Origin of the sequence: Companilactobacillus kedongensis (genome assembly GCF_003946625.1) — a bacterium.
GTDB lineage: Bacteria > Bacillota > Bacilli > Lactobacillales > Lactobacillaceae > Companilactobacillus > Companilactobacillus kedongensis.
Genome location: NZ_RHOR01000007.1, coordinates 57,672 through 113,031, shown reverse-complemented (window position 1 = coordinate 113,031; position 55,360 = coordinate 57,672). Strand labels below are relative to the sequence as shown.

Annotated in this window: 49 protein-coding genes and 1 other annotated feature; of the genes, 24 read left to right on the top strand and 25 right to left on the bottom strand. The window is 36.2% G+C overall.

Going from position 1 to position 55,360, the window contains the following annotated elements; genetic code table 11:
• Nucleotides 1-218: 218 nt before the first annotated feature.
• From EKM60_RS06065 to EKM60_RS06055, 3 genes are all read right to left on the bottom strand, one after another.
• Nucleotides 219-1,220 (bottom strand): D-2-hydroxyacid dehydrogenase, encoded by a 1,002-nt coding sequence (locus tag EKM60_RS06065; RefSeq protein WP_125713500.1) that lies wholly within the window; start codon nt 1,218-1,220, stop codon nt 219-221.
• A 20-nt stretch (nt 1,221-1,240) separates the two neighbouring features.
• Nucleotides 1,241-2,164: a DMT family transporter gene (locus tag EKM60_RS06060; RefSeq protein WP_125713498.1), complete on the bottom strand. Its 924-nt coding sequence runs from the start codon at nt 2,162-2,164 to the stop codon at nt 1,241-1,243.
• A 144-nt stretch (nt 2,165-2,308) separates the two neighbouring features.
• Nucleotides 2,309-3,745 carry a C69 family dipeptidase gene (locus EKM60_RS06055; RefSeq protein WP_125713496.1) on the bottom strand — a complete coding sequence of 479 codons (1,437 nt, stop codon included), beginning with the start codon at nt 3,743-3,745 and terminating at the stop codon, nt 2,309-2,311.
• Nucleotides 3,746-3,894: 149 nt separating this feature from the next.
• On the opposite strand from EKM60_RS06055, the gene EKM60_RS06050 reads away from it, so the two are divergent.
• The 3 genes from EKM60_RS06050 to EKM60_RS06040 all read left to right on the top strand — a co-directional run bounded on the left by EKM60_RS06050 (nt 3,895) and on the right by EKM60_RS06040 (nt 7,186).
• Entirely contained in the window at nt 3,895-5,196 is a 1,302-nt protein-coding gene (locus tag EKM60_RS06050; protein ID WP_125713494.1) for a nucleobase:cation symporter-2 family protein, read from the top strand.
• Nucleotides 5,197-5,522: 326 nt separating this feature from the next.
• Entirely contained in the window at nt 5,523-6,293 is a 771-nt protein-coding gene (locus EKM60_RS06045) for an FAD:protein FMN transferase (RefSeq protein WP_125713492.1), read from the top strand.
• 104 nt (nt 6,294-6,397) lie between these two features.
• Nucleotides 6,398-7,186, top strand: a complete 789-nt coding sequence (locus tag EKM60_RS06040; protein ID WP_125713491.1) for a hypothetical protein — start codon at nt 6,398-6,400, stop codon at nt 7,184-7,186.
• A 375-nt stretch (nt 7,187-7,561) separates the two neighbouring features.
• On the opposite strand, the gene EKM60_RS06035 is transcribed toward EKM60_RS06040, so the two are convergent.
• Complete coding sequence (locus tag EKM60_RS06035; RefSeq protein WP_125713489.1) at nt 7,562-8,446, bottom strand: aldo/keto reductase; 885 nt, start codon at nt 8,444-8,446, stop codon at nt 7,562-7,564.
• Between the two features lie 140 nt (nt 8,447-8,586).
• Here EKM60_RS06035 and EKM60_RS06030 point away from each other — a divergent pair, with 140 nt between their 5' ends.
• Both EKM60_RS06030 and EKM60_RS06025 read left to right on the top strand, forming a co-directional pair.
• The gene (locus EKM60_RS06030) at nt 8,587-10,503 is read left to right on the top strand and encodes a fructose-1,6-bisphosphatase (protein ID WP_125713486.1); all 1,917 of its coding nucleotides are present in this window, start codon (nt 8,587-8,589) and stop codon (nt 10,501-10,503) included.
• 125 nt (nt 10,504-10,628) lie between these two features.
• On the top strand, nt 10,629-12,053 hold the full coding sequence (locus EKM60_RS06025; RefSeq protein WP_125713507.1) for a C69 family dipeptidase: 1,425 nt from the start codon (nt 10,629-10,631) through the stop codon (nt 12,051-12,053).
• A 69-nt stretch (nt 12,054-12,122) separates the two neighbouring features.
• On the opposite strand, the gene EKM60_RS06020 is transcribed toward EKM60_RS06025, so the two are convergent.
• Nucleotides 12,123-13,409 (bottom strand): uracil-xanthine permease family protein, encoded by a 1,287-nt coding sequence (locus tag EKM60_RS06020; protein WP_125713484.1) that lies wholly within the window; start codon nt 13,407-13,409, stop codon nt 12,123-12,125.
• Between the two features lie 358 nt (nt 13,410-13,767).
• Between EKM60_RS06020 and EKM60_RS06015 the strand changes: the two genes are divergently transcribed.
• Nucleotides 13,768-14,376, top strand: a complete 609-nt coding sequence (locus EKM60_RS06015; RefSeq protein WP_125713482.1) for a histidine phosphatase family protein — start codon at nt 13,768-13,770, stop codon at nt 14,374-14,376.
• Nucleotides 14,377-14,386: 10 nt separating this feature from the next.
• The gene (locus EKM60_RS06010; protein ID WP_125713480.1) at nt 14,387-15,097 is read left to right on the top strand and encodes a demethylmenaquinone methyltransferase; all 711 of its coding nucleotides are present in this window, start codon (nt 14,387-14,389) and stop codon (nt 15,095-15,097) included.
• A 492-nt stretch (nt 15,098-15,589) separates the two neighbouring features.
• Here the strand turns inward: EKM60_RS06010 and EKM60_RS06005 are convergent, their stop codons facing one another.
• Nucleotides 15,590-17,011, bottom strand: a complete 1,422-nt coding sequence (locus EKM60_RS06005) for an MDR family MFS transporter (RefSeq protein ID WP_125713478.1) — start codon at nt 17,009-17,011, stop codon at nt 15,590-15,592.
• Between the two features lie 100 nt (nt 17,012-17,111).
• Here EKM60_RS06005 and EKM60_RS06000 point away from each other — a divergent pair, with 100 nt between their 5' ends.
• The 4 genes from EKM60_RS06000 (at nt 17,112) to asnS (ending at nt 23,425) form a co-directional block, all read left to right on the top strand.
• Nucleotides 17,112-17,714, top strand: a complete 603-nt coding sequence (locus EKM60_RS06000; protein ID WP_164508338.1) for a TetR/AcrR family transcriptional regulator — start codon at nt 17,112-17,114, stop codon at nt 17,712-17,714.
• Between the two features lie 619 nt (nt 17,715-18,333).
• Nucleotides 18,334-19,332 (top strand): LacI family DNA-binding transcriptional regulator, encoded by a 999-nt coding sequence (locus tag EKM60_RS05995; protein ID WP_164508337.1) that lies wholly within the window; start codon nt 18,334-18,336, stop codon nt 19,330-19,332.
• Nucleotides 19,333-20,047: 715 nt separating this feature from the next.
• On the top strand, nt 20,048-21,391 hold the full coding sequence (locus tag EKM60_RS05990) for an amino acid permease (protein ID WP_125713473.1): 1,344 nt from the start codon (nt 20,048-20,050) through the stop codon (nt 21,389-21,391).
• A gap of 53 nt (nt 21,392-21,444) precedes the next feature.
• Nucleotides 21,445-21,680: a binding site (T-box leader), on the top strand.
• Between the two features lie 356 nt (nt 21,681-22,036).
• Nucleotides 22,037-23,425, top strand: coding sequence for an asparagine--tRNA ligase (gene asnS, locus EKM60_RS05985; protein ID WP_125713471.1), 1,389 nt, complete (start codon nt 22,037-22,039; stop codon nt 23,423-23,425).
• 51 nt (nt 23,426-23,476) lie between these two features.
• Here the strand turns inward: asnS and EKM60_RS05980 are convergent, their stop codons facing one another.
• The 8 genes from EKM60_RS05980 to EKM60_RS05945 all read right to left on the bottom strand — a co-directional run bounded on the left by EKM60_RS05980 (nt 23,477) and on the right by EKM60_RS05945 (nt 30,270).
• Nucleotides 23,477-23,824 (bottom strand): type II toxin-antitoxin system PemK/MazF family toxin, encoded by a 348-nt coding sequence (locus EKM60_RS05980; RefSeq protein WP_125713469.1) that lies wholly within the window; start codon nt 23,822-23,824, stop codon nt 23,477-23,479.
• Nucleotides 23,821-24,081 carry an AbrB/MazE/SpoVT family DNA-binding domain-containing protein gene (locus EKM60_RS05975; protein ID WP_125713467.1) on the bottom strand — a complete coding sequence of 87 codons (261 nt, stop codon included), beginning with the start codon at nt 24,079-24,081 and terminating at the stop codon, nt 23,821-23,823. Before EKM60_RS05975 ends, EKM60_RS05980 begins: the two co-directional genes overlap by 4 nt.
• Nucleotides 24,082-24,180: 99 nt before the next feature.
• Nucleotides 24,181-26,208: an SLAP domain-containing protein gene (locus EKM60_RS05970; protein ID WP_164508336.1), complete on the bottom strand. Its 2,028-nt coding sequence runs from the start codon at nt 26,206-26,208 to the stop codon at nt 24,181-24,183.
• Between the two features lie 97 nt (nt 26,209-26,305).
• Nucleotides 26,306-26,740 carry an Hsp20/alpha crystallin family protein gene (locus tag EKM60_RS05965; RefSeq protein WP_125713462.1) on the bottom strand — a complete coding sequence of 145 codons (435 nt, stop codon included), beginning with the start codon at nt 26,738-26,740 and terminating at the stop codon, nt 26,306-26,308.
• Nucleotides 26,741-26,838: 98 nt separating this feature from the next.
• The gene (locus EKM60_RS05960) at nt 26,839-27,501 is read right to left on the bottom strand and encodes an ABC transporter permease (protein WP_125713460.1); all 663 of its coding nucleotides are present in this window, start codon (nt 27,499-27,501) and stop codon (nt 26,839-26,841) included.
• Nucleotides 27,501-28,424 carry an osmoprotectant ABC transporter substrate-binding protein gene (locus EKM60_RS05955; RefSeq protein WP_125713458.1) on the bottom strand — a complete coding sequence of 308 codons (924 nt, stop codon included), beginning with the start codon at nt 28,422-28,424 and terminating at the stop codon, nt 27,501-27,503. Before EKM60_RS05955 ends, EKM60_RS05960 begins: the two co-directional genes overlap by 1 nt.
• A complete protein-coding gene (locus tag EKM60_RS05950) occupies nt 28,421-29,059 on the bottom strand; it encodes an ABC transporter permease (protein WP_125713456.1) in 639 nt (212 codons plus the stop codon). Before EKM60_RS05950 ends, EKM60_RS05955 begins: the two co-directional genes overlap by 4 nt.
• The gene (locus EKM60_RS05945) at nt 29,056-30,270 is read right to left on the bottom strand and encodes a betaine/proline/choline family ABC transporter ATP-binding protein (protein WP_125713453.1); all 1,215 of its coding nucleotides are present in this window, start codon (nt 30,268-30,270) and stop codon (nt 29,056-29,058) included. The genes EKM60_RS05950 and EKM60_RS05945 overlap by 4 nt, the downstream gene beginning before the upstream one ends.
• A gap of 312 nt (nt 30,271-30,582) precedes the next feature.
• Here EKM60_RS05945 and EKM60_RS05940 point away from each other — a divergent pair, with 312 nt between their 5' ends.
• A complete protein-coding gene (locus EKM60_RS05940) occupies nt 30,583-30,945 on the top strand; it encodes a DUF488 domain-containing protein (protein WP_125713451.1) in 363 nt (120 codons plus the stop codon).
• A 12-nt stretch (nt 30,946-30,957) separates the two neighbouring features.
• On the top strand, nt 30,958-31,794 hold the full coding sequence (locus tag EKM60_RS05935; protein WP_125713449.1) for a helix-turn-helix transcriptional regulator: 837 nt from the start codon (nt 30,958-30,960) through the stop codon (nt 31,792-31,794).
• A 593-nt stretch (nt 31,795-32,387) separates the two neighbouring features.
• Here the strand turns inward: EKM60_RS05935 and EKM60_RS05930 are convergent.
• A complete protein-coding gene (locus tag EKM60_RS05930; RefSeq protein ID WP_125713447.1) occupies nt 32,388-33,152 on the bottom strand; it encodes a TerC family protein in 765 nt (254 codons plus the stop codon).
• Between the two features lie 159 nt (nt 33,153-33,311).
• Nucleotides 33,312-34,676: an Nramp family divalent metal transporter gene (locus EKM60_RS05925; RefSeq protein WP_125713445.1), complete on the bottom strand. Its 1,365-nt coding sequence runs from the start codon at nt 34,674-34,676 to the stop codon at nt 33,312-33,314.
• A 182-nt stretch (nt 34,677-34,858) separates the two neighbouring features.
• Here EKM60_RS05925 and EKM60_RS05920 point away from each other — a divergent pair, with 182 nt between their 5' ends.
• A complete protein-coding gene (locus EKM60_RS05920; RefSeq protein WP_125713443.1) occupies nt 34,859-35,326 on the top strand; it encodes a hypothetical protein in 468 nt (155 codons plus the stop codon).
• A gap of 42 nt (nt 35,327-35,368) precedes the next feature.
• On the opposite strand, the gene EKM60_RS05915 is transcribed toward EKM60_RS05920, so the two are convergent.
• Nucleotides 35,369-36,991 (bottom strand): ABC transporter permease, encoded by a 1,623-nt coding sequence (locus EKM60_RS05915; protein ID WP_125713441.1) that lies wholly within the window; start codon nt 36,989-36,991, stop codon nt 35,369-35,371.
• Between the two features lie 5 nt (nt 36,992-36,996).
• Nucleotides 36,997-37,905, bottom strand: coding sequence for an ABC transporter ATP-binding protein (locus EKM60_RS05910; RefSeq protein ID WP_125713505.1), 909 nt, complete (start codon nt 37,903-37,905; stop codon nt 36,997-36,999).
• Between the two features lie 239 nt (nt 37,906-38,144).
• On the opposite strand from EKM60_RS05910, the gene EKM60_RS05905 reads away from it, so the two are divergent.
• Nucleotides 38,145-38,747: a TetR/AcrR family transcriptional regulator gene (locus EKM60_RS05905; RefSeq protein WP_125713439.1), complete on the top strand. Its 603-nt coding sequence runs from the start codon at nt 38,145-38,147 to the stop codon at nt 38,745-38,747.
• Here the strand turns inward: EKM60_RS05905 and EKM60_RS05900 are convergent.
• A complete protein-coding gene (locus tag EKM60_RS05900; RefSeq protein WP_125713437.1) occupies nt 38,709-39,368 on the bottom strand; it encodes an endonuclease III domain-containing protein in 660 nt (219 codons plus the stop codon). The two genes, EKM60_RS05905 and EKM60_RS05900, sit on opposite strands and share 39 nt — an antisense overlap.
• A 924-nt stretch (nt 39,369-40,292) precedes the next feature.
• Entirely contained in the window at nt 40,293-42,620 is a 2,328-nt protein-coding gene (locus tag EKM60_RS05895) for an ABC transporter ATP-binding protein/permease (protein WP_125713435.1), read from the bottom strand.
• A gap of 183 nt (nt 42,621-42,803) precedes the next feature.
• Here EKM60_RS05895 and EKM60_RS05890 point away from each other — a divergent pair, with 183 nt between their 5' ends.
• The 4 genes from EKM60_RS05890 (at nt 42,804) to EKM60_RS05875 (ending at nt 44,436) form a co-directional block, all read left to right on the top strand.
• Nucleotides 42,804-43,349 carry a TetR/AcrR family transcriptional regulator gene (locus tag EKM60_RS05890; protein ID WP_125713433.1) on the top strand — a complete coding sequence of 182 codons (546 nt, stop codon included), beginning with the start codon at nt 42,804-42,806 and terminating at the stop codon, nt 43,347-43,349.
• 95 nt (nt 43,350-43,444) lie between these two features.
• Entirely contained in the window at nt 43,445-43,723 is a 279-nt protein-coding gene (locus EKM60_RS05885; protein ID WP_125713431.1) for a hypothetical protein, read from the top strand.
• 102 nt (nt 43,724-43,825) lie between these two features.
• Nucleotides 43,826-44,014, top strand: a complete 189-nt coding sequence (locus EKM60_RS05880) for a hypothetical protein (RefSeq protein ID WP_125713429.1) — start codon at nt 43,826-43,828, stop codon at nt 44,012-44,014.
• Between the two features lie 56 nt (nt 44,015-44,070).
• A complete protein-coding gene (locus EKM60_RS05875; RefSeq protein WP_125713427.1) occupies nt 44,071-44,436 on the top strand; it encodes a VOC family protein in 366 nt (121 codons plus the stop codon).
• Nucleotides 44,437-44,522: 86 nt separating this feature from the next.
• Here the strand turns inward: EKM60_RS05875 and cls are convergent, their stop codons facing one another.
• The 4 genes from cls to EKM60_RS05855 form a co-directional block, all read right to left on the bottom strand.
• Nucleotides 44,523-46,016, bottom strand: a complete 1,494-nt coding sequence (gene cls, locus EKM60_RS05870) for a cardiolipin synthase (RefSeq protein WP_125713425.1) — start codon at nt 46,014-46,016, stop codon at nt 44,523-44,525.
• A gap of 135 nt (nt 46,017-46,151) precedes the next feature.
• The gene (locus tag EKM60_RS05865; protein WP_125713423.1) at nt 46,152-46,853 is read right to left on the bottom strand and encodes a zinc metallopeptidase; all 702 of its coding nucleotides are present in this window, start codon (nt 46,851-46,853) and stop codon (nt 46,152-46,154) included.
• Nucleotides 46,854-46,860: 7 nt separating this feature from the next.
• Nucleotides 46,861-47,301 (bottom strand): hypothetical protein, encoded by a 441-nt coding sequence (locus EKM60_RS05860; protein ID WP_125713421.1) that lies wholly within the window; start codon nt 47,299-47,301, stop codon nt 46,861-46,863.
• Nucleotides 47,302-47,319: 18 nt separating this feature from the next.
• The gene (locus tag EKM60_RS05855; protein WP_125713419.1) at nt 47,320-48,063 is read right to left on the bottom strand and encodes an alpha/beta hydrolase; all 744 of its coding nucleotides are present in this window, start codon (nt 48,061-48,063) and stop codon (nt 47,320-47,322) included.
• Between the two features lie 69 nt (nt 48,064-48,132).
• On the opposite strand from EKM60_RS05855, the gene EKM60_RS05850 reads away from it, so the two are divergent.
• Nucleotides 48,133-48,807, top strand: a complete 675-nt coding sequence (locus tag EKM60_RS05850) for a ribonuclease H family protein (protein WP_125713417.1) — start codon at nt 48,133-48,135, stop codon at nt 48,805-48,807.
• Between the two features lie 477 nt (nt 48,808-49,284).
• On the opposite strand, the gene EKM60_RS05845 is transcribed toward EKM60_RS05850, so the two are convergent.
• Nucleotides 49,285-50,253: a DUF1002 domain-containing protein gene (locus EKM60_RS05845; RefSeq protein WP_125713415.1), complete on the bottom strand. Its 969-nt coding sequence runs from the start codon at nt 50,251-50,253 to the stop codon at nt 49,285-49,287.
• Nucleotides 50,254-50,409: 156 nt separating this feature from the next.
• On the opposite strand from EKM60_RS05845, the gene EKM60_RS05840 reads away from it, so the two are divergent.
• The 4 genes from EKM60_RS05840 (at nt 50,410) to EKM60_RS05825 (ending at nt 55,006) form a co-directional block, all read left to right on the top strand.
• The gene (locus EKM60_RS05840; protein ID WP_125713413.1) at nt 50,410-51,462 is read left to right on the top strand and encodes a D-alanine--D-alanine ligase family protein; all 1,053 of its coding nucleotides are present in this window, start codon (nt 50,410-50,412) and stop codon (nt 51,460-51,462) included.
• Nucleotides 51,463-51,634: 172 nt separating this feature from the next.
• On the top strand, nt 51,635-52,792 hold the full coding sequence (gene nagA, locus EKM60_RS05835) for an N-acetylglucosamine-6-phosphate deacetylase (RefSeq protein ID WP_125713411.1): 1,158 nt from the start codon (nt 51,635-51,637) through the stop codon (nt 52,790-52,792).
• Between the two features lie 571 nt (nt 52,793-53,363).
• Complete coding sequence (locus EKM60_RS05830) at nt 53,364-54,110, top strand: glycerophosphodiester phosphodiesterase family protein (protein ID WP_125713409.1); 747 nt, start codon at nt 53,364-53,366, stop codon at nt 54,108-54,110.
• 8 nt (nt 54,111-54,118) lie between these two features.
• Nucleotides 54,119-55,006: an alpha/beta hydrolase gene (locus tag EKM60_RS05825; protein ID WP_125713408.1), complete on the top strand. Its 888-nt coding sequence runs from the start codon at nt 54,119-54,121 to the stop codon at nt 55,004-55,006.
• Nucleotides 55,007-55,360: the final 354 nt, after the last annotated feature.

Sequence of the window (55,360 nt, the reverse complement as noted above, 5' to 3'; positions counted from 1 at the left end):
TCTCTAGGACTAATGAATATGTCCAAGAAACTCCAGTCTATTAAGAATGCTTAAATTAATGAACCGCCGTATACGGAACCGTACGTACGGTGGTGTGAGAGGTCGGTAATTAATTTACCTCCTACTCGATTAACAGGTGGAATTACTCAAACTCTTCAGCGAAAAACAACGCACAAAAAAAGTAGCACGACAATTCGTCGTACTACTTCTATTTATTATTATTTTGTATTAATTAAGGTATCTGGTGTTTGTCCTTCGATCAAGGCTTTATTAGAATCAAAGGAAATCTTGATCATATTATGGACAGCTGTTTCAGTATAAAAGGCATTGTGAGGTGTGATTATAACATTTAAACGTTGTGCTAAATTCTTAATATCTGAACTTGGCAAGTTATCAATGCTGCCCCATACTTTACCGAAGACTCTGTTTTCGTTGTCTAATACATCAAGTCCGGCACCGGCGATTTTCTTGTCATCCAAACCTTTTATCAAAGCTTGAGTGTCGATCAATTCACCACGTGCACAATTGACGATGAAGACACCGTCTTTCATTTGTTCGATAGCTGATTCGTTGATCATATGTTTGTTACTGTCGAATAATGGAACATGCAAGGTGATGACATCAGATTGTTTATAGATATCTTCAAGAGAATCTACGTAAAGTCCTTGTTTTTCAATATCAGGATTGTGATAGACATCATAGGCGATGACTTTAGCACCAAATCCTTGCAAGATTTTTATAACGACACGGCCAATATGACCAGTACCGATAACACCGACTGTTTGTTCACGGTATTCTTTACCGATTGTTGGTGCCCATGTAAAGTCACCGTTATCGAATTTAACATCGACTTCAGGAACACGACGTAATAGGCGTCCCATTAATAAAATCGTATGTTCAGCGATAGCATTTGGCGAATAAACTGGTACGTTGGTTAACTTAAATCCTAATTCATTTAGATCTTTGAAACTAAAATTATCAACACCAACATTGCGAATAGAAATAGATTGGATACCTTGTTCCTTTAGAACCTCCAGAGCACCTCTCTCGTAAGGCGTTGTTTGAAGAGTAACTACACCGTTGGCACCATCAGCTAATTTAGCTGTTTCTGGCGTCAACAATTGATCGGTATAATCTACCTCTACATCTGAATTTTCTTTCTCCCATTTTTCCATAGATGGCTTTTCGTCATCACGAATTCCATAAGCAAAAATTTTCATAACTTGGTGTGACCTCCTTATCAGTTTGTGTTGGTATCGTACCTGTTTAGAATGTAAATAGCGAAGACAACAATTATTGAACCGATAATTTCGACAAAATTGACGCTATATGCAAGGAATATGACACTCAATACTAAGGTGGTGAATGGTTGCACCGCATCGGTGATACTTATTGTAGCGGCTGTAGTGTATTTAGTACTGAAAACCATCAACAAGAATGCAATAACATTACTAAGCAGAATAACAGCACCTACACCTAGTATACTCTTAGTTGACAGGTGAGGGGGATTAATCCAGATCGGTGTAAAACAGTTCGAAATGAGTCCTGCGACAAGCATTCCCCAGCCGGTAACTAGTAGACCGTTATGTCTAGCAATAAGGCGTTGTGGTATAACGATGTAAAGTGCCGCTGTAATACCACTACCAATCCCCCAAAGTACTGATACGAAAGGAATTGAGAGGTGTCCAAAGTCTCCTCTAGTAATTAATAAGAAAACACCTAATAGAGCTAGTGCAAATGAAATAACGTCAATTCTTAGAACTTTTTTGTGTGTAAATAAGACTGCTCCGACCATAACGAATAATGGTGATAAATACTGCAGAATCGTAGCGGTTGAAGAGTTACCAGTTTGAATCGCATAAAAGAATGTATACATATTGGCAAACAATCCAAAAGCGGAAAAGGCTATCAAAGTTAAGGTATCTTTCCACGATTTAAAGATCGAGAAAAACTCCTTTTTTGGTAGAACGAATAGTGAAATGACCAATAAGATCACTCCAGCAATAGTAGTTCTAGTACCGACAAACCACATGGCAGGGATATTGGCATCTTTAGCGACGATCTGTTGAACGGCACCGGAAACACCCCAAACCATAGATGCAGTGAAAGCAAGAAGAAATCCTTTTCTCAAGGTCTTCTTGGCAAGCGACTTACTTTCTTCCATAATTTCCTCCTAAAAACTCATACCCAATATTATACATGCAACCGCAGAAATGGTTCATTATTTTTTTGATTAAACTGATTATAGGTTTAATTGTTCAAAAAATAAAAAAACACGCTTCGGACTTTTCCGAAACGTGTGATTATTTTATAAGTTTTTATCCATATTGAAAGTTAGTTTAGACATGTTGATAGCTTTAGTGAATAGTTCACCATAAAGTTTCTTTGTCTTGTCTTCAGTTTCAGCAACGAGTTTTTGATTTCTGTCAGTTAAGAATTGTGTTAATTCTGCACCAGAATGTTCTTTTGACAATTTGTCAGTTTCAATGATACTTGCACGGAATTTTTCGTTTAATTCAGTCAAGTAGTCAGTGTCATCTTCAACAAAATGCTTGTAATGAGATTCAACTAAAGCTGAAAGTCCTTTATACATCCAGTATGAATTGTTAAATTCAAAGGTCATTGATGTATCTTGGTAACTCTTAGCAGTGTCGTTCATATTTGTATAGAAGGGAATATATGGTGAGAATGAAGGGAAACCAACACATAACCACATAATAGCGGCTACTTCTTCAGGCACATCATTTCTGATTTGAAGAACATGTGAGTTTTGAGTACGATTCAAACCAATTGGACGGTAACGATATTTATCATCGTTTGCGGAATCAGGACTGAATGGGTCGAATTTTGTTTCATTATAATGTGAGCCTAAAACGTATTCGATATCTTCAACAGAAATCTTGTGATCTGTCTTCATAATGAATGGTAGTTCACCATCTTCTGGATCTTGTTCAATTTCTGGGTTGAAATATCTTTGACCAAACCAAACACGTGGTGTGTTGTAGTGACGGTCTTTAACATTATCAGTACCAAAAATGTGACGGAAGTTCCAGCCAGTTTTGTCAGTATTTAAATGATTTTTTTCAACGAATTCTTGGATTCCGTCTGACCACATAAATTGTTTAGGGTCATTGAAGTCTACTTGTTGAATTGAAACACGGTTAGCGGCAACAGCATAACTGTCATCAGGGATTCTTTGAGCGACCCAGTGATGTCCAGTAACTATTTCCATATACCAAACATCATCTTTGTCACTGAATAAAACTGAATTTCCGGCTGGTGAACCATATTCTTTGATCAAGTCACCGGTACGCTTAACAGCATCAATGGCTGAATCTACGAATGGTAAAACCATTCTGACGATAACATCTTCATCCATACCATCTTTAACTAGTGGGTCACATGATAAGGCACGTTCATTACCATAAGTACTCTCTGTGGCAGACATAGCAACGTTAACGCCGTTAATACCACTTTCGTCATAATAACCTTCGGATTTGTAATCAACATTAGGAACGGCAGGCCATGAATATCCATTTTCAGGGATAGGTGCTTCAAATTTATTAAGCCATGACTTAACAGTACGATTTTTTTCTCCCTTAACAGCTGGGTTTAAAACGAAGTTGTGTGGTGAAACTGGAAGAAAAGTATCATCGTTTCTGGCGATCATTGTTGATCCATCCAAACTAGCATTTTTACCAACTAAAATAGTTGTACATGCGTCATCCAAATGATTCTTCTTCATATTATATAAGTCCTCCTCTTTTGCATACGATAGAACATTCTATCACAAAAGGTCCAAACCAATGAAGAAAAAAACTCTTATTTATCAAGGCCATGTTATATATTTTCTGAAAAAATGCTATAATTTGTGTAATTATTAGGAGGATAGATATGGACTTAAAAGTGCATGATTCGGAAGATTCATTTTTGAAGAATCTTCTATTAGGGTTTCAACATCTTTTAGCAATGTATTCTGGGGATATTTTAATACCGATTTTAATTGGTGCGGCTCTAAATTTCTCCGCGACAGAGATGACTTATTTAATTTCTGTCGATATTTTTATGTGTGGGGTTGCTACTTTACTTCAAATTAAACGTACACCTATGACGGGTATTGGATTACCAGTTGTTCTTGGGTCTGCGGTTGAGTATGTAACGCCGTTACAAAATATTGGACATCATTACGGAATTGCCTATATGTATGGTGGTATTATTGCTGCCGGAATTTTTATCCTTGTTATATCGAAATTCTTCGCAAAATTAAAGCGTTTCTTTCCTCCAGTTGTAACTGGTTCTTTGATAACGTTGATCGGATTTACCTTGATACCAGTTGCTTTCCAAAATATTGGTGGTGGCGATGCTACGGCTAAGGGCTTTGGTGGTGCGACTGATCTAATCTTAGGATTTACGACGGCCTTGATAATTGTTTTGATAAATATCTTAGGAAAAGGTTTCATTAAACAAATATCTGTTTTGATTGGGATCGTCGTTGGTTCAGTCATGGCGGGATTTATGGGTACAATGGGATTCTCAAGTGTTCATGATGCACATTGGTTCCAAATCCCAATTCCATTTTATTTCTCAGCTCCAAAATTTGAATGGTCTTCTATTCTTATCATGATTTTGGCTGCTTTAACATGTATGATCGAATCAACTGGTGTTTATTACGCATTAGCTGAAATCACTAAACGTGAATTGAATGAGAAAGATCTGCAACACGGATATGCTTCTGAAGGTATCGCTGCAATTTTGGGTGGAATTTTTAATACCTTCCCATATTCTACTTTCTCTCAAAACGTTGCTATCGTTCAATTGTCAGGCATTAAGAAGAATAAGCCAGTTTATTTCTCGGCTTTTCTACTAATATTACTAGGATTGATACCTAAGGTTGGAGCAATTGCTACCTTGATCCCAACATCAGTTTTAGGTGGAGCAATGTTGATCATGTTCGGTACCGTTGGTGCTGAAGGTATCAAGATGTTAACCAAGGTTAGAATGGATAACAATAATTTGTTGATCATGGCTGTGGCTATTGGTTTGGGATTAGGTGTTACTGTTCAACCAACTTTGTTACATATCTTGCCATCAAGTTTACAAACTATTTTAAATAATGGTTTAGTTGTCGGAAGTTTTGCCGCAATTTTACTTAATATTTTATTGAATCCTCAAGGTGAAAAAAAGTTTCATAGTTAATACGTTTTGTGGCCGTCTCCGGGTCTGAAAATTTTTACCTGCTGTGCGGGACGGGCTGAGCCTTGGTCTGGTACCTCGGCTTGAAGCCTTGCTAAGCAAGTCTTTAAGCTCGTCCGGTGGTGTAACGGCTAAAGCCGCAACGCCACTCTCACAGCTGGTAAATATTCTCAGACCTTACGACTAGTTTGATTTTTTAAATTTATATAGATGTGTTCAGAACAGCGCCTGCGAAAGTGGGAGCTGTTTTTTTTAAGCTCTAGTCACAAAAAAGTCACATTTAATTTATATAATCGCCAAAACTAAAAATTGAAGGCGAGTTGATTATTATGTCAGAAACTAAATATTATTTTCCAAGCCGAATTATAGAAATATTGGATGTTCCTTTTACGATAAAATTGGCTACTAAAAATTATGACAGGATCACTCAGGATATTTTTAATCACACATGTTTTGCCATCGAACAAGATTTAGCGAAAGTAGTTGATGGTGTTTATCCATTTAGAACTGATTCCTTAATAAGTAAATTGCAACGAGGCAGTATTGATCCGTTGCGTGATTATGATAGTTTTCAGGCAGTTTTTGCTCAGGCTAAATTGGCTGATGAAGTGAGAGGAGTACAAGCTGAAAGCAGTTTGGAAATTAAGAATGACTCTTCAGGATTGCTTAAAGGTTGGGTAATCGAAAAGATATTTGAAAAAGATCTGCGTCCTTTGTTGAATAACTCTGAGATCAGTGGCATTTCACTTAACAGTGGTGGAGATATGAAAGTTGCTACAAGAAAAGATGCCGACTTTTTTTGGGAAATTGGCATTAAAGACCCGAGTGATTTTCAAAGCATTGCGGCAGGATATTATTTGAAAAATGGTTCCGTAGCAACTTCAGAAATGATCGATGATAAAAATGAAATTAGTAAAATTAAACAAGTTACCATTTTTAGTGCCGGATTAGTAGATGCTGATGTTTGGGCCAAAACTGGCGTTTCAGCTGGCATCGATAGATTCTCACAGATGATCTGGAAATCTAAATTGACTGGTATTTTATTTGATCAAGAAGAAGGAGAAATACCTTTTAAAAATGGAATCTTAAAACAAGCTTAAAAATTCCAACTTATAACAATTTTTAGTCATAGGAACTTCATAAATGGTCTATATACTTTTAAGTATAATCAAACAAGAATTCTAAATAGAAAGGCAGACTGCCTATGACCGAAAAATATAATTCATTGAGCTGTAAAATTGGTGAATTAGATAATCAATATTCAATTAAATTAATTACTCGTGATAATAATGAAACTGTAAAAGAATTATTTAATGTAGCAACTGAAAATATAAAAAAATACCTAAAAGAAATGGATGAGAAATTTTCACCATTAAAAAAAGACTCACTAGTTGTAGCGTTTCAATCGGGAAGCCAAAAACCTCTGATCGAATCAGATACATTCAGCGATATTTACACACAAACAGTAATCGCGGAACAAATGACTCATCACTACTTCAGTACAAACTTTGGGAGTAAATATGATCCAACAGAATTTATTAAAGGTTGGATAATTGATGAAGGATTTAATAAATATCTCAAACCATTACTGAAGGAGAATGAAATTGTTGCCGTAAAATTCAGTGATGGCAGCGATACATTGATCAATACTTCTGATAGCGATTATCATTGGACGATTTCAATTATGAAACCTGTATCTGATCAAATAGCGGCTACATATTATTTACAAAATGCAGCAATCACGACATTGGAAAAAACAGATGTTAAACATGCTTTGATCAGTAATAAAAGTCATATTCAACAAGTTACAGTTATTAATAGTAACGTGACGGATGCTAGAGTGTGGGCAATCGCTGGTTTGGCAGTCGGTACACGAGAATTTCCAAAACTGATTGCAGAGTCACATTTAACTGGAATGATGGTTGATGAAAAACTTGGCAATATTAATTTTAGAGAAGGTTCGTTAGGTGACATTTTTATGAAAAAATATTAAAAAAGCTTGAAAGATAATCTCTTCCAGGCTTTTTGTGTGGGTCTTTAATGCCGCCGGAGGCCGGAGATGTTAATTTGAATATGGATATTATTTTTTATTCTGTTTTGTTTGTTTGATTGTTTTCCACTAAAAAGGGCATCCAGAAATTGGATGCCTAACTAATTATTGTTTGAAATGAGGAATGTAGTAAATCTTAGCCGAAGGGCGCAAGAAATTTGTCAGCAGTGATGGTGGTGTTAGAAGGTTCCCTTCTTACACCACAGACGATTTCGAGATTTGCGAAAGCAAAGCTCAAAATCGAGGTCCAAGACCAAGGCTTGGACCGGTCCACAGCAGACAAATTACTTGTACCCGTAGGCGGCAATAGCGGAAAAATTAGTCGTCCCACTCTTCAACAGAATCTTGATAGCCATCGGGATTACCATGCCATGTAAAGCTACCATACCAAAGACTTCTCTTATCAAGATCAAAACCATTGATCTCATTTACATCATCTTCACTTAACTCGAAATCGAAGATATCAGCGTTTTGCTCGATTCTTGCCTCATGAGATGACTTTGGAATTGTGATAATATCACGTTGCAAGTCCCAACGAAGGATAACTTGAGCAACTGACTTGTTGTATTTATCAGCAATCTTTTGAAGCCTGGTATCTTTAAGAACAGTACCGCTGCCTAGTGGTGACCAAGCTTCTAAGTAGATATTTTGTTCGTCACAGAAATTCTTAATATCTTCCTCTTGGCAAAGGGGATGGAATTCCATTTGGTTAACGGCTGGCTTAACGGAAGCTGTTTTTAGAATATCTTGTAATTTGGTGATATTAAAGTTTGAAACTCCGATTGCGCGAGCTTTACCTTGACGATAGATTTCTTCTAGAGCTTTCCAAGCAGATAAATAAGTACCATCAACTGGCCAGTGGATTAGTAGAAGGTCGACGTAATCTGTCTGTAAGTTCTTCAACTGTCCTTCAAATTGTTTCAAAGTTGATTCATAACCTTGGTCGCCATTATAAATTTTAGTAGTTAAGAAAATATCTTTACGTTTTAAGTTATTGTCAGCTAGTCCTTTTTGTAGCCCAATACCGACACCTTTTTCATTACCATATTGTTTTGCTGTATCAATGGCTTTGTATCCGTGTTTTAAAGCCCATTGAACAGATTGTGATGCTTGAGTGTTGTTAACTTGCCACACACCCATACCTAATTGGGGCATTTTCACACCGTTATTTAATGTTACGCATGATTCAATATTTAAGCTCATAAATATACCTCCATAATTAATATTTTAACGCATTTTATTTTGTGAAACTTGGAAAACAAGTTGATATTTGGTATAGTTCAAGTTGTTGCATATTATCAATGTATGAAACCCTTACATTAGAAAGAGGTCTACTAGGAATTATGGAAAAAATATTCACAACCAGTAATGAAATTAAATCAGAAATCATTAATCTTTCGGCTATTCTGAACTTACCAAAGGGAACTGAGGCTTTTGTAAGTGATATTCATGGTGAGTATGATGAATTTGCCCATATTTTGCGGAATGGTTCCGGAAATACACGTCAGAAAATTTCCGAATTGTTTACTGGTCGGCTGACAGCTGAAAGCCAGAAGAGATTAGCCTTCTTGATCTATTATCCAACAGAGATCTTGAGACAGACTAAGGAACAGATGCCGGATGAGGGCAGTTTGTCACAGTGGTATATTGATACCTTTAATGAATTGATCGAAATGCTTCGCTATACTTCTAGTAAATACACTCGTTCAAAAGTTAGAAAAGCTATTAAAGACGATTTTGTCTACATAACTGAGGAATTACTTTATGCGGATTCAAATGATAATGCTAAATATAAATATTATTATGAAGTAATGGAAAGCATTATCCGTCTTGATATGGCTGATTCTTTTATTATTTCAACTTGCCATACTATTCAAAGACTAGTGGTTGATCATCTGCACATTATTGGTGATGTTTATGATCGTGGACCACATCCTGACTATATCATTGATCACTTGATGAAGCGTTGGGGAAGCTTGGACTTTCAGTGGGGTAATCACGATATTCTATGGATCGGTAGTGCTGCTGGATCAAAACTTTGCATGGCCAATTTGATCAGGATCAGTGCCCGTTATAATAATCTGCGCCTGTTGACTAATTACGGTATTGGTCTAAGTGATTTACGAGATTTCGCTGAAAAATATTACAAACCGCTAAATTCATTCCAACCAAAATCTGATACTGGAGCTAAGATCCCCAATGATGATGCTTGCTATGACAACTGTGTCCAACAAGCTATTGCTATTATGCAATTCAAACTTGAAGGTCAAACTATCAAACGTAATCCTGATTTTCAAATGTCAGAGAGAATGTTGTTAGATAAGCTGAGTCTTGATCGAAAGACAATTGAGATAGATGGGAAAACTTATCCAGTTGTTGACGGCTGTTTCCAATTGGTTGACCCAGATGATCCGTATAAGCTAACGGATGAGGAAGAGAAGATCCTAATTGACTTGTCACAACAATTTATTGATGCACCAAAACTTCGTTATCACATGGCTTACATGATGAATAATGGTTCGATGTATCTTAAATATAATGGAAACTTATTGCTACACGGCTGTGTACCAGTTGATGAAGAAGGTAAGATGCTAGGTTGGACAGTTAATGGTCAAACTTATGCTGGGAAAGATCTATTCGATTTCTTTGAAAAAGTACTTAAAGAAGGATTCCAGAAACCTAAATTAGTTGATTGTTTGAATTCTGATATTATTTGGTATCTTTGGACTGGTAAAATGTCCCCATTATTCGGTAAACGTGCGATGACGACGTTTGAAAGATACTTTATTGAAGATGTTCAAACCCACCATGAAGTGAAAAACCCCTACTATTCATTGAGAAAAGAAGAATGGTTTGCGGATGAATTGCTTAGTGAATTTGGACTAGATCCTGAAAATGGTCACATCGTTAATGGTCACACACCGGTCAAGCTAGGTCACTCGCCAATTATGGCCAATCGTAAGATTTTTGTGATCGATGGTGGGATGTCGAAACCTTATCATAAGACGACCGGTATTGGTGGTTATACGTTGCTGTCCAATTCTTATGGATTCCAATTGGTAACACATGAGCCTTTCACAACTAGAAAAAGAGCCATTGCCGATATGACTGATGTTGTTTCTACCAAACGGGTCATCGAACAATCGGTTAAGCGGACAACAGTTGGCGACACTGATATTGGTATCAGCCTTAAAAAGCAGATCGCCAATCTTACGGCACGACTAGAGAGTATTGAGAAAAAGCAAACAATCAATGCGTAGTACAATTGTAGATATCAGATTTCAAGCCTTTTTTAGCCTATATTTTTAGTTATTTTTTTCACAACCCCCTTTACTTAAAAAATTATAATCCTATACTGGTGATGTAAGGGAGGCGGAACAAGATGATGAAGAAAAGTTCCGATTGTACAGAAATATTAGTAGGAAAAGGCGCAACAATGGATGGTTCCACAATTGTAGCTCGTAACCAAGATGGTTATGGCCCAATCAATCCACTTAGATATATCGTCCATGAAGCTAAAGATCAAAAGAATGCTTCGTTCAAATCAGTTGTAACTGGTGTGAGCGTACCTCTACCAGATCATGCATATCATTATACTTGTACACCACAAGCTGACCAAAGCGATGGTCAATGGGAAGAATCAGGTATTAATGAATTTAACGTTGGTATGAGTGCTACTGAAACTACAGCTACAAATGCTCGTGTACTTGGATATGATCCACTAGTTCACGATGGTATTGATGAAGAAGCCATGGTTTCATTAGTATTGCCATACATTAAGAGTGCTAAAGAGGGTGTCGAAAGACTTGGCTCTTTGATTGAAAAATATGGTACTGGTGAAAGTAACAGTATCGCCTTTAACGATAACGATGATGTTTGGTTATTAGAAATAGTTGGTGGTCACCACTGGGCAGCAATGCGCTTGCCAGAAGACACATATGCAATTGTTCCTAATCAAACGTTGATCCAAGAAATTGATCCAAGTGATACAGACAACTTCTTAGTTGCTACTGACTTAGTAGAATTTGTTGAAAAATATCAATTGAATCCTACACCAGGCAAGTTTAACTTCCGTGAGATCTTTGGAACTCAAGGTGAAGATGATGCTTACTACAACACTCCACGTACTTGGTATGGTCAAAAATTATTCAATCCAGAAATAACTGATCAAAAACCAACTGACCAAGATATGCCATTAGCACGCAAACCTGCTAAGAAACTTGCTATTGAAGACGTACAAAAATTCCTATCATCACATTACAACGGCACACCATACGATCCATTCGGCACATATGCTTCAGGTACAGCCGATGAACAAAGAAAGTATCGTTCAATCGCTATGGACCGTAACCAAATCTCATCAATTCTACAAATTAGAAATGGCGTTGACGCAGCTCATGCTGCTGTTCAATGGATCGCAATGGGATTCTTCGCATATGCACCATATGTTCCATTCTATGCAAATGCCAACGACACTCCAGAAGACTATAAGAATACAACACAAGAAGTTGACGTTCACAACGTTTATTGGTTGAACAAGACCTTGTCTGTACTTATCGAGCCTCACTTCCATGAATATGTTGAAGCTATCAATGCCTTTAGAAATGGCTGTCAATCATATGCCCGTTCAAGAGTTGCTGCTACAGATGCTGCTGTTGAAGGTAAGAAAGATGTTACTGACTTCTTAACAAAGAACAATATTGAAACAGCTAATGAAATTTCTAAGAGAACTTATAAATTATTTGATGAATTAGTAAAGCATGGCTTACTATTGTCAAAGACAACTTGGGAAAAAGGTCAAAATCTATAAAATATAGTTATTTAAAAGTGAATATAAAAAATCCATCTGAGATCAATTCTCAGATGGATTTTTTTGTTTCTATTGTTCGGATAAAGCTCTCTTAGGTAAGAGAAGATTTAAGACGATACCAACGATTGTAGCAACACCGATACCTGTAAATTGGAAAGTACCGATCTTCAAGTATGCATTACCGATACCAATAACTAGGATAGCGGATGCGATCATTAAATTATGTTTTTGATTAAAGTCAACTTTGTTATCTACTAGGATTCTTAAACCACTAGATGCAATAACACCAAAGAGGACAAAACTGATACCACCGATTACGGGTCCAGGAATCGTTTGGATCAAGGCACTAAGCTTACCAACGAATCCAAACAAAGCAGCAAAGACAGCGGCACCAACAATAACGTAAACACTGAAAATTTTATTAACGGCCATAACACCGATGTTTTCACCATATGATGTGATAGGTGGACCACCAACTAAACCAGCGAAAATCGAAGCAGTACCATCACCAGCCAATGTTCTGTGTAGACCGGGATTTTTGAAGAAGTTTCTGTGAGTTAATTCATCAAGTACCATGATATGACCCAGATGTTCAGCCATAGTAACAAAGGCAATCGGTGCGAAACTCAATATGGCATCCCAATAAATTTTCTTAGGTGTGTAACTGATAAATGGAAATTCAAAGTTTGGTAATTGGAACCAAGGTGTTGAGACAACTTTGGAGAAATCAACAATACCAAAAGCAACTGAGATAAGGTACCCACAAACAATACCAAGCAGGATCGCAATATTGCTCCAGAATCCTTTGAAATACATATTGAATAAGACAGTTAAGAATAATGTGATCATAGCAATAATGAAGTATTTCAAGTCATAGTGACCACTATTCATCATAGCGTTATCAGCAGCACTTCCGGCAACTGATAGTCCAATAACAATGATGATTGGTCCAACTACGATCGGAGGTAAAGCTTTGTCGATCCAGTCGGCACCGATAAAGGCAATTAGTAATGCGACTATCAAGTAGACAAGACCAACAGCGATAGTACCTTGTGCGACACCAGCATAGCCGGCAGTTTTCATCAATGCGATACTAGGTACGATAAATGAGAAACTGGAACTCATGTAGGCAGGAATTCTACCCTTAGTAATTAGAATATGAAGAATAGTACCAATACCAGAACTAAATAGGGCAATACCAGGATCTAAACCGATCAATAAAGGAACCAAGACCGTTGCCCCAAACATTGAGAATAAGTGCTGTAGTGATAATAACCACCAACTACCTAAAGGTGGACGCTCATATAAATCAATGACCGCGTCAGGATTTCGGTACTTCTTGTCGTTTGTATCCAAAATAATATCCCCCTGTTTTTACTTTGTATTGAAACGTTCTCTATCTAAAACGAGCTACGCAAAACAGCTCTCTGCGTTTACTACGGATATTGATAATGGCATAAACCACCATCATCAATATTCTAGGTAATACTCAAGAGCTAAACGTTTTGCTTCACTCTCTCAAAAAAAAAGTCCTCTATCCCGTGTGTATGCAAACGAAATAAAAGACATAAGTGAACCTTTTTAGCCTCACGGGACCAATGTTAAAGGACTGTTTAATTTTCTTAACTATAATAAAGTTGAAAACTAATGTCAACAATGGAATACTAAAAAAGTAATGATTAAGCGTTAACAAACAGTTAGGAGTATATACTTTATGGTTGAATTGTATGTGGTGAGACATGGGGAAACTGATTCTAATTCTCAAGGGAGACTTAATGGCGGTTTAACCGATTTACCTTTAAATGATGTTGGTATTAAACAGGCGCAAAACTTAGCTGAGGAAATAAATATTGAAGACTTTGATGAGATATACACTAGTCCTTTGATCCGTGCTAAGCAGACTGCCGAAATTTTGAATCATGGAGTTCATGAACTTAAAGTTGATAATCGATTGATCGAAGCTCGATATGGAAAATGGGATGGTGCCAGTGAGGCAGAATTGATGTCTGAATATCCTGAAGTATTTGATGAGAACCAATTTTTATTCCCAGAATATAAAAAATATGTCGATGACGGTGAGGACTATGAAGACGTATATAAACGTGTAGATGACTTTATGACGGAGATATCCAAGAAAGGCGATAAGAAAATTATGGCTGTTTGTCATGGATTTATCAGTCGTTCATTTTTAAAAGTGATTACAGGGGCACAAAATATTTCTGCAATCGTTCAACCTGGTAATGGCGGCGTTTCAAAATATCGACTTACAGAATCAGGTACGAGATTTTTAACATACTATGGTCGTCAAACAGATATAGATTAGGGGTCAGATAATGGGATTAACTAATAAAGTTCCAGAAAAAGATGTTGAGAATACCTTTAACTCAATTGCGGAGAATTATGACAAATTAAATTCAATCATGAGTTTAGGTACACACAAGAAATGGCGTAATACTGCTACTAATATGATCAATAACCATCCCAAACGGATATTAGATCTCTGCTGTGGGACAGCCGATTGGACCATTCTTTTAGGAAATAACTTTCCAACTGCCAAAATCTCAGGTATGGATTTCAGCCAAGAGATGCTAAAAATCGGGCAATCAAAAGTTGCTAAATCAAAATTAGAAAATGTAGAATTGTTGGCTGGGGATGCGATGAATTTGAATTTTCCAGATGAAACTTTCGATGTAGTCACGATTGGATTTGGATTACGAAATGTTCCTGATGCGAATAAAGTATTATCAGAGATATATCGAGTATTAAAACCAGGTGGTGAAGTTGTTTGCCTTGAAGCGTTTAAGGTGGAGACTCCAGTGATCCGTTTAGGCTGGGGAGTTTATTTCAATAAAATCATGCCAATGATGGGTAAAGTGTTTGCTTCTAGAAAGAATGAATACCAATATCTGGACGATTCGGTCAATAAGTTTGTCAGTATTTCTAAACTTGTTGAGATGTATCATGAGGCTGGTTTTATTGATGTAAAGGTTAGAAACTTAATGTTGAAATCAGCTGCCATTCATTTTGGTCGTAAAGATGATTAAAAAGGTTGTGTCCGTCTCCGGTTGTTAGAAGTTCATCGCTGTAGGACCGTCTTCAGCCAAGGTCTGAAGACTCGATTTTGAGCTTTGCTTGCGCAAATCTCAGAATCGTCCATGGTGTAAGAACGGAAAACCACCGTTCTAACGCCATTATTACTGCGATGAACTTCTAACAACCTACGACTAAGTTTAATTCGCAAGATTATGGTTTGATTTGAGTATGTAGCATGACATTTTAAATTAGTTATAGTTTTTTCAACTAAAAAGTCCTCCCTAATTTATCTGTATAAATTAGGGAGGACTTATATTTTTATTAAGACTAAGCGGAGGTGGTACAGGTGGTGACCAGCAGTTCAAGTTGTGTTAGAACGATGGTTCCTCGTTCTTACACAACAGACGATTCTGAGATTTGCGGATGCAAAGCTCAAAATCGAGGTATCAGACCTTGGCTGAGACCGGTCTAACTGCAGGACACCATCTGTACCACCGGAGCGGCTACTTTGTATGATGACTCAAGAACCATGCTGGAATTACGGCAAGAACTGTCATAACAACAGTTACTACAAAGGCCCCTTGATAAGCTGAATTTAAATGTTCAGGAGTCAATAGTTCACCATTTAGTTGTGTTTGGATCCAGGTTGCCAATAAAGCTGTTCCGAAAGCACCACCAATATTTTGTAACATACGCGATGCAGTCGTAGCTTCGGAGACTAGTTCGGATGGAACACCAGTATAGGCATCTGACATAATAGGGATAGTCATACCGCCTTGTGCTATTCCGCGAACGAATAAAGTTAAAAGAATCAACCAGACTGATGTTTGAGCATTGAAAAATGCAAACGGTAATGTTCCGATCACGGCAATAACAATTGATCCTAAAACGACCCAGCGTGCGCCAATTCTATCAGTGAGTTTGCCAATTTGGCTACGAGAAACTAGTAACCCTAGCCCTTGTGCAATTAGGTAAACGCCGGACATGACGACACTTAATCCGCGAATATTTTGTAGATAAAGGGGCAGAATGAACATTGCTCCATTAATAGTTAATCCAGATAATAACAAAAGAATGCTGGAAGCTGTAAAACTAGGAAATTTAAATAATTTTAAACTCACTAGAGCTCTTTTTGGGAAAATAGCTGCGTAGATTGCATAACCTAATAGAAGAATAATTCCCAATCCGAGAGGTCCTAAAACATCGAAGTTGGTAAACTTACCACTAGTGCTGAGTTTTGTTATTCCTAAGATCAAAGAAGTAAAAGCCCCACCTAATAGAATAATACTGTTCCAATCGAAACTACGCTTAGTAACGATTGGATTGAATCTTGGCATCATAAAATATAATAAGATTATTGAAGCTAGTGCAATTGGGATGTTAACATAAAAAATCCAGTGCCAGTCTAAAGTTTTGATAATGAATCCGCCAAAAGTTGGTCCAAGAATAGGAGCAAGGATAGCTGGTAGACCCACGATTGACATAATCCCTCCTAATCCTACACCGCCAGAAGCCCGTACAATTAGAGTGGTGATGATCGACATAATTATTCCGGCACCAGAGCCTTGGATTATACGACCCACTATCAAAATGTTGATATTACCAGCCATGCCAGATATGATCGAACCAACTAGGAAAATTGATAAGGCTAGTAAATAGATCTTTTTACCACTAAAATGATCAACTGCCCAACCGGCAATAGGTACAGCAATTCCGAGTGCTAAAATATAACCAGTGGTTACCCATTGTACTAGATTTACAGAACTATTAAGATCTTTCATAATAGTATTAATGGCAACGTTAGTCATAGTCGTATCAAGCATTGGAGCCAGGGCACCGATAACGAGAATTATTGCTACCTTGATAACCGATGAACGATCAGTAGGTGCGTTTTGAGTTTTTTTCTTTGATTCTTGATATTGCATAAAAAACACCTCGAATTTTAAAATAAGATACTTTGGTTTCTTAATGATTTGAATAGTACACCGTAGTATCTTAAATTGCAAGAAAAGGAGTAATCTTATTTTGCCAAACTCAAATTTGGAACATCAAACTCGCCGTCGTGGTGAAGAATTGGAAGCTGCAGTCCTTTCTGCCGCTTGGGATTTAGTGAATGAAGTTGGTTATAAAGACTTCACGATGTCAGAAGTTGCTAAACGTGCTAATGCAGCTAAACCAGTTTTGTATCGACGCTGGTCAGATAAATCCGGATTAGTTGCTAGTGCCATCATTAAATATGGTCCAAAGATGGATGTCTCTATTCCTAATACTGGGTCATTACGTAGTGACTTGATTAAATTATTCAGCCAATTGACGGTTGTTTTTGATACCTTTGGTACTGAAAAATTACGTGGATTATTAGCTGATCGATTGAAGACCATTCCGGTTGATAAGATCCTATCTGCAACTAGTAATGAGAACAAATTAACTGAAATGATAATCCAGGTATTAAAACAGGCTGATGAACGTGGAGAATTAAATTTTGATCAAATGTCTAAACGTATTATCAATTTGCCAGGGATTTTACTGATCAATGAAGTGGTTGGCAATGAGTCTTTGGATAAAAAAAGCATTACAGAAATTACTGATCAAATTTTATTACCTGTATTTTTAGGACAAAATAAATAGGGGATTCCGTCTCCGGTTGTTAGAAGTTCATCGCTGTGGGACCTATTCAGTCAAGGTCTGAAGACTCGATTTTGAGCTTTGCTTTCGCAAATCTCAGAACCGTCCATGGTGTAAGGACAGGAGGTCACCGTTCTAACGCCATTGTCACTGCGATGAACTTCTAACAACCTCCGACTAAAAAAATCCTCCATATTTATACGGATAGAGTAATCAACTCTGTATAAATATGGAGAATTTATTTTGATTAAAAATATTCCTTGTGACCGTGGGCGGCACAAAAAAAGAACATCCTGGGGAGGGATGTTCTTTCAAATATTTTTTTAGGGGATTAAATATATGTTATAGGGGGGATGAGAAGAGAAATACTTGTATCTCTCATCTACAACTACTAATATACAGGCCAAGTGTGAAACAAATATATTCAAATTGTGAAGAAAGTGTGAATTTTACCAAAATTGTATATAAATTGATATTTCTGTTTCAATATCAATGTTAGTCACCTAACATATGACTGCTCGCTCATGCCTGGCTATATGTTAGGTGACTAACTACTACAAAATTCATTAAATTTTGCTGTGGAACTGGTTCTATGCTTTATAGTATTAGTAGAGGTGATAAAATGGCGAATATTCGTGATGTGGCAAAGGTTTCAGGACATTCAGTTTCTACTGTATCAAGAGTTTTGAATCAGAAAGGTTACGTTTCTGAACAAACTAAGTCAGATATATTATCGGCGATGGAGGAATTGAATTACCATCGAAATGATTTGGCCAGAGCATTAAGTCTTGGAAAATCTTATCGTGTTGGCGTAGTTTTGCCATACATAAATCATCCATATTTTCAAAAGTTGGCCGATGCCATCACGGAAAAAGCTTTAATGGAGAATTATCAGGTAACGTTGTTGCCAACTAATTATAATCCTGATTACGAAATGCGCTATTTGGATATGTTAAAGCATCAGGCTTTTGACGGGTTGATTTTTACTTCGCGGGCTATTCCGTTTAGCAGGATAATTAAGTATCGAAATTTTGGTGGGCTGGTCTGCTGTGAAGATACTTTTGATTATCCTTTATCCTGTGCATTTACGGATCGTAAAAAGTCTTTTGGAAATGTTTTGCAAATTTTAAAGGATGCTGGTTATTCTCATATTGGATTGACCGTCAGCAGAAGTGAGATCGTTAGTCAAAGTGCTAAATTGACTACTAAGTCTTATGAGAATGTTTTTGGCCATTCAATTCCCAGAGGTATGTTATATCGTGATGCTAAGAATATGTACGATGGCATAACTGCTGCTGGAAAATTAGTAGAAAATGATCCAGATTTGGAAGTTATTTTTGCTAATGGTGATCAGATTGCTGCTGGAGCTTTGAAGAAACTTCAAGAGATCAAACATCCAGCTTTAGTAATTGGGCAGGAAAATTTATCTAGTAGTTTTCTATTAGATTTTTCGACGGTCGATCACAGATTAGACAGTATTGGCGAAACAGCATTTGATTTGTTATTCGAAAATAAGATCATAAAAAAAGAGATTTCTTCAAGATTTATTACTCGAGGAAAATTAAATGAGATCATTCCTGATTTAGATGATGATCCGTTAGACAAACTTATAGACAAATAAAAAAAGCATCTGGGGAAGATGCTTTTTTTTAGGGGATTAAATATATGTTATAGGGGGGATGAGAAAAGAGAAATTGTTTCTCTCTTATCTACAATTAATACAATACAGGCTCGTCGTGAAGTAACTATTACAAAAATATGAATTATTTATGAATTCCTAATACTTCGGCGGGTCTTTTTATTTATAAATTCTCAAGTCCATCAAAAATAGTTAGGTATATTTAAATACCTTCCCTGTAAGGAATATTGCTAATCCCTACAGGAATAGTATAACCTAATTTGTTTTTTACTACTACTAACATTGCTTATTAAATATTAAAAAAGACGTTCTGGGGAAGAACGTCTTTTAAGTAGGGGATTAAATATATGTTATAGGGGATGAGAAGAGGGATATTCGCTATCTCTTTTCTACAATTACTATAATATCCCGATACTATGAATTAATTGTTGGCAAAATATGAATTATTTGTGAATAGCAAAATCGATATTTGCATTTTAGTTGGTTTCTAGTATACTAATCACATATTTTAAAGAGATGTCGGCCTTGGCTGAAAGCTGACTAGAGACAATTGGTGTATTAGAAAAGGCGGCTACCTTTATCAGCTTTAGAGACACAATGTATAGCATTGTAAACTTGGGTGGAACCGCGTGCAGAGCGCCCCTAGTACTTAATTGTACTAGGGGCGCTTTTTTATACAAAATTAAGGGGAGATTCGATGCAAGAAGAAACTAAAAACTCACTTTCTAGATCATTGGGAAGTAGACATATTCAGATGATTGCCATTGGTGGAGCAATCGGGACCGGATTGTTTTTGGGATCTGGAGATGCGATCCACGAATCGGGACCTTCGATTATTTTGGCGTATATGATTGCCGGAATATTTTGCTTTTTTATGATGCGAGCTATTGGAGAATTATTATTATCTGATACTTCTAAACATTCATTTTTGGAGTTTATTAGAATGTATCTCGGTGATCGGGCTGAATTTGCAGCTGGTTGGGCCTATTGGCTTTGTTGGATAACGGTAGCGATGGCTGACCTTACGGCGTCAGGTATTTATATTAAATATTGGTTGCCGGATGTTCCGCAGTGGCTGTCAGCACTAGTTATTTTATTATTATTATTCGCAATGAATTTTGTTGATGTTAAATTATTTGGTGAATTGGAATCAGGCTTTTCAACTATCAAGGTTATCGCAATAATTTTATTAGTTGTCGTTGGATTTGGAATGGCTTTATTCCATTTTCCAGTTGGTGGAGGACACGCTAGTTTTAGTAATCTGTTCAATCAAGGTGGATTTTTCCCAACTGGTATTAAAGGGTTTGTTATGTCATTTCAAATGGTGATCTTTGCCTTTGTTGGTATTGAAATGGTCGGGATCACAGCTGGAGAAACCAGTGATCCTGAAACTAATTTGCCTAAGGCAATCAATAGTCTACCTATAAGAATTGGTTTGTTTTACGTCGGTTCGATGATTGCTATCATGAGTGTGTATCCTTGGTTTAAGATCACTACGACTGCCAGTCCTTTTGTTCAAGTGTTTTCAGGAGTAGGTATCAGAGGTGCAGCTGGAATTTTGAATTTTGTAGTTTTAACAGCAGCTCTCTCTGCTACTAACAGTTGTTTATTTAGTACCAGCCGAACGTTGTACTCGCTTAGTTTAAAGGGCAACGCTCCGAAAAAATTTAAAGTTATTGGCAGAAATGGTGTTCCAATTTGGGCGTTAGTATTCTCAGCCGCAGCACTATTAGTTATCGTTGCTTTGAATTTCTTTATTCCATCGGATGTGTTTGGAATCATTGCGACAGTTTCAACAATCAACTTCATAATTGTTTGGATGATTTTGATATGGTGTCATTTGTTATATCGTAAAAAAAATCCTCAAGGAACAAAGACATATTTAATGCCGTTGTATCCATTCAGCAATTATTTAAGTTTAGTATTCTTTGGTTCAATTCTAGTGTTATTAATATTCTTGAAATCAACCAGAATACCAATGATCGTAACCTTAGTATTTTGGATCTTCATGCTATGGATCTTTCGTTTCAAGAAAGAATGACAAGAGGACTTTACAAGATACAAAAAAACGTGCTATTCTTTCATTAGCTTAATACATATGATTTTAAAAAGAAGAAGTACTATTTACTCAATTCTCAGTGAGTTAAGGACAGTGTAAACTTAACATGCGGGTATTTACGAATAACATCTTTTTTACATCGGCCTGAACCAGTAGTAGGGTTTGACGCTTATGACACGTTATAGTCAGCGAGCATGTTTGTGCTTGTTTGAGATGTTTTTGTTAAAAAAACAATTTGGGTGGTACCGCGGAAAGACCTTTCGTCCCTTTATTTGGGGATGTAGGTCTTTTTTTAATGGCTCTTAACGTCTCTGACGTTTAGAGCCATTTATGCGAACGTCCAAAGACGTCCGCGAATCCATTGAGGGTCTCCGACGTTTAGAGCCATTTATGCGAACGTCCAAAGACGTCCGCGAATCCATTGAGGGTCTCTGACGTTTAGAGCCATTTATATGAATGTCGGAAAACTTCTGCTCTACCAATGGAATAGAGTCGTTAAAATGTTTAGCACCTGCACTGTTTTTAAGCTTTTGATCTTATATGTATGGTACGCGGACGTCTTTGGACGTTCACATAATTTGCCCTAAACGTCGGAGGCGTTAAGGACAACTAAAAGGAGAAAACGTTATGCAAAAAGTTTTAGCAAAAGATTTATTTACTAAAGAATTTAAAGATGGCGAAGAAATCACTATCGAGGGCTGGATCAGAACTATCAGAGGTTCAAAGAAGATCGGATTTATTGAAGTAAATGACGGTTCATTTTTGAAGAATGTTCAAGTTGTTTTTAGCAATGATCTTGAAGACTTTGACGAAATCAAGAAATTCCCGATCAGTACAACGATTGAAGTTGTTGGTGAACTAGCTTTAACACCGGGTGCACAACAACCATTTGAAATTCATGCTACTGCCGTTAAGGAACTTGGTACTTCAGACAGCGATTATCCATTGCAAAAGAAGGCTCATACTTATGAGTACTTGAGAACCATTGCACATTTGCGTCCTAGAACAAACACTTTTTATTCAATCTTTAAAGTACGCTCTTTAGCAGCTTTTGCTGTTCATGAATACTTGCAACATAACGGATTCTCATATATCCAAACACCTATCATCACAAGTAGTGATGCTGAAGGTGCCGGTGAAATGTTCCAAGTTACAACTTTAGATATGAACAATGTTCCAAAGACTGATGAAGGTAAAGTTGATTACAATGAAGACTTCTTTAAGAAGGAAACAAACCTTACAGTTAGTGGACAACTTGAAGTGGAAGCCTTTGCTTTGGCATTGAGAAATGTCTATACATTCGGACCAACTTTCAGAGCTGAAAATTCACATACTGGTCGTCATGCTTCAGAATTCTGGATGATCGAACCAGAAATGGCCTTTGCTGATATGCAAGATGAGATCAACGTTTCTGAAGAACTATTGAAGTATGTTGTTCAATATGTTTTCGACCATGCTAAAGAAGAAATTCAATTCTTAAATGACAATATCGATGATCATTTGATCGAACGTTTATCAAATACTGTATCTGAAGATTTTGCCCAAATCACATATACTAAAGCTATCGAATTACTTGAAGAAGCTGATGTCGACTTTGAAGTTCCTGTTAAGTGGGGACTAGATCTTGAATCAGAGCACGAACGTTATCTAAGTGAAAAAGTCTTTGGCAAGCCTGTATTTTTGACTGACTATCCAAAAGATTTCAAAGCCTTCTATATGCGTGCTAATGAAGACGGTAAGACCGTTGCTGCGGCTGACTTACTAGTTCCTGAAATTGGTGAGCTGATCGGTGGTTCACAACGTGAAGAGCGTCTAGACGTCTTAGAGGAGAAGATCAAGGACTTTGGTCTAAATTCAGATGAATACAAGTGGTATCTTGAATTACGTAAGTACGGTGGTACAGTTCATTCAGGTTTCGGTATCGGATTTGAAAGACTTGTTATGTATCTAACAGGTATGAAGAATATTCGTGACGTGATCGCATATCCTAGAACACCAGGAAATGCTGAATTCTAATATGATATATATAAAGGCTTCTATGAAATTAAATTTCATAGAAGCCTTTTTTTAATAAAATTCTTTTAGTATATTTGAAATGTTATTCATTTTTGAAGGTGATAATTTTGAAATAACTTTTCCATCAATTCTAGCAGTTAAATCAATTGATTTAACATGCTGTAATAGAGCAGTCCCATCGACTTTGTCTGTTTTAATATTAATAAAAAATGGTGATTTTTTATATTTAGTTTCGGTTTTATATTTTTTAGATGAACTTATGGGAACGACTATACAAGTATTGAAATATTGATTGTAGTTATTATTGCTTACAATTATACAAGGTCTCGTTTTCTTTGGTTCGCTCCCCTTGGATGGATCTAAGGTAACAAAGTATATTTCTCCTTTTTCAAATATCACCAGTCAATTTTCTCGTTTCCAATATCAGTACCCCAATCCATTTCTGGAGTAGAGACATTACCGTATTTTTTTTCTTGATCTTTAACAATTGACCATAATGAATTATCGCTGGCAACTACTATTTCACCATTATTATTAGTTGAAAATTCAATCACATCATTTTTTTTAACATTTAATAAAGTTCTGATCTCTTTTGGAATTGTAATTTGGTTCTTACTAGTAATTGTGGCTTTAATTGATTTGTTTTTTATATCCATTATTGTCCACCTTACCTTCCTTACTTTTTATTTTAACATGATTTTAATTTTTTTAGAAAAAAAGCCTATGAAATTTTTTTAGCTTCATAGGCCAAAGGATTAATTAACTTTTACAAATTGATTAGTTGAAACACGGTAGAAATATTCACCATTGATATTGGCGATACGGTCAATCTTATATGAACCAGCATTTAAAGTTTTACCGGTATCATTTCCATAGTCATCGTAAATGGTCGTACTATCCATTGCATTGAAATTATTGGATGTTGGTTTGTATAGATAAACACTATCTGAATTTACAAATTCGTTAGTTGAAACACGATAGTGTTTAGTACCAGAAAGGGTGATCGAACGATCAGATTTCCAGTCACTAGATGAACGTAGTCCACGATTACTTTCAACATTTTTGAAATTAACTAGTTTAGCATATTTATCGTGATGAACCGAAACGTAAGAGTTTCCATTTTCAAATGAATAAACATCATCAGCCTTCACCCAAGCGTCAGTTGAAACCCGATAATATGTAACACCATCGAGGACCATTTTCTTGTCGCTTCGCCAATCTGAGTTCTTTGCCAAGGCATAATCAGTTAATTGTTTACCATTAATGTCATATAGTGGAACGGTTTTGTCGCCAGTAGCGATGACTTGTTTATTGTCTGTAATTGTTCCTGTGTTGTTACTGCTGTTATTATTTCCAGAGTTACCGGAATCAGTTTTTTTGTAGACGGCATCGATAGAAACGGGTGTGGTATCTGAATCGGAATCAGTGTACATTTTTACTGTTTTGCTTGTGTTTTTCACTAGAGTAGTTTTAGTGGTCATAGAATTGTTGATGGCGGCTGATAAAATACCATTTAAATTTGTCGAAGTAATATTATTTTTCACTAAATAGTCTGACAGTGACATTTCGGCAGCTTTTCCAACTGTTATTTTTGAATTATCCAGATCTAATTCTTGTTCTGGGGTCTTGATATCAGAATACGTATATTCAGTGTAATTAACAGGGATGGTAAATGATTCATCTGATTTTATACTGCTACCGTCAGTGATATTAACAGATATTTTTGCAGGATTTAGTTGTTTTAGCTTTATGGGGATAGCTTTTGGATCGGTATCGTGATCAGGAATAGTAATTACATCACTGGAGCTTGACGTATTTCCAGATTGATAGCCCTTAAAATAGAGATTATTGTCTTCTGGAGTATAAGAATTCGGAAAGGCTGCAGCAATATCACTATTTTTAACCTTGGCACCTTCGTCAAATGATTTTGTACCCATGTTTTCGGAACTGCTTCCGTATAATATTTGAGTAGAATCACTAGCATCCACATATTGTAAGTACATTGAAGTTCTATAGCCTGTTTGCACCGGAACCCAAGTCTCAACATTAGTAGGCCTACTATTACCCACGCTGTTACTGTAAAGATTCATTAATTCCGTGGCTGTTTTAGATTCTGTATCTTCAGAACCTTCTTTTTTCCAATGTTCCCCCTTTATAGTTTCTCCAGTTGTTATTTGATCAGGTAATCCTGCATCTGAATCAGTCGTATTTGTAGTGTCTAAAACATTATTTGGACCTAGAGTTAAACTTTCTAATCCGGTATCGGATGCGAGCATATTTGATCTGCCGGAAACAATTGTTTTGGACATATCAAATCCTGAAATATCCAGTGAGTGTAACGAAGGATCCTTAGAAAACATGTTGCTAAAGTTAGTTGTATTAGAAGTATCTAGATTATTCATTCTCCTTATCGAGGTTAAGCTAGTGTATCCACTGAATAAACCAGACACTGAATCACTAGCAGTAACATTTCCGTAAAAAACTATTTGAGAGATATTGTTAGAATAGCTTTTCCAACTTGCGTTATTTAAGGACAGTTTTGTACATGATTTTATATGTAATATTAGATTATTGCTATTGCCGTTTATTTTGTACAAGGACCATACTGGATCTGTTGATTCCCAATCATTATCACCACTTGCAACAAGATCATCAGGATTTTCTTCAGCCGCAGTATCAGCTGCAGAAACATTAAGTGGGTGGTTAACCGCAATCACTCCACCAACTATTAGTGCGGAGAACAATAATAAATTTCTCCCTGTTTTATAAATTGTTTTTTTCACGTTAACCCCTTCTTTCATAATTACAGTATGAAAAGGATTATCGTGAATTACAACAATTTTCCACAAAAAAAGAAGCCGCTTTCACGACTTCTTAATATTAGTTAATTTCGATATGGTGTTCGGAATTTTTCTTTTGTTCCATTTTTGGAAGAACGACTTTTAAGACGCCATTATCATATGTAGCATTGATATTATTCTCATCAACTGCTGGTAAATGATATTGTCTTGTAAAACGACCGCTTGAGCGTTCGTTCATGATCATATCTCCGTTTTTATTTTCGTGATCATTGAAGCTATCACGATGTCCACTAATGGTTAAAGTGTTGTTTTGATAGTTAATATCAATGTTCTTTTTATCGAATGCTGGCATATCTACATGCAATTCGTAGTTCTTGTCAGATTCCTTAATATCTGTTTTGAGTGTGTCCGTTGTTCCTAGACTATCTCCAAAAAATGTTGGGAAATTGCTCCATTGATCATTGAACCAGTTTCTCATAATGTCATTAGGACGATCCATAATTTCGTTTGTCATATCTCTAATTACTTCCTTTCCTCATTACAAATACATTGTAGTACCTGGTGAGGGGATAATTCAAACATTTAGCACTCTAATCTGTCGAGTGCTAAAGATTACTTTTTATGGAGGTTATTTGGTTCAAAATATTTCTGTAATGAACCAATAACTAGGTCGGTAATGACAGCCATCAAAGCAGTTGGCAATGCACCGGCTAGGATAAGTGGGGCACCATCAGTAGCATTAGTACCACGAATAATAAGATCACCTAAACCACCAGCACCAACGAAGGCACCAATAGCAGTATTACCAATAGCCACAACCATGGCAGTTCTAATACCTGACATGATGACAGACATTGCCAAAGGTAGTTTGACCATATACAACAATTGTATCCCGGTCATTCCCATACCTTTAGCAGAGTCAATAATGTTAGGATCAACATTTTTCATACCGGTATAAGTATTTTTCAAAATCGGCAAAATAGAATAGAGAAAAATCGTCACAATAACTGTGTTGGCGCCAAGCCCTAGGGCCAGCATAACGATAGATAACATGGCCAATGAAGGGATGGTTTGGATAACATTAGCGACACTGATGATAAAATCACCCAAACGATAATGGTTGGCAATATAGATTCCTAAAGGAATACCAACAATAGCGGCTAACAAAACTCCGTAAAATGAAATAAGAAAATGACGACCGAATTGTTCTAAGATATAAAGTCCATTATGTGTGAAATAAAAAATTAATTGGTTCCACAACGGCTGATCAGCCATTATTTATCACCTCTGAAATAATTATTTTTAACTAAGAATTGATGAGCCACTTCTGTAGGCTCTTTTAAATTGTTATCAACTTGATAGTTCATGCTTTGCATTTGTGATAGTGATATTTGGCCATCAAGACGATGCAAGATCGGTTTAAGTTGAGGATGTTCACGCAAGATATTATTGTTTACAACCATGCTTACGTCATATGGTGGAAAGAATTTTTTATCATCTGGTAAAATCTTCAAATTATAACTCTTGATACGTCCATCGGTTGAATATCCTAAAACGGCTTCCATTTTTCCCGCGGATACGGCTGAATAAACTAATCCGATCTGCATTGGATAGACACGCTTGAATTCAAAACCATAAGCTTGCGCAAAAGCAGGGTAGCCATCATCAGGACGATTGATCCAAATGTTATCGGCACCAATATTTATTTTAGAAGCGATTTTTTTCATATCACTGATGTTGTTCAAGTGATATTTTTTAGCTGTTTTCTGAGTGACCAACATATTGTAAGTATTGGAAAATCCATATGTTGGGAACCAAGTTTCATCAAAGCGTTTCTTGTAGAGCTTTGTGACTACGCGATTAGCTTTGGTTCGATCCTTGATTGCAGGGTGGTGTAAGGTAGTGATCAATTCATTACCAGTAAAATTTTCCGCCGCAATATCAGCGTCACCACGCATCAAGGCTTCGTGGATCAGTTGTCCAGATCCAAGGTTATTGACTAGAGCAGTTTTATAATTAGTTTCATGTGAGATCAATTGCATAATGATCTCAGACATGATCATTGATTCAGTAGTTGAAAGACTGGCAACTTTAATGGTGTTCTTAGAAGAATCACCAAGTCCTGGCCAGCCGCAACCTGAAACGGTCAGCAGTGTTAAGAGTGAAATGATGGTAAAGATTTTTTTGAAGAATTTCACTTTTTCACCCCACTTTTCGTAACGGGAGTAACTTTTTTCTCAAATTTTCCTAAGAGATAATCAGTTAAAATGGCCAAAATTGAAACGGGAATCGTACCACCAATGATTAAGGCTGGATTGTACAAATTTAAACCATTAAAGATAAAGTCACCAAGCCCACCGGCTCCAATATAGGAAGCTAGAGTAGACCAAGAGATAACATAAACGGCTGATAGTCTAATACCCGCCATAATGATCGGCATTGCCATCGGTATTTCGACTTTAAAAATCGATTGTGCGGTGGTCATTCCTAGTCCTTTGGCAGCGTCGATCAAGTTTTTATTGACCTTGTTCATACCAATATATGTATTACGTAAAATTGGTAATAATGAATATATAAATAATGCCACGATAGCAGGCAACTTACCGATACCAAAAATTGGGATCATTAAAGTAAGTAGTGCTAAGGAAGGAATTGTTTGTAACATACTCGAGATTGACATCACGTATTTGGCAGTTTTTTCGTATCTTGTCAAAATGATGCCGAGAGGAACAGCGACTAGAATTCCTAGGAATAAAGCTAGAGCTGAAATATAAATTTGCTCCCAAGTTTTGATGATTAGTTCAGAACCATGTTGGTTGAGAAAGTTAATCACGATTTATCACTTCCCTTAGCAATTGAAGCGGGAAGCTTAATTTCATCAGGGTTATCTAGCTCTTCTTTACCCCAAATAGCATCATAAATAATATTTACTAATGATGCTCTTGTAACAGTTCCAATTAGATAATTATCTTTATCGACGATCGGAACGTATTTATAACCTTGTTTAAGGATTTTTTCACTAGTATCTCGTAAGTACGAATCTTTTTTGAACTTCATTCTAGTTCGATTGTAGATGTCACTGACACTAGCATCTTTTGAATATCTTTCGTTGATCGTTTCTAGATCAATATAACCTTTTAGTTTATTGTCATCATCAGTTACCAAAAGATAATCAACGTGACGCAAACTCATTGTTCTAATAGCCTCAGCTAGGGATTTCCCAAGTGTTATCTTAGCGGGGTTAGTCGACATGATATCACTTACTGAGAGGGTATTTTGTTGAGCTTGCAACAGACGTTCTTCACCTAACAAATCTTTGACAAAGTCGTTTGCTGGGTGTTGCAGAATATTATCCGGCGTATCATCTTGAATTACATGTCCGCTATCCATAATGACAATATGTGTAGCCAACTTTAGGGCCTCATCCATATCGTGGGTAACGAAGACGATCGTCTTACCAAGTTCTTCTTGAAGATGTTTGATCAATTCCTGCAAATCATCACGAGTGATCGGATCTAGTGCTCCGAAGGGCTCATCCATCAAAATCAAATCTTGATCAGCGGCGAGGGCTCGGACAACGCCGATTCTTTGTTGCTGTCCACCAGATAGTTCAGCTGGATAACGATCCAGAAAACTTTCTGGCAAGTCAGCTAGCTTGATCAGTTCGTGAGCTTTTTTATCCATTTTTTCTTGTGGCCATTTGAGAAGTTTAGGGACCAGCGTAATATTTTCTTGAATCGTCATGTGGGGCATCAATCCGTTGTTTTGAATTACGTATCCGATAGTACGTCTAAGTTTAACGGGATCGTAATGTCTGATATTGTGTCCCTTGAATGTGATCTTCCCTTTACTAGGATCAATCATTCGATTTATCATTCGCATGGTGGTAGTTTTACCAGAACCAGATGTTCCAATGAAACAAACAAATTCTCCTTCTTTGATAGTTACATTGATGTTTTCAACACCAACAGAACCGCCACGATATTTCTTTGCTACATTTCTAAACGAAACTATTTCTTGAGCAGTATCTTTAGCAGTAGACATAAAACCTCCTATAAAATTTAACAACATCTGCTATGATACAATTATAGGAACATTAATTCAAAAGGCTTTCGGGCTAAATGAAACACTGAACGGCGCTAAACGTATATATGATAAGGGAACACCCGAATAGGACAAATTTTAGTTAATTTTGAAATAACATTTGGTTACCCTAAAAAGAAAATTTGTTTAGAAATTATGATCAAAAAGTTAAAGCCCTTTCATTATTTTCAGAAAGGGCAGAGATCACAAAAATATCAATATATACTATGATATAATTATCACTGATTAAATCAAAAGAGGCCTAAAATAATTATGCACGAATTATTAGTTAGACGTATATATGATAAAGAATTACCCGCTGGATACAGGATCTTAATTGATCGTGTATGGCCTAGAGGGATGTCAAAAGTTAGAGCTAGTTTGGATATTTGGGCTAAAGAAATTGCCCCAACGTCTGAACTTAGAAAATGGTTTGGTCATGATCCAGAAAAATTTACTGAATTTAAAGAAAAGTACTTAGCAGAATTAGACGCTAATGAAAATACTGATAAATTCATAAATGAAGTTAAATCAGCCCTTAAAGATCAGGATGTTTTGATACTTTATGGTGCTAAAGATCAAGAAAATAACAACGCTAGAGTACTAATAGAATATTTAAAGAAGAAAATAAAATAGTCGGTGAATATTATGGAAGAATTTGATCTGAATGCTTTACTTTCGAGTAAGGAAAAGATGCTAATTCGGTTGCTGCAGAGTTACGCAATATCCAATAATATTGTCATTTGTATTTTAGATAATAATTCCTTAGTTGTAAAAACTGTTGGCGATACTAGTGGTAGTGATGTTTTACCACTGTTGAACGAAAAGTTTAATTTATCTAATATTAAAAGTCATAAACTTCTTTACCACATTGAATATGCTGATCGTCCAATTATGATCAATGAGATCAATCAAATAGTTGGAAAGGTCGCAGCTATTTTTCCAGTTAATACGACTGGCAAAGATAATGTTTTGATTTATAACGAATTAAAACGACATTGTGTTTTTCTGAAGAATCTCATTGAAAATGTATCACAGTTGATTATCGATAATTCGGGGATCGACTCTTTTATTATGAAATATCCACTCAAGGTAGAGGATATTATCGATGGACTTGATGAGAATGAAGCCACAGCTTTACAACAACTAAGTAATTTATCTACATCTAATGAAGCAATTATTTCAGCAATTGAATTTATTGATAACAATTTAGATAAGAGATTGACGCTTGATCGAGTAGCTAAGAGCGTCTATTTGTCAGATTTTTATTTTAGCAAGCTTTTCAAAAAAGAAACCAAACTTAGCTTTTCAGTTTATTTGAATGCTAGAAAAATTCAACAGGCGATGTTGCTTTTGAAGGAAACTGATTTGAGCATTAATGATGTTTCTAAGCGTTTAGGTTTTCGTAGAATGAGTTATTTCAGTCAAACTTTCAAGAAGTATACCGGGGTTGCACCTTCTCGATTTAGAAATAAGAAGAATTAGATGTAGTCTTTTTTCCTCCGGCTATGTTTCATTGAGTATAAAATATTAATAATGCAATTATATTAATCGGTGAGTTTTCAATGTTATTGAAAATTTGTCGTTTATTTTTTTGTTTTTTTAAAGATTTAAATTTGGGGGATTCCGCCACTGAAATTAAAAAATTTTGACTGCTGTGGGGACCGACGAAAATCGAGGTCTTTCGTCTCGATTTTGAACTTCGCAAAGAACGCGAATTTCAAAACTCGTCCCATGGTGTAAGAGCTAACGCTCTAACACCATATTCACAGCTGTCAAAATTTCTTAATTTCAGTGGCTAATTAGTAGTTATATTTGATGTTTAAAGTTGCTTGTATTTATAAGGCCATATAAAAAACTCTTGAACCGGGAAATATATCCAGATTCAAGAGCTCTATTTATAGTTAAATTATATCTAGCCGAAGGTTTCGAGTAATGGAATCAGTTGTGCTAGTGGAGTTTTACTCCACTGACGATTCTGAGATTTGTGTAAGCAAAGCTCAAAATCGAGACCCCAGACCTTGGCTTGGGTCGGTCGCATAACAGGTGGAATTACTCGAAACCGTAGGCGACCAGTTTTAGTTTTTTTGCTTTTTGTTGTTATTAATATAGTGGATTATCAAAGTAACAATAATAGCACCAACTAAGAAAACGACGAAGACCATATTTGGAATATGGATGTTGATCATTGGAATTGATAAGAATAGCTTAATGGCAATAAACAGGATCAGAACATAAGCCATACCCTGCAATTCGGGAATTTTACCCATTAGTCCCATAATTACTTCAGCGATACCTCTCATGGCTAAAATACCGATCATACCACCAATAAGTACGATGACAGGATTATGAGAAATAGCTAGAGAAGCCAGTACGGAATCAATTGAGAAAACAATATCCATTAATTCGATCGAGATAACGACTTGCCAAAATAGTGAAATATGGAGATGCTTTCTCCAACCTTTAGGGGCAGGTTTTTTCTTAGGCACTTCGGATTCATTCTTATTCTTATCCAAAAAGAAGTGTTTTATGAACAAGTAGAATAAGTATAGAGCACCAAAGGCTTTGATAGCCCAAAAGTTAATTAAGTAAACACCAATACCAATTACTAGAAATCTAAAAATATAAGCACCGATCAGACCATAAAAAAGAGATTTTTCTTGGTCTTTTTTATCTGGTAAGGTTTGCGTTTGGGCTGCTAAAACAACGGCATTATCAACGGACAAGATACATTCCATGATGACCAACGAAAAGATGATCAGCCAATCCTCACCTGACTCAATAACGGTTGCCCAGTTATGTAAGTCAAAGAATGGTGCATACATATTAATAATTGCATTCAATCAGAACATTTCCTCACTTTATGTTTTTATCATTGAAGACATATAATACACAAATTTCTCTGAAATGTATAGCTTCAATGATTTATTCGCTATTTTCATTTTACTAGATATATCGGTTAAATAATACAGAAAATAAAAAAAGCCGCCGATTGGCAGCTTTTAAACAGCGGGTACGAATGTAGTATAAATCAACCAGATGTTTAGAATAGTCAGGATAACGGCTATTAAATAACCGATCCATTTAATAGTTTTATTATTGGCAAATTTACCCATAAGTTCTTTACTACTGGAGTATTTGATCAGTGGGAAAATTGAGAATGGTAAAGCAACACTCAAGAATACTTGTGAAAATGTCAAAAGTGATTCGATCTTAGCTTCGTTACCATTATAGATAACGGCGAAAGCGATAACTGGAATAATTGATAGTAAACGTGTGATAACACGTCTTGCCCAAAGCTTCATCTTCATATGGACGAAACCTTCCATAACTATCTGACCGGATAGAGTTCCTGTAATTGTAGAGTTTTGACCAGATGCCAGTAAGGCAATGGCAAACAATGTACTTAGAAGTGGACTTGCTACAGCTCCGGCAATCTTTGGATCTTGTAAAGCGTTAAATAGATCAACGAAACGGCCGAGGTCACTCTTAGTACCATAAAATAAAGCAGCTCCTAAAAGTAAGAGCAATGTATTAACAATAAAAGCTAATGTTAATTGAATATTTGAATCCCAAGTCGAGAAACGAACAGCCTTTTTAACACTCTTATAATCGTTACGATCATATTTTCTTGCCTGTGAAATCGAAGAATGCAGGTAAAGGTTGTGCGGCATAACGGTGGCACCAACAATACCTAAGGAAATATAAAGCATACTTTGATTTTGTAAAATAACAGGATCTGGAACAAATCCAACGACCATTTGTCCCATGTTAGGTTGTGCCAAGACTACTTCATATAAGAAGACAGCCAGAATTACCATGATCAAAGCAGCTACGATTGCTTCAATTTTTCTAAATCCTAATTTCATTAGTATCAATAATAATAGAACGTCAAAAGCGGTAATGATAACACCCCAGAGTATAGGGATATTGAAGAGCAATTTCAGGGCGATCGCTGAACCGATGATCTCGGCTATATCAGTTGCCATAATTGCTAATTCGGTGACGATCCAAAGAATAAATCCCACACCTTTACTAGTATTATCTCTAGTTAGTTGAGCTAAATCACGACCAGTAACAATTCCTAATTTTGCCGCCATATATTGTAATAGCATAGCAATCAAACTGGATATTAGAATAACTGATAACAGTTTGTATTTAAATTGTGCACCACCCGCGATGGATGTGACCCAGTTACCTGGATCCATATAACCGACAGCGACCAGAGCCCCAGGGCCGCTATAAGCTAGTAATGTTTTGAAAAAGCCAGCATCATTTGGAACTTCAACAGTATCATTGATTTCTTCAAGTGAAGGACCATTTGCGTAGTGAATCAGGCTCTCATGTTTCTTGTTATTATCTTTCAAGCCTCGCTACCTCCTAATTAATCTTTAAACATGATAACATGGAATTATCTGATTTTAAACAAATTAAAAAATAAAATTAGGCTGGCTTAACAACTATCAAAATACTTATATAATAAAGGGCGTCGAATGATTTGTATTAAGCATGATAGTCATTTACAATTATTAGAAAGGGGATGAAAACCATGAATATAATAATTGTAGTTATCGATATAATGTTCTTCGTGAGTGCAGTATATAACATTTACTGGCAATCACAGATTGAAATCCGTTCGATCTATAAGATATCAACATTGATCTTTGCAGTCGTAATGGGTGCTTGGTTATTGTTCTCACCAACCAACCAGTTGGCTTATATCGTTATGGTAGCCGAATTTTTGACGTTGACCATCATGAATGGTGTTGGCGGCATCGGTAATAGTAAGATTATTTTAAATGGATTCTATTCTGGTGTTCTAGATTACTCTCGAATAATTCATGTAACCCTTATACCAATAGAGATTACTGGTAAGAAACCTAAGGTTGCGGTAGTTTTTAATACTAACCGCCCTCAGCAAATTCAGATGAGTTTTAATAAATCTTATAAAGATATTGAAAATTATTTAAGCGATAAACTGAATAGTGGCGTTGAAATGGAAATAGGTCAAATTTAAAGACGAAAAGAGCTCTGAGAAAAAATTCTCAGAGCTCTTTTTTTAATTGGCACTGTTTAAGTCACGAATGTGATATCCAATATATCCCAAGATGATTAGTATTGCAGCAAGTGCTAGTTGCCACCAAAGGGTTTCAATATCTAGTTGATGAACCGGAACTTTATTTATGTAACCAAATGGTGTGAGCTTGGAAATCCATTTTGGTAAGTCGATCAACTTGCCAAAGTATTCTACAAATAGTGCAAAGCCTGCGTAGAGATAGCCGATAACTGATATTTTTGGAATCCAACCAATAATAAAGGCTGATATTCCCAGCATTATCATGACGGGTGAAATATAAGCATAAAATCCACGTAGGAAGACTGATAATTCAATTGGATGCTTCATAACAGAAGCACCACCTAATTGAAGTCCCCACATACCAGCAAGTAGAGCTATTAAACTAGTCAAGGAGCCTAATATCAGAACACTGGTGAACAAGTAAGTACGACTGACGGGTTTTGAATGAATCAGTTCTAGATAGCCTTTATTTTCACCGGTTTTAAGGTAATTTATGATCTGCATACCAGGGAATAGTGCCAGAACACCAAAGACAATCATTAATAAGGCAACAAATTGCTTAATGATCAAAACATTAGCCTTATGGACAGCAGCCGTACCAACCAATTGTTTCATAGCGGGATTGGTTTTGAGAATATCTCCGATAGTATTGAAGATAGAACCATAGGTGAAACCTAAAACCAGCAATCCAATAACCCAAACAATAATGGTAGTCCGGTGTAATCTCCAAAACAAACTTAATGGACCGCGTAAAAAGATTGTAGCTTTAGCGCGTCCAGGTTTAGTGGCTATGATTCCTGATCCAATATCACGATGATTATTGATCCATAACGCCGCTACAGAAAGAATCAAAGAAAGTCCCAACATTAAGAATACAGGAGTCCAATTGTTATCTTGGTAAGTGGAGAATTTCTCGACCCAGCCAAATGGGACATACCAAGTGGCTTTAGGGTGAGAAACGTCGGTAGTCATTCGAGCTATATACATAAGTCCCAAAATAACGTAAGACCAGATAGTTACTGAACGAGAATTGTCGACTAATTGTGCTAAAAAGGCAGCGATGGCAGCATACATAAATCCGGCTGCTCCCAGACCTAATCCTAATAAGAAGTTACCATTAGTATCGGTACCGGCTAAATCAGCAACTTGTAATCCAACACCGTATAGTAGACCAATCAACAGATTAATAATGAATAATTCAATTAAAGAAGCAGACAGATTAGATAATTTTCCGACTGAGTGTGATTGAATAATTTCTAGTAATCCAGAGTCTTCTTCACCACGGGTATTTTTAATAATAATAGAAAAATTCATAACTGCGGCAATAATAGCCATGAAAACAGTCATTTCACCGGCAAAGACGTCCGCGGTATTGTAAGGACCGCTACCAGGTAATTTACCAAACAATGACACCATCGAAGGTGATTTCAAGGTTTTGACGATTTCATTGATCGAAGCTTGAGAATCATAAATAGTAGTAAATTTAGCGGCTACTGCTCCAAATAAGACCACTAGTAGTCCGGACCAAATGGTTAATTTCAGCCAATCACGTTTTAAACTGAAACGTGTTAAGAAGAAGGTTTGATGAAAATTACGATTTTCCATAATAGCTATCTCCCTTCATTTGAGTTGTAGTATCTCATGAATAGATCTTCCAAAGTTGGAGGAGTAGATTGAAGTGAAACTATCTTTTTGCTGGATAGATAATCCATAACTGAACTCATTTGATCTGAGTCGACTGAGAAAGTAGTTAATCCATTTGATCCCAAAACTATATTGTGAACTCCATCGAGACCTTTTAGTTCAGTTGTTGGTTCCATAGTTTGAAATTGGATAACAGTTCTAGTCAAATGTCTCATGTCAGAAAGAGAACCCGTTTCAACAATCTCTCCGTCACGAATAATACCGATACGATCACACATTTTTTCAACTTCTGAAAGAATATGACTGGAGAGAAGAACTGCTTTGCCAGCCTGCTTTAGTTCTAAGACTGACTTTTGAAAAATTTCTTCGTTCAAAGGATCAAGTCCAGAAGTTGGTTCATCAAAAATGTAGAAGTCAGCATCCGTTGAGAAAGCAGCGACTAAAGCTACTTTCTGACGATTACCTTTTGAATATGTTCGAGCTTTCTTAGTAGTATCTAACTGGAATCTTTTAATCATTTCATCAGTTTTTGCTGAATGTTTAGTGTTGCCTAATTTCAAAAATAAACCGATGATTTCTCCACCAGTCAAATTAGGCCATAAGTAGACGTCCCCCGGTACGTAGGCCAATTTTTTATGAATAGAAACGGAGTCTTTGTATACATCTTTGCCAAATAATGTAGCAGTACCACCGGATGCACGTAAAATTCCTAGAAGAGTTCGGATAGTGGTTGATTTACCAGCCCCATTGGGTCCGATAAAGCCGAATATTTCTCCGGGATAAACATCGAAAGTGACATTTTTTAAAGCTTGAAACTTACCAAATCTTTTTTGTAGATGATCAATATGTAAAATTGCGTTATTTTCTTGTGCCATCATGATAATCCCCTTTACATAGATTCAAATTTATAAGCAATAAACTTGAATTTTTAATAATAAGATGAAATATTTTTCTTTAATAGTTCATTTATCAAAGAGTATATTAGATGTGCGGATAGTGGGTGTCAACCTTTAAAATAAGGCAAAATGAACTATTTTGGTGTTTAAAAATAAGTATATTGATGTACTAATACAAAAAGTGAAATATGTAGAGAAAATAATTTCTGGAGGGAATCATGACAAACAATCAAAAACGTAAAAAGAATAAGAAAAATGACATTTTAGCTGCTGCTACAAAAGTATTTATTACAAATGGATACAAAAATACCTCCGTTGCTCAAATAGCAAAGGAGGCACATTCATCGCAAGTGACTTTATATAAGTATTTCCCCAGTAAAATTGAATTGGCTCGAGAAGTCATGATCAAGATGATCGTAGACGGTTATGCAGGATACGACAGACAGCTTGAAAAATCTAATCTTAATTTTAAAGAAAAGGTTGAAGGAATTTTAGATTTTGGAAGTAATGAAGTAGAAGCAATAAATCAGGATTTTATGAACTTTATGATCGATGAATTTCAGGCAGCGAATGGTGATGATCGAGTTATGAAGGCTTATGATGCTGGTAAGGAAAGCTTTTGGGGCAAGATTCTCAAACAGGGTCGAGCTGAAGGGATGATCAGTGATGATATTCAGGATGAAATAGTTATGATGTATGTCGATATGATCTTAACGTATTTCATGAATCCGGCCACAGCTAGAAAGACTAAGAATCTTGTTACCAAGAAGTATTCTAACGGATTAGCGCGTATTTTCTTTTACGGTATCATGGGAAAATGATGTTGGTAGGATTAACTGATAGTCTCTGAAGAAGTCGCTCTTGAGTTTACCGAATTCATCTATCAAGGCATGAAACTCGCCAGCTTCATCAGGAGTATAGTTGAAGTCGGATTCAACAACTTTCTTTAATTGCATATACGTTGGCTTAGTGTCAAAAGCATTTAGAGTTTTGAAAAGTTTCATGCAGTAATTGTCTGCCACAAAAGTAGAACGGTGAAAGTAATATAGAAGTAAAACATCAGCCGTTTCATTACCAATGCCTTTTAGAAATAAGAGCTTCTTACGTAATTTATCAGTAGGTAGTTTGGACCAGTCGTTAAAATGATCTCGATAGGCAGTTAGTAGCGATTGTAGGTAAATTGATTTATTTCTGAAGAATCCACTAGGCTGAATTAAATCCCTCAATTCATCTAAAGGTAGAGCCAGTAATTTATCTAGGTTAAAATTTGTCTTTTTGCGTAAATTATCTAGTGATTTATCAACATTTTTCCAATTAGTATTTTGGATTAATACCATTCCGACTAGCATTTCCTCAATACTATTAGTAGGCCACCAATTTTGACGACCTAATTGTCTACTTAATATTTCAAAAAGTTCTCTGATCGTTATTTCTTTTTTCAAATTATTCCCTCCAAGATACCTTTATTATCATATAAGTAGGAGAAAAAGTGTTGTAATGTCATCTTTGATTATTGTATTTGTTTGATAGATTGGTTATTATTATAAATGAAAAGTAGTCATCGGTATGCAGACCGGTGACTACAAACGCAAGCTGAATGATTTTTTGGGTAGCTAGTCCTTACGGACTAGCTTTTTTAATATCCGCATATCCTTAGCATAGTTTAAATATGCCAAGGATAATATCCAGATAGATACGGCTATATCAACCGCAAGAGAACCCTCCATCATACAAAATTGTCATAATATCACCTCCGCTTGCTGATTAATTGAAGGGTGATTATCATTCCAAATCTTGCTAGGTTAAACGAATAAGAAGCTATCTTATTTGTTTAACTGTAGTTATTATTATGAGTATAAATTAGTATAGTATCAAGAACTTACGTTCGATAAACGTGGACGAGATGCCACGTACTAAAACTTGTAATTTAGATGTTGATTGGTTATGCTTATAAATGAAAAGTAGCCACCGGTGTCGGATACCGATGACTACAAACGCAAGTGAATGACTATTCTGTGAAAGCTAGTCCTTTGGGGCTAGCTTTTTTAGTATCTTGGTTGCCTTAGCATAGTTCAAATATGCTAAGGACAATACCCAGATAGTCACAGCAATGTTCACTGTGTTTCCACCTTTCGTCAAATCAATTTTCATGACACCACCTCCGCAAAGTGAAATAGTTGAAGGGTGGTATGTCATTCCAAATCTCGCTGAACCAAATTATTAAGAAGCTATCTTAATAATTTGACTGTAATAATAGTATGCGGATATTTGGGAAGCTAATCAAGAACATATGTTCAATTTTAGCTGACGAAATGTCACAAAAATAATGTAGAAAAAAACGATAACCAAACGGCTATCGTTTTTGTTTATTCAGATCTTAATGCAGTCGCAGCATCTTTTTTGGCAGCCATACGAGCTGGAATGTGTCCACCTAGTACAGTTAATATCGTACTTACTATGATCAAAATCAGAGCGTGAATTGGATTTAGTTGAGCGACGTTGCTCAAATCAGTCATACTCTTTAGAACAGCATTGATCGGGAAGGTTGCTAACCAAGCAATTACAACACCAAGTACACCGGAGGCTACACCAAGAATGGTAGTTTCGGCATCGAATACTCGTGTGATATCTTTCTTTCGAGCACCTAAGGCCTTCAAGATACCAATTTCTTTAGTACGTTCAAGGACAGAAGTATAAGTAATGATCGAAATCATAATCATACTTGTTACCAGAGAAATTCCGGCAAAGGCAATCAAGACATACGTTATAGCGTCCATTAATCCACCAGTTAGATTAGAAACTGACCCTGCTAAATCAGTGTAGATAACTTTATTGGCTTTACTCTTACCTTTATTGTATTTATCAAGGTAATTGAGTACCTTATCCTTATTATTAAAGGTATTTGGATAAATCATGATGCTTGAAGGTGTCTTTGAAGCACCTAAGTAACTTACTAAACCAGTTTTTGTAGTAGCATCGACAGTTTCACCCGTTATAACGTTACTTTTACTTGCTTTTTGAGCAGTGACAATATCAGAATTTTCATTTTGTTGGATGATATTCTTTGTTAATTGATCACTATAAGCGACACCAGAAGCTAAAATGTTTTCAGATGAACTAGATTTTACACGTAGGATACCTGAAACTTTTAGAGTTTTGTTGCTACTATTGTTGTACATAGATGAGTCAGCACTATTAGGAACGAAGTTTCCAGTTGGAAGTTTTTGATAGTAATTATTGTTGGAAACCACTTTTACTTGTGTACCGACTAATTTGTCAAAGTTTAGTTTCTGACCGTCTTTGACTGAGAAGCCAAGATTCTTTAAAGCATTGACGTTAGTTGAATTGTCTTTATCAACAATCAAAATAATGTCATTAGCACTAGTTGGCAGTGATCCGGAGATTACTTTGTAGTGCTTCTTTAAGAAGTTTTGACCACTTTTACCGCCGGGATAAACAGAACTACCGACACCGGTAGAAGTTGCCATGGCACTACTCATAGCACTAGCGGAATTAGCGTTACTGTCAGTGTTTGAAAACTTAACGGTTTTAACTTTTCCATTAACTTCACGTAATAAGTTCATACCAGTTGAGTAGGTATAAGTAATAGTTTTACTTAGTTTAGGGTCGATATTATCAACGTAATTCATATATTTTTTATTGATCTTATTAACATGAGTAGCTTTGTCCGCTTCACTTTTCTTAGCGGTAACTTTGTCAGATTTAGAAGTTTTCTTATCTTTGTTAGATGGAGGTGCTGTCTGATTTGAAGCAATTTGTGAGATTGTAATTGGGAACTGGGCCAAAGTATTAGATTGTGTTTTATCGATCTGTGTTTGGAATCCTGAAGATAGGGCTAAGACGATGGCGATACTGATGATACCAATACTTGATGCGAAGGCCGTAAGGAAGGTTCGAGCCTTTTTGGTCTTAATATTGGTAAATGACAGTTTTAATGCTGTCCAGAAGGTCATTTTAGTTTTCTTTAAATCAAATTTATCGTCACTTAGATCTTCTTGATAAGGGTTTGAATCGTGTTGAATTTTACCATCGGCAAATTCGATAATACGATTAGCATATTGTTTAGCCAAGTCAGGGTTATGTGTAACCATGATGACCAAACGTTCTTTAGATAATTCTTTGATCAATTCCATGATTTGGACACTAGTTTCAGTATCTAAAGCACCAGTTGGTTCATCGCAAAGTAATATTTCTGGATCATTGGCGATCGCACGGGCAATCGCAACACGTTGCATTTGACCACCGGATAATTGATTAGGTTTCTTATCCATATGTGGACCTAAGCCCACACGCTCCAAAGCTTTAATAGCTTTTTCTTTCTTTTCAGTGTTATCGACTCCACTAAGGGTCATTCCCATTTCAACGTTATCTAAAATACTCAAATGCCCGATAATGTTGTAACTTTGGAAAATAAAACCGACAGAATTATTACGATAGGCGTCCCAATCTGATTCGGAAAAGTCCTTAGTTGACTTACCTTTGATAACCAGATCACCTGAATCATAGATGTCTAATCCGCCGATACCGTTTAGCATGGTTGTTTTACCAGAACCACTAGGCCCTAGAATGGCAACGAATTCTTTGGTTCTAAATGATACTGAAACGTCATCTAAAGCTTTAGTTACAGAATCACCGACATAGAAATACTTCTTAATATGTTTTAATTCCAGCATTTAATTAATCCTTTTATTTAAAATTTGTAATGTTCAAAATTCAATTCTTTGTTAGAATGTCATTATTGCAACACCATGTTTCATATAATAATAATTTTGTATTTATAACGCAATCATCAATTTAAGACAATTTGTTTTTAAATGGACAGATTAAGTAAATGTGTTGAATCTATGGAGGAATCAATGGTAGGAGTTAAAAATAATCGACGTGCCCGTTACACGAAAAAAATGATTCAGGAAACCGTCCTAGATCTGTTGGAGGATAAGCCAATAAACAATATAACGGTGACAGAAGTTTGTCGTCAGGCTGATGTTAATCGAACGACTTTTTATCGTTATTACGATGATATTTATCAATGTGTTGATGATGTAGAAATGGATTTTTTAGAGTCAAGTGAGCCACCTAAAAAAATTCAACCGATGATTGCCTTAGAAGGGTTATTGACCGCTTTCTATAACGATAGAAAGTTGAGCAATCTAGTGTTTGTAGAAGGTAAAACTAGATTATTGGAAAAATTACAAGATGCAATGGATCAAAATGGCAAAGAGTTTATTGATCCTTATCAATCGGCTTATTTGATGGCAGGAATGCAGAGTATTATGAAACTCTGGGTTAAAAATGGGATGAGGGAAACTCCTCATGAGTTAACGCAAATAATTGTCAAAATAATTTTTGCTGATGATATTCAAAAAATGCGGGATTTTGCAATTCTCAATAATCCAGAATAGTTTGGATACGTTTTCCGAGTTTAATTCTTTATTTGAAAATTTTTTTTGTGGTAGGATATTATTCGTGCGCAAAAAATCAAATAGGGGGAAGACATATGCAAGAACTTATATTTGTTGCAGGATCATTGGGGATTTTGTTGCTCGAAAAGTATGTCTTAGCTAATAATTCAAACTTTTGGATCGGAGCAATTGTACCAATTATTTCTATTATATTTGTGATCTGGTTATTATCAACGGATCAGTTAAAGATAGATTTTTTGGATATTTTGGTAGCATTGATCTATATATCATTGAACTTTATTTTCTGGGGTCAGGGGCAGGACTTATATCATAGAAGAACTGTCAAAAAGGTAACCGATAGAATTTACGAATAACAGTTAAATTATTTGAATAATTAAATTTAAGGACACATAATAGCGGCAGATTTAGGAAAGTATTTCTTAAATCTATAAAATTCATGGAAAGAAGTCATGATAATGAAAACTGAAAAAAGAGATCGAATATATCTGATACTACTTGCATTGTTTATCATTGCGGGTATTATAGCGCTATTTGTTTATAAACCATTAGCAATTATCAGTTTCATTGCCGCCGCAATATCTTGTATCGCATACTTTTGGGATATCGTAGCTAAACATCACGGATACAAACATAAGATTAGTTAAAATAAAACTTAGGGTATACTCTTTGGAGTATATCTTTTTTTGTGGAGGAATTTATAATGTTAAAAAAATTTGAAGTGATGTTATATGTTCAAGATGTTTCCATTATTGGAGATTTTTTTGAGAAGACCTTGGATGCTAAAATTGTCAAAGAAACTAGTATGATCGATGGTAGTATTTCACTAAAATTGTCATTATTAGATCAAGTGGAAATCAATCTTTACACAGTATCCTTTGTTAAAAAGTATTCACCAATGGTTTCATTAGAAATGCCATCGTTGATGTTTGTTGTTGATGACATTGATCAAGTGCATGATCAAGTTGCCAAGTATGCCAAAGATATCAGTACAATTTCAGTTCAGGGTGGTCAAAAAGTATTTAGTTTTGCTGATCCTGAAGGGCATTATTTTGCAGTAGGAAACTAGAAATTATAAAAAATGAAAGTCAAAAAAAGTAGTTGTACCGCACTCGTTTAAAGTGTGGTACAACTACTTTTTTAGTACATTTGATCCTATAAGATAGGTGACAATAATCTAGAGAATCTTTGCTTAAAGTGCAACCATTTACCCTGACTCTTAATAACTTCAGGTGTGATCAAGAGGCTATCTTTCATATCTTTTTCAAAAGCCCGAGCAACTTTATGTGAAACTTTAGAATCATAGATAAAAGCGTTAGCCTCGAAGTTTAATGAGTAACTTCTGAAATCTTGATTCATTGAACCAACAGAACAGATTTTTTCATCAAAGACACTGGTTTTAGCATGCATGAAGCCCTTTTGATAACTGTATATTTTGATGCCATAACTAGTTAACAGATTAGCATAATACTGTGTGGCACGGTAAATAAAGGGATGATCCGGCATACAAGGAATCATGATCCTAACATCGACACCGGAACGGGCGGCAATTGTCAGTGCTGTAAACATTGGATCATCAGGCACCAAGTAAGGCGATTGAATCCAGACACTCTTTTTGGCACTGATAATCATATCAATAAAACCATCTTTCAAAATTTCTGAACGGCTATCTGGTCCATCGGTAACGATTTGAATTGGAATATTGTCTTCATTGTCAAAACGATTGGATGGAAAATACTTTTCTGAGAAGGAAAGTGCTTCCTCACTTTTCTCAATAGAAGCATTCCAATCTTGGAAAAAACGTTCCTGCAATAGTAGGGTAGCAACACCCTTGATACGTACATGTGTGTCGCGCCAATATCCAAATTTTTCAGTGACATTTACGTATTGATCACCAACGTTGAAACCGCCGGTCCAACCAATACATCCATCAACAACGACGATTTTTCTGTGTAAATGGTAGTTCAAACGCGTTTTGGCGATAACATTTTTGGATGTTATAAATTGCAATACTTCACCGCCAGCAGCCTGAAATTCTTTAAACCAGCTTTTACGAGTACCGTTCGATCCCCATGGATCGTATAGCAGCCTTACTTCGAGACCCTCTTGAGCTTTTTGCGTCAGTAACTTTAAGAATTTCTCACCGATATCACTCTTGATAAAGGCATAGTATTCGACATGAACGGTTTCTTTGGCATTACTGATATCGTTAAACATTTTTTCAAATTTTTCTCTCCCATCAAAGACAAGGTCGACATCGTTATGACGGGTTAATGGTGTTTCTTCGGTCTCATTGAAAAACTTGATTATATGTTCAGCGTAGCGAGTTTGATCGGATCGATTAGTAATTGCTTCAGTAGTTTGATTCTTAATGGCCAGTTGCCTTTTCCTCTCAGACAATTCCATTAATTTCAGTTGATCCAAACCAACGTGTTTTTGATTACTGATACTAAATATTTTTTCTTGAGCAATTCCACGACCAAAGAAGGCGTAAATTAGGAATCCTACAATTGGCAGTAGTGTCAATACTAAGATCCAAGCCCAAGTAGTAACGATATTTCTGGGTCTATGAAAAACGGTGATAAGTGCAGAAATAGTATTCAGCAATAGAATAATTAATATTAGCCAAATAATCCATACATCAATCATTATTTAATCCCCTCCATAATCATAGTAAAAAGTTTACTTCAAATTATGCGGAAAATCTAACTTTGAAGGTTACTTTATGAAAGAAATAATGATTCTAAATAAAAAACGATCCAGCCAACTGGCCAGATCGGTTTGTTATTCACGATTGTTTCCGAATATAAGAATTAATCTTAATAATTGTAAAGCAGTCGAAATTGCTGCCGCAACATAAGTTAAAGCTGCTGCAAATAGAACTTGTTTTACCATTGGGACTTCGTCATTTGTTAAGAGATCTCCAGAGCCTAAAATATCAACAGCTCTTCTAGATGCATTAAATTCGACCGGTAATGTAACTACTTGGAATAATACAACCAAAGCAAATAGCCAAATACCAATCGTTATCAGAAAGTGGTTCATTCCTAAGACCATTCCCAAAATGATCAAAGGGATCGAAGCATTAGAACCTAGATTGACCGCTGGAACGATAGCGGAGCGTACACGCATTGGCATGTAATTTTTTTGATCTTGAATTGCATGTCCGCATTCGTGCGCTGCAACACCTATCGCTGCGACAGAAGTAGAATCATAAGTTGACTCTGATAGATTTAAAGTTTTATTACCTGGATTATAATTGTCAGTTAATTCTCCCTGAATTTGCTTAATTTGAATATTGCTCAATCCTGCTTTATCCAAAATAAATCTAGCAGCCTCAGCAGCTGTAACGCCACGTTGACTAGGGTACTGGTCGTATTTGTTAAAATTATGCTTAACATACCATGATGCCCATAAACTGATTACTAGACCGATAATGATAAGAATAAAGGTAGGATCGAACAATCCGTATCCATATCCGCTCATAAATTAATTAGCTCCTCTTTAATTCCGGTTTATTCATATTATACCCATTTAATGTGAACTTTTTGAGAATACTTTCGTCTAGCTGATCAAAGTTAAGAGAATTGAGCTCCAATTGTTCATCAACGAAGATGAATAATCGGTCCGCAATTTCTGTTTTTTGATCATCAGGAAGATTTCTCATGATCATCTGTAATTTTGCTGACTTTTTGATCAAGTTCACTGAAGTAAAGCTGATCAGTGACACTATTTGGTCAGTATTCTTATTTTTTAAAAACCAGATAACACTTTTATTACGCATGATCTCTTTGGCTGAATTACTGATATATTCAGTTGTTTTAGGAATGTCCTCATCGATAAATTCGCTGACTTCTTTTAATTTAAAGTGAGTGGGAAATTCCCAAATAAAGTTTTTAGTAATAAATGGTCGATACGATTTTAGTTTTATCAAAATAATGAACTCTTTTCCTTACAGTTTGGTATATATGAATCCGTTCACCATTTTTAGAATACCAGAATCGTCATGCAATAACGAATGTTCCGCATTTGAACCGTTGACGGGATAGTCGATATATTCTTTAACGCGTGGTTCTAAAATATATTCGATCGATTTAACAGAGGTGACGGAAATGTATTTATCGCTATTAGAAAAATCCTCAACGTTACCGTAGATATTTAGAACCTTTAAATCTTTGGAAATGCTATTACGACCCAAGAATATTCTAAAATAAGTTGGACTCATGAATGCCGGACGACCATTATCCTTAATACGATTGACGTTTGGTAGGTCGCCCAATCCGATCACGCCATTGAATGGACCAGCAATTAAAACTAATTTTTTAAGTTTAGGAATGTAGGGATGAGATTTTTCTTTTAAGTTAACAAGAACCAGTGCCACCGCACCTAGAGAATGACCGATGGCGTCATAAGTGGCAAAGTTATGTTTTGTACGCAAGTCAAATAACAGCTTCGACATCCAATAAGAAATTTGATTGCTGCCGACCCATTTATTTTGGAAGACAACCTGAATGATCGGATGAAGATCGTCAGTCCAATTTCCCTCATAGGTTATTTTTCCTCGCCAGTTAATATTGGCCTTTAAGTATTGCTTTTTATTGTTAAATTTAAGTGCGGAATCGATCATTTTTTCCGTAGTATAATCCCCACCGCGAAAGCCGTGGATATAAAATACCGGCCATTGCTTATTTTCCATATGTTCACCCCAACAACTTAGTATTATATAATGAATCAGAATAAATATTAACCAAATGGAGAAAGATACGTGCAAAAATATTATGCAGTAAGACGTGGTAAGAAAACTGGTATCTATCGGACTTGGGCTGAATGTAAGGCACAAGTAGACGGCTTTACAGGTGCTAGGTACAAAAGTTTCCCAACTGAAACAGAAGCTAAAGAGTTTATGAATGGCAAAGATGAGTTTAAAAAATCTGCACCCAAAAAAGTAGTTAAGATAGAAGATTTTGAAGTTGTTGTGTACACCGATGGCGGTTCTCGTAATCATGGTAACGTTAAAGGAGGACATGTCAGAACCGATGATAAAGCAGCTTGGGCTTATCATATCAGTGTTGATAGCGAAACATTTGAAGGTACGGACGGTGAGTTTGGAGCTACAAATAATCGGATGGAAATTATGGCATTGATCGAAAGTATCAAACGATTGAATAAGCTGTCGTTGAATGATTGTAAAATAGTTTTTGTTTTGGATTCACAATATGTGCTTAATGCCATTAATAAAGGATGGCTGAATGGCTGGAAGCGTCGTGGATTTAAGAAAGCTGACGGAACAGCGCCGATAAATGTTGAATTGTGGCGTGAACTTGATAAATTATTACCTATTGTGACTGACAAGACTTTTGAGTGGACTAAAGGTCATGCTAATAATGTTGGTAATAATCGTGTTGATGCATTGTTGAATCAGACTATGGATCGGATGTAACTTGTTTTATGTCGCCAACGGTGATGAGTAATTCCACCTGTTGTGTGACCACCTTCAGACCTTGGCTGAAGGCTCGATTACAAGCTTTGCTTTCGCAAATCTTGTAATCGTCAGTGGAGTAAAACTCCACTTGCACAACTGGTTCCATTACTCATCGCCGTTGGCTCGATATGTTTAAGTGATGTATAAAATTGTTTTCTATAAAAAAGAGCTATATTCCATTGATTTTGGAATATAGCCTTTTTAAAATTCATTTTGAATATCAACTTACTATATATAGATGTAAATTTAGCCGAAGGGGGCGAGAAATTTGCCAGCGGTTAAAGTTGTGTTAGAAGGTTTCCTTCTTACACAACCGACGACTTTTTAGATTTGCGAAGCAAAACTTAAAAGCGAGATCCAAGATCATGGCTTGGACCGGTCGAACCGCAGGCAAACTTTCTCGCACCCGTAGGCGGAATAACTAGTCAAACAATTTTAGTTAAACAAACCTTGGAAGAATGAAACGATACTATCCCAGATTCTTTGTAAGAAGTTGCGATTTTCTTGTGTGTTTAGATTGTTGAAAATATTTTTGGCCTTACTTGTAATATCACTGCTTAACTTATTGGCTTGTTCCTTGAAGTTTGAATTCTTCAAAGCACCAGAATCTTTGATCTTAACCATTAAGTTGATGATTTCTTGTTTCTGGTTATCAGTGATGATATTTTGAAGGTTATTTTGTTGAAGATTATTATTAACGATCGTTGTGATTTGATTAACGGTAACGTTTGAACCTTTTTGAGCCATATCGGACTTCATACCGGCAATAGCATTGTTTAATTGTTTGTCAGTATATCCATCTGTACCTTTATTGGCGTCAGTAATATCACTTAAAACACCCATTTCGTTTTGAGCGGCGTTAACTTGACTTTGGTTCAATGAATCACCTGAACTGGCGTAGGCGGCATAGATACCGGCTAAAGCACCAGAACCATCGATCCTTGTTGCCGAAGTAACGTAGATATTTGCATCACTGATACCGGCAGTAATGGCCGCATTTCTGTATTGGTCAGCGGTAATTGTTGTGATGTTATTGCTTCCGTTGTAATCGACGATTTTAACGTTGATACCTGAACCTGATGAAGTTTTTTCGATCAAGGCTGATGACCAGACACCAGAACTACTTGTAAAAGAACTTCCGCTGGGATTCAAATATTTAACTAAAGTGTCACCAGTAACAGTAATTGTCTTATAATTACTGTTGTTGATTTGAGAAGACAAAGCATCTATTGTACCTTGCTTTTGGCTGTCAGTCAGCGACGTTCCTAAGGTCATAACAGGCTGGTCGTCTAAACTATCAGCTTTTACACTTTGGGCACTGAAAATTCCCAGTGTGATTAAAGATACTAAACTAAGTAAAACAATATTTAACTTTTTCAAGGCTAAATCCTCCTTACTCCACATTAAACCAAAAATATGTGAAAAATACGAGAACTTAGTAAGAATTTTTACCGTGGTGGAGTTTGAAAATAGTCACTAAAACCGTTTTGTGGTATTCTATAGGTTCTAGGAAATCGCTTAAATGGAATTTAAAATAAAGAAAGAATAGGTGAACGAACAATGAAAATTGTTGTCCTTTCAGGTGGTAAAAGTACCGAGAGAAACGTTTCTCTTTCATCAGGTGCTAAAATTACAAATGCGTTGAGAAGTAAAGGCTACAAGGTAGCTTATGTTGATTCATTTTTAGGTGAAGATGTTGATGAAGATAAGATCGACGATCTATTCATTACTGAACCAGAAGATGAATCAAAAATGATCATTGACGATGAAGTTTTAACCAATGAAAAAATCGAAGCTTTACGTACAGATGGTACTAAAGGATTACTTGGGAAAAATGTTTTGAAAATTTGTCAACATGCCGATATTGTCTACATGGGACTTCACGGTGAAGATGGCGAAAATGGTAAAATGCAAGCTATGTTCGATGTTTTTGATATTCGTTATACAGGAAGTGGCAGTTTAGCTTCAGGTATCGCTATGGATAAGAAGTTCTCTAAAGAAGTTTTTGTTCAAAATCATATTCAAACAGCTGACTATACAACGACACAAACAGCCGACATTACAGAAGATGAGATTCCTTTTGGATTCCCAATGGTAGTTAAACCTTCTAATGGTGGTTCAAGTGTTGGTACACATATCATTCGTGATGCTTCAGAATTGAAGTCATCTATTGAAGATGCTTTGCAATTTGATACAGAAGCTTTGATCGAAGAATATATCAAAGGTAGAGAATTTTCAGTCGCTATCGTTGATGGACTTGTTTTACCAGCCGTTGAAATTACTGTTGATACAGGTTGGTATGATTTTGATCACAAATTCCAAGATAATAGTGTAACTCACTTTATCACTCCTCCTGAATTGGATGATGAAACTCACAAACGCATGCAAGAAATGACTAAAGAAACTTTTGATGCTTTGGCTATGAGTAATTATGGACGTGTTGACTTCTTATTACGTGACAGTGAATTATATGTCATGGAAGCTAACACATTACCTGGCATGACACCCCGTTCATTAATGCCAAGGGAAGCAGAGGCTGTTGGTATTTCATACCCAGACCTTTGCGAAAAGATCATTAAGAGTAAGATCCGCCTTTATGAAGATGGAAAATAATAATTAAACTTGAGTCGTATCGATGAAAATTCGGTACGATTTTTTATTTTTTCAATTTACATTATTGATGGATAGCGTGAGAATGAAATTGCACGTAAAAATTCCTAAATCAATCTGGTATAGACCATTAATAATTGCTATAATGGAATTATAACTTGGAGGAGACTGAATAATGACATATTACATTCATGCTAAAAAATTCTTTTTGAAGAATACGACTGAAAATGGTGGCTACCTAGAAATTACTGATGACGGTAAATTCGGTGGTTTCTACACAGAGGACAATAAGCCAGAAGGTAAGATCGTTGACTATTCTGATAAGATGGTTGCCCCAGGACTTGTTGATACACATATCCATGGACTTGTTGGAAATGATGTTATGGACAACGACTGGACAAAGATCAACGAAATGTCAGAAGGCCTATTAAAGGCTGGTGTTACATCATGGTTGCCAACAACATTGACAGCTTCTCATGAACAATTAATGGAAACTTGCCGCATGATCGGTGAAAACTATCAAAAAGCAACTGGTGCTAAAGTTCGCGGTATCCATTTTGAAGGACCTTTCTACACTGAAGAACATAAGGGTGCACAAAATCCTAAGTACTTTAGAGATCCAGATGTTGAAGAATTCAAAGAATGGCAAGAAGCTGCTCACGGTATGATCAAGAAGATCTCAATTGCTCCTGAAAGAAAAGGTTCAGTAGAATTTACAGCTGCTGTTGCTTCTGATGATGTTGCCGTTACTTTAGGTCACTCATCAGCAACCTTTGAACAAGCTAAAGCTTGTGTCGAAGCTGGTGCTTCAGGATTTACACATGCATATAACGGTATGAGTGGTTTGAATCACCGTCAACCAGGAATGGTCGGAGCTGCTATGTCAATGAATTTTGTTGATGATGAGCTTATCTGCGATGGACATCACGTTCAACCATATGCAGCCAGAATCCTTATCGACAAGAAAACTCCAGAACACATTGCACTTATTACTGACTGTATGAGTGCCGGACTAATGCCAGATGGTGAATATGTATTAGGTGAATTACCTGTTACAGTTGCCGATGGTCAAGTTAGATTACAAGAAGCACCACATAACCTAGCCGGAAGTATTCTACTTCTTAAAGATGCTATCAAGAATGTTGTTGACTGGAATATTGCCACAGACGAAGAAGCCGTAACAATGGGTAGTTATGTTCCTGCTAAGAGTTCTAAGATTGCTGACAAGTGTGGTTCAATCACACCTGGACATGATGCTGACTTTATCATCTTAGATGATGACATGAGTTTATCTGAAACATATTTGGACGGGGAATCAAGATATCAAGCATAATTGTTTGTTGTTTTTCCGTCTCCGATTTCAAGTAATTCCACCTGTTATGCGACCGACCCAAGCCTTGGTCTTGGGTCTCGAATTTGAGCTTTGCTAACGCAAATCTCCGATTCGTCGGTGGTGTAAGAACAGAAAACCACTGTTCTAACGCCACTTGCACAACTGGCTCCATTACTTGAAATCTCCGACTCATATTAATAGTAAATTAAAATATAGATTCCACTGTATATAATCTTAAATGTGTATATGGTGGGATTTTTTATTGGACTAAGAATTATTACAATATTTTTATTTGTAATGCTTGAATTATAATTAGCCGAAGGTCGAGATGAATTGCCAGCAGTTGTAATTCCGTTGGACGTCGTAGACGTCTTACGGAATGGACGTATTTGAAGATTTGTGTAAGCAAAGCTTCAAATCGAGACTTCAGACCTTGGCTGAAGTCGGTCCAACAGCAGGCAATTTCATCTCAACCGTAGGCGGCAAAACCTTCACCAAATAATTTATATCCAGAATAAACGATCCGCATTAACGGACAAAATAGCCTATAATAACTGCATGGAGGATTATTATGACAAAAAAAATATTTGCTCATAGAGGGATCCCGACGCTAGCGCCTGAGAATACTATGGCTTCATTTAACGAAGTCATAAGTTACGGGATCAATTGGTTAGAAACAGATTTAAGCATAACTAAGGATGAAAAAGTTTTTATTATTCATGATGATAAGTTGAACCGAACGACTAATCGAACTGGATCAATTGAAACTTTGGACAGTAGCGATGTTAAGGCAGCCGATGCAGGATATTGGTTCGCTGAAAAATATCGTGGTGAAAAGATTCCAACGCTGAATCAATTGATCGATTTTTTAAATATTCATAAGTTGAATGCTAATATTGAGTTAAAAGGTGTTGTTGGGGATGACGCCAATCATTTAGCAGACAGCTTAGTTAAACAATTTTCCGAAGCATTAGATAGATTAGATGAAAATGTTGACTTGATAATTTCCAGTTTTAATCCAATCATGCTAGAAAAAATGTACCAACTTAAACCAAATCTTAAATATGCAGTTTTATTTGATGAAGACGGTTTAAAGGAAGATTGGAATTTAACGATGCAAGCATGTCATGCTAAAATAATCCATCCAGATTCCAATGGATTAACTAAAGAAAAAATTAAAAAAATGCAAGATTATGGCTATCAGATCAATGTTTGGACTGTTGACAGCATTAGCCGTGCTAGAGAACTATTCTCATATGGCGTCGATGGCGTTTTTACTAATATTGCTGATAGAATGGAATTTTTAGTTGAAAGCTAGGCGATTTGATGAAAAGTATTCAAGTACCAGTTAAACAAGAGATAATCGATGAATTTCGTGATGTTGTTTATGAACAGAATTTTGGTAATACTAATGATTCGCATGTTATAAATGAGTTAAAGATGAGCCTATTAGTACCAAGAGATGATCGTCCACATCCAGCAGTATTATATTTTCCTGGTGGTGGATTTACTAAGGCAGACTATCATAAATTTATTGATTTTCGTTATGCATTGGCTCGGGCAGGTTTTGTAGTAGCTGCGGCTCAATACAGAGTTATTCCAAGTGTTTTTCCTGATCCAATAGTTGATGGAAAAGCGGCGGTGCGTTATTTGCGAGTGCACAGCGATGAATTCAATATTGATCCTGATAAAATAGGTGTTTTAGGAGATTCAGCCGGTGGATATTTAGCCCAAATGATCGGTGTGGCAGATGATAAAAAGTTTAGTCAAGGTGATAATTTGGATGTTTCTGAATCAGTTCAGGCGGTAGTTTCACTATATGGATTGAGCGATTTATTGACAGTTGGCTCTGATTTTAGTGAGGCTATTCAGAATAGTCATAAATCACCAGCTTCACCAGAAGCTGTTTTATTGAATGGCTTGAACATTAGCGTTACCCCACATCAACCAGTTCAAAAAAATATTGAAAAAGCACAAATTGCCAGTCCACTTTATCATGTTAAAAAAGGATTGCCACCCATATTGTTGATGGCTGGAGATCAAGATACTTTAGTTTCCCCCTCTCAAAGTAAAAAGATGTATGAAGCTTTAAAGGACTATGATGTCGAAACAGAACTTATTATGATCAGAAATGCAGGTCATGGAACAATTGAATGGCATCAAGATGAAGTTATCCAACAAGTTGTAAATTGGTTTGTTACATATTTAAAGTAAACGAAAAGACTCCTGAGATCACTCTCAGAAGTCTTTTTTTAGGAAGCATTTCTTATTTTAAAGTTGGTGTATTAATTTTTCAGAGAGGTTGTAAATATCCTCTCAGAAACGTATTAGTAGTTGTAATTATCAGGAGGGTTTATTCAAATGGTTGAGCCAGTTCATGAAACCAGCTACTCCGAATAAAATATTTAATCTCTAGTATCGACTTTTCATCCCCGTATATTGATTTAAAAATAAGGGGCTAGGCCCCTTATATCTATCCCATTCATGAAACGAAACTAGGCAGCTGCCGCAACGGCAGTCTTCTTAAACTGGTGGGGTATTGGCAACTGGGTCCTCATTCTTTAGGTC

Bases quoted from the DNA above. Each gene is read 5' to 3' on its own strand.
- EKM60_RS06065 (WP_125713500.1), bottom strand. From the start codon at position 1,220: ATGAAAATTTTTGCTTATGGAATTCGTGATGACGAAAAGCCATCTATG.
- EKM60_RS06060 (WP_125713498.1), bottom strand. From the start codon at position 2,164: ATGGAAGAAAGTAAGTCGCTTGCCAAGAAGACCTTGAGAAAAGGATTT.
- EKM60_RS06055 (WP_125713496.1), bottom strand. From the start codon at position 3,745: ATGAAGAAGAATCATTTGGATGACGCATGTACAACTATTTTAGTTGGT.
- EKM60_RS06050 (WP_125713494.1), top strand. From the start codon at position 3,895: ATGGACTTAAAAGTGCATGATTCGGAAGATTCATTTTTGAAGAATCTT.
- EKM60_RS06045 (WP_125713492.1), top strand. From the start codon at position 5,523: ATGTCAGAAACTAAATATTATTTTCCAAGCCGAATTATAGAAATATTG.
- EKM60_RS06040 (WP_125713491.1), top strand. From the start codon at position 6,398: ATGACCGAAAAATATAATTCATTGAGCTGTAAAATTGGTGAATTAGAT.
- EKM60_RS06035 (WP_125713489.1), bottom strand. From the start codon at position 8,446: ATGAGCTTAAATATTGAATCATGCGTAACATTAAATAACGGTGTGAAA.
- EKM60_RS06030 (WP_125713486.1), top strand. From the start codon at position 8,587: ATGGAAAAAATATTCACAACCAGTAATGAAATTAAATCAGAAATCATT.
- EKM60_RS06025 (WP_125713507.1), top strand. From the start codon at position 10,629: ATGAAGAAAAGTTCCGATTGTACAGAAATATTAGTAGGAAAAGGCGCA.
- EKM60_RS06015 (WP_125713482.1), top strand. From the start codon at position 13,768: ATGGTTGAATTGTATGTGGTGAGACATGGGGAAACTGATTCTAATTCT.
- EKM60_RS06010 (WP_125713480.1), top strand. From the start codon at position 14,387: ATGGGATTAACTAATAAAGTTCCAGAAAAAGATGTTGAGAATACCTTT.
- EKM60_RS06005 (WP_125713478.1), bottom strand. From the start codon at position 17,011: ATGCAATATCAAGAATCAAAGAAAAAAACTCAAAACGCACCTACTGAT.
- EKM60_RS05995 (WP_164508337.1), top strand. From the start codon at position 18,334: ATGGCGAATATTCGTGATGTGGCAAAGGTTTCAGGACATTCAGTTTCT.
- EKM60_RS05990 (WP_125713473.1), top strand. From the start codon at position 20,048: ATGCAAGAAGAAACTAAAAACTCACTTTCTAGATCATTGGGAAGTAGA.
- asnS (WP_125713471.1), top strand. From the start codon at position 22,037: ATGCAAAAAGTTTTAGCAAAAGATTTATTTACTAAAGAATTTAAAGAT.
- EKM60_RS05975 (WP_125713467.1), bottom strand. From the start codon at position 24,081: ATGGATATAAAAAACAAATCAATTAAAGCCACAATTACTAGTAAGAAC.
- EKM60_RS05965 (WP_125713462.1), bottom strand. From the start codon at position 26,740: ATGACAAACGAAATTATGGATCGTCCTAATGACATTATGAGAAACTGG.
- EKM60_RS05960 (WP_125713460.1), bottom strand. From the start codon at position 27,501: ATGGCTGATCAGCCGTTGTGGAACCAATTAATTTTTTATTTCACACAT.
- EKM60_RS05945 (WP_125713453.1), bottom strand. From the start codon at position 30,270: ATGTCTACTGCTAAAGATACTGCTCAAGAAATAGTTTCGTTTAGAAAT.
- EKM60_RS05940 (WP_125713451.1), top strand. From the start codon at position 30,583: ATGCACGAATTATTAGTTAGACGTATATATGATAAAGAATTACCCGCT.
- EKM60_RS05935 (WP_125713449.1), top strand. From the start codon at position 30,958: ATGGAAGAATTTGATCTGAATGCTTTACTTTCGAGTAAGGAAAAGATG.
- EKM60_RS05920 (WP_125713443.1), top strand. From the start codon at position 34,859: ATGAATATAATAATTGTAGTTATCGATATAATGTTCTTCGTGAGTGCA.
- EKM60_RS05915 (WP_125713441.1), bottom strand. From the start codon at position 36,991: ATGGAAAATCGTAATTTTCATCAAACCTTCTTCTTAACACGTTTCAGT.
- EKM60_RS05910 (WP_125713505.1), bottom strand. From the start codon at position 37,905: ATGGCACAAGAAAATAACGCAATTTTACATATTGATCATCTACAAAAA.
- EKM60_RS05905 (WP_125713439.1), top strand. From the start codon at position 38,145: ATGACAAACAATCAAAAACGTAAAAAGAATAAGAAAAATGACATTTTA.
- EKM60_RS05895 (WP_125713435.1), bottom strand. From the start codon at position 42,620: ATGCTGGAATTAAAACATATTAAGAAGTATTTCTATGTCGGTGATTCT.
- EKM60_RS05890 (WP_125713433.1), top strand. From the start codon at position 42,804: ATGGTAGGAGTTAAAAATAATCGACGTGCCCGTTACACGAAAAAAATG.
- EKM60_RS05885 (WP_125713431.1), top strand. From the start codon at position 43,445: ATGCAAGAACTTATATTTGTTGCAGGATCATTGGGGATTTTGTTGCTC.
- EKM60_RS05880 (WP_125713429.1), top strand. From the start codon at position 43,826: ATGAAAACTGAAAAAAGAGATCGAATATATCTGATACTACTTGCATTG.
- EKM60_RS05875 (WP_125713427.1), top strand. From the start codon at position 44,071: ATGTTAAAAAAATTTGAAGTGATGTTATATGTTCAAGATGTTTCCATT.
- cls (WP_125713425.1), bottom strand. From the start codon at position 46,016: ATGATTGATGTATGGATTATTTGGCTAATATTAATTATTCTATTGCTG.
- EKM60_RS05865 (WP_125713423.1), bottom strand. From the start codon at position 46,853: ATGAGCGGATATGGATACGGATTGTTCGATCCTACCTTTATTCTTATC.
- EKM60_RS05855 (WP_125713419.1), bottom strand. From the start codon at position 48,063: ATGGAAAATAAGCAATGGCCGGTATTTTATATCCACGGCTTTCGCGGT.
- EKM60_RS05845 (WP_125713415.1), bottom strand. From the start codon at position 50,253: ATGTGGAGTAAGGAGGATTTAGCCTTGAAAAAGTTAAATATTGTTTTA.
- EKM60_RS05840 (WP_125713413.1), top strand. From the start codon at position 50,410: ATGAAAATTGTTGTCCTTTCAGGTGGTAAAAGTACCGAGAGAAACGTT.
- nagA (WP_125713411.1), top strand. From the start codon at position 51,635: ATGACATATTACATTCATGCTAAAAAATTCTTTTTGAAGAATACGACT.
- EKM60_RS05830 (WP_125713409.1), top strand. From the start codon at position 53,364: ATGACAAAAAAAATATTTGCTCATAGAGGGATCCCGACGCTAGCGCCT.
- EKM60_RS05825 (WP_125713408.1), top strand. From the start codon at position 54,119: ATGAAAAGTATTCAAGTACCAGTTAAACAAGAGATAATCGATGAATTT.